At 73.8% G+C, this 44686-nt stretch carries 4 protein-coding genes; all 4 read right to left on the minus strand.

Annotated elements, in window-relative coordinates; genetic code table 11:
• The coding region (locus tag ABD366_RS27930; RefSeq protein WP_425576977.1) for a type I polyketide synthase at positions 1-3584 on the minus strand (3584 nt) is incomplete at its 3' end.
• Positions 3581-17437 (minus strand): type I polyketide synthase, encoded by a 13857-nt coding sequence (locus ABD366_RS27935; protein WP_344442676.1) that lies wholly within the window; start codon positions 17435-17437, stop codon positions 3581-3583. The genes ABD366_RS27930 and ABD366_RS27935, both read right to left, overlap by 4 nt.
• Before the next feature lies 1 nt (position 17438).
• Positions 17439-27419 (minus strand): type I polyketide synthase, encoded by a 9981-nt coding sequence (locus ABD366_RS27940; RefSeq protein ID WP_344442680.1) that lies wholly within the window; start codon positions 27417-27419, stop codon positions 17439-17441.
• Between the two features lie 69 nt (positions 27420-27488).
• On the minus strand, positions 27489-44663 hold the full coding sequence (locus tag ABD366_RS27945) for a type I polyketide synthase (protein WP_344442678.1): 17175 nt from the start codon (positions 44661-44663) through the stop codon (positions 27489-27491).
• Positions 44664-44686 lie beyond the last annotated feature (23 nt).

A 44686-nucleotide genomic window follows, 5' to 3' on the forward strand; every position in this document is an offset into this window, starting at 1 on the left:
GCCACCCGCGCACCCAACGCACCCAGACCACCCGTGATCAGCACCGTCCCCGACGGCGACCAGGCCCCGCCCCCGTCACGGCGACGCGCAGGCACCAGACGCCGCCCAAGTACGGTCCCGCCACGCACCGCCAGCTGATCCTCATCACCAGCACCACCCGCCAGCACCTCCACCAACCGCCCGACAGAATCCTTTGACGGCTGCTCCGGCACATCGACCAGACCACCCCAACGCCCCGGCTCCTCCAACGCCACGACCCGGCCCAGACCCCACACACCCGCACGCACCGGACGCGACACCTCATCACCCGGACCCGTCGACACCGCCCCCGACGTCACCGACCACACACGGCCATCCAGCCCGGCATCACCAAGCGCCTGCACCACCACAGCCGTCGCAGCAACACCGCGACACCCGGCCTCCTCCTGACCCAGGAAAGAGACCACACGAGCAACATCACCGAACTCGCCCAGCCGCACTGCCAGAGCCGCCCGGTCCAGACCGTCCGTCCCCAGCCGCAACCGCTCCACCCGGGCACCCCGCGCCACCAACTCCTCCGCCAGCACACCCGCCCACGCGTCCTCGCCTTCCGCCGGCTCGACGAGCAGCCAGCCACCGGCAACATCAACGGCCCCATCAGCGACAACCGGCTCCCAGACGGCCTCGTAGCGCAGCCTGTCGGACGCCTCCCGCTCATGACGCCGACGCTGCCACGCCGAGAACACCGGCAACGTCTCCCGCAACGGCGCCTCGAGATCCACACCGAACTCCGCCGCGAACACCTCGGCGTCACTGCGCTCCACCGCATCCCAGAACACGGCATCCCCAGCAGCCGAACCCACCACCGGCACCCGCCGCACCCCCGGCCAGAAACGCTCCCGCTGGAAGGCATACGTGGGCAGGTCGACGACAGCGGAGCCGGTCGGCGCGAAGAACGCCGCCCAGTCGACGTGCCCGCCCTCCGCCCACAGGCGGGTCAGTGCGGTGACCGCCGTGTGCGGCTCGGGCTTGTCCCGGCGCAGCAGCGAGACGGCGAACACCTCGTCGTCGCATGCCTCGCCGACGGCGCCGACCAGGCCGGCATCCGGGCCGAGTTCCACCAGGCGTGTGACGCCCAGCGCCTGCGCCCGGGACACGGCGTCGGCGAAACGGACGGTACCGCGCACCTGGTCCACCCAGTACGACGCGGTGAACTCCTCGGTCAGCTCACCGGTCACCGTGGAGATGATCGGGATACGAGGAGTGTGGTACGTCAACTCACCTGCTGCTGCCGCGAATTCGGCCAGCATCGGGTCCATGAGGGCCGAGTGGAAAGCGTGACTGACCTCAAGCCACCGCCCTTGACGGTCCGCGAACTGAGCGGCCACGGCCTCGACCGCCGCACGGGTTCCGGAGAGGACGATCTGCCCCGGGGCGTTGACCGCCGCCACCGACACACCCTCGACCAAGAGCGGAGTCACCTCGTCGAGGGTCGCCCGCACCGCCCACATCGCACCACCCGCGGGCAGCGCCTGCATCAACCCGGCACGCGCACGCACCAGCCGGCAGGCGTCGGCGAGCGACAGCACACCGGACACATGCGCGGCGGCCAGCTCACCGATCGAGTGGCCGACCACGTAATCCGGGCGGACGCCCCACGACTCCACCAGCCGGAACAACGCCACCTCGACCGCGAACAACGCAGGCTGCGCCCACCCCGTCCGCCCGAGAGCCTCCGCGTCCTCGAACATCACCTCACGCAACGGCCGGTCCAACAGTCCCTCGAAGTGCGCACACACCTCGTCCAGGGCGGTGGCGAACACCGGGAACGAAGCCGCCAGCTCCCGGCCCATACCGACCCGTTGACCACCCTGACCGGAGAAGACGAATCCGGTCGGGCCACCCCGGGCCATGACCGGCGACAGGTGCTGAGGGTCATCCAGCCCCGCCCGCAACTCATCGGCATCGGTGCCGAGAACGACCGCCCTGTGCTCCAGTGCGGCCCGCGTCGTCGCCAGCGACAGACCCACGTCCGTCACGTCCAGGCCGTCCACCCCGGCGGCCAGCCGTCGGGCCTGCGCCGCCACACCCTCGGCCGTCTTCGCCGACACCAGCCACGGCACCACCGGAAGTTGCAGCGCCTCCGGCGCCGCTGTGTCCGGACCGACGGCCGGTTCCGGCTCGGCGGCCGGCGGTGCTTCCTCGAGGATGACGTGGGCGTTGGTCCCGCTGACGCCGAACGCGGACACACCCGCCCGCCGTGGCCGCTCACCCGGCGCCCACTCCCGCGACTGCGCCAGCAACTCCACCGAGCCCACCGACCAGTCCACGTGTGAGGACGGCGTCCCGGCGTGCAGTGTCTTCGGCAGGAGTCCGTGGCGCATGGCCAGGACCATCTTCATGACACCCGCGACACCGGCCGCCGCCTGCGTGTGGCCGATGTTCGACTTGACCGAGCCCAGCCACAGCGGCCGGTCCTCGTCGCGTCCCTGGCCGTAGGTGGCGAGGAGTGCCTGCGCCTCGATCGGGTCGCCCAGCTTGGTGCCCGTGCCGTGCGCCTCCACCGCGTCCACGTCCGTCGCCGACAGGCGTGCGCTCGCCAACGCTTCGCGGATTACGCGCTGTTGCGACGGTCCGTTCGGTGCGGTCAGGCCGTTGGAGGCGCCGTCCTGGTTGACGGCCGATCCGCGGACCACCGCGAGGACCTGGTGGCCGTTGCGGCGGGCGTCGGACAGCCGCTCGAGGACCAGGACTCCGACGCCCTCGCCCCAGCCCGTACCGTCGGCGTCGTCCGAGAACGCCTTGCAGCGGCCGTCCCCGGACAGTCCGCCCTGCCGCTCGAACTCGACGAACGCGCCCGGCGTCGACATGATCGCGGCGCCGCCCGTCAGGGCGAGCTCGCACTCCCCGGCCCGCAGCGACTGCGCGGCCAGATGCAGAGCCACCAGCGAGGACGAGCACGCCGTGTCGACGGTCACCGCGGGGCCCTCGAGGCCCAGAGCGTAGGAGACACGGCCGGACAGGACACTGCCCGCGCTGCCGGTCATGATGTAGCCGTCGACGCCGTCGTCGGCGCCCAGCAGAACGTCGTAGCGGGACGGCGAACCGCCCATGAAGACGCCGACCTTCTCGCCCTTGGTGGACATCGGCGCGATGCCGGCCCGCTCGAGGGACTCCCACACGACCTCGAGGAGGAGACGCTGCTGCGGGTCCATGGCGAGGGCCTCGCGCGGCGAGATCCCGAAGAGGGAGGCGTCGAAGTCGGCGACGCCGGACAGGAAGCCGCCCTGGGTGGCGGGGCCGACGCCGGGCAGGTCGAGATCCCAGCCGCGGTCGCGCGGCACGGGGGACAGGGCGTCCACCCCGTCCACGACGAGCCGCCAGAGGTCGTCGGAGGAGCGGACCCCGCCGGGGAACCGGCAGTTCATCGCGATGATCGCGATGGGTTCCCGGGCGGCGTCCTCCACCTCACGGAGCCGCTTGCGGGTCTCGTGAAGATCGGCTGTCGTCCACTTGAGATAGTCGCGAAGCTTGTCCTCGTTCACCGTACGGACCGTCTCCTGTCGGCGTCGCCACAGGAGACGGTAGCTTCGGCTATCGCTCAGGAAGACTTACCGAACTCCCTGTGGATGAATTCGAACAGCTCGTCGTCTGTCGCTGTCTCCAACTTGCGGGTCACAGGCACTTCGTCTTCCGCGGACTGCCTGTCTCCCAGCGCCGACAGTAGGCTGCGCAACCGCGCCTGGACGGCGTCCAGATCGTGATCTGGGGAAAGAGCTGAAATTCCGGCTTCAATCTTGTCCAGCTCCTCAAGTACTGCCTGATCGGGGGAGAGTTGCGCGGTCTCCTCCCCGCCGAGCCCGGTCCGCAGCCTGCCGACGAGGTCGAGCGCCGTCGGATGGTCGAAGACCAGCGTCGCGGGCAGGCTGAGGCGCGTCGCGGCCGTCAGCCGGTCGCGCAGCTCCACCGAGGTCAGGGAGTCGAATCCGAGGTCCTTGAAGGGCCGGGTCACGTCGATGGCGGCTGCTTCGTCGTGGCCCAGGACGGCGGCGACGGCGGACCGCACCAGGTCGAGCATGGCCGCCTCCCGTTCCGCGGCGGGCATGGCGCGCAGCCGTTCGCCGGGGTCCGTGTCCGGCTGCTCCGCCGTGTCGGTGTCGTCGGCGGCGGTGCCGCGGCCGGTCGGCAGTTCGGTGAGCAGGGGGCGGGGGCGCGCCGCGGTGAAGCCGGTCGCGAAGCGCGGCCAGTCGATGTCCGCGACGGTGAGGAGCGTCTCGTCGTGTTCCAGGGCCTGGCGCAGCGCGGCGAGGGCCCGGTCGGGGGCGATGGCGAGGACGCCGCGGCGGCGCAGTTGTTCCTCGGCGGCCGGGTCCGCGGCCATACCGCTGCCGGACCAGGCACCCCAGGCGACCGAGGTGGCGGTGCGGCCGCGTGCCCTGCGGGACTGGGCGAGGGCGTCGAGGGCGGCGTTCGCGGCGGCGTAGGCGGCCTGGCCTCCGCTGCCCCAGACGCCGGCGTTGGAGGAGAAGAGGATGAACGCGTCCAGGTCGGCTTCGTCGAAGAACTCGCCGAGCAGTTGGTCGAGGTGGGTCGCGCCGAGGGTCTTGGCGGCGAGTACGGCGGCGCATTCGGCGAGGCTCATGTCGGAGAGCGGGGTGGCCTGGACGAGTCCGGCCGCGTGCACGACGGTGCGGATGTGGTGGCCGTCGTCGCGCAGTTCGCCCAGGAGTGCGGCGAGCGCGGTGCGGTCCGCGACGTCGCAGGCGGCGATGGTCACCCGGGCGCCAAGGGCGGTCAGTTCGGCGTGCAGGGCGTCGGCGCCGGGTGCGTCGGGGCCGCGGCGGCTGGTGAGGACGAGGTGCTCGGTGCCGGCTTCGGCGAGCCAGCGGGCGACGCGGGCGCCGAGTCCGCCGGTGCCGCCGGTGATGAGCGCGGTGCCCCGGGGCCGCCAGGTGCGGTGTGCCGGGGTGTCGCCGAGGGGTGCGGGCACGAGGCGTCGTACGAAGGCGCCCCGGGGGCGCAGGGCGAGCTGGTCCTCGTCGCCGCTGCCGGCCAGCAGTCTCTGGAGCCGGGTCGTGTCGGGTTCGGTGAGTTCGGCCGGCAGGTCGAGGAGGCCGCCCCATCGGTCGGCGTACTCGAGCGCGATGACCCGGCCCAGACCCCAGATCTGCCGTTGGGCGCTGTCGGTGAGCCGGTCGGTGTCCGTGACGAGTTCGGCGGCGCGGGTCAGCAGCCACAGCGGCGCGCCGCCGTCGGTGCCGGCCAGTGCCTGGGCGAGTTGCAGGGTGGCGGCGACCCCCGCGGGTATCTCCGGGTGTTCCGGGTGCGGGCTCAGGTCGGTACCGAGGAGGGAGAGGATGCCGCTCAGCCGGCCGTCGTGCGGCTGGTGTTCGCGCAGCAGGTCGGTGAGGGAGGCGCGGGTCGCCGTGGCCGGCTCGACGGTCACGGTCCGCAGTTCGGCTCCGGGGGCGGCGGCCAGGGCCCGGCCGACCGTCTCGCACCAGGCCGTGTGGTCGCCCCCCGCGGGGGTGAGCAGCAGCCAGGTGCCGGTCAGGCGTGCGGGCCGCTGCTCGGGGAGCGGGCGCCACACGGCGCGGTAGCGCAGGGCGTCCAGCGCGGCGGCGTCCCGTCGGTCGCGGCGCCAGGCGGACAGCCGGGGCAGCACTTCGTCGAGGGCGGTGGCGCCGACGCCGAGGGTGTCGGCGAGCGTGGTGGCGTCCCTCTGCTCGACGGCCGTCCAGAAGGCGTCGTCGACCGGGTCGGCCGCGGTCCGGTCCAGGGCGGGTGCCGCGGGGCGCGGCCAGTAGCGGCGGTGCTGGAACGCGTACGTCGGCAGTTCCACGCGGGCGGCCGCGGGGCCCGCGGTCACGGTGTTCCAGTCGACGTCCATGCCGGAGACGTACGCCTCGGCGAGCGAGGCGGCGAACCGGCGGGGGCCGCCGTCGTCGCGGCGCAGCGACCCGCCGACGAAGATCCGTCCGGCGCTCGGGGCGCCGTCGCCGAGGTGGTCGACGGTCTCCCGGACGGGGACGGTCAGCACCGGGTGGGGGCTCATCTCCAGGAAGCTACGGTGGCCCTGCCCGGCGAGGGTGCGGACGACGGGGTCGAGCAGCACGGGCCTGCGCAGGTTCTGGAACCAGTAGTCGGCGTCGAGTCCGGCGTCGTCGATCCACTCTCCGGTGACGGTGGACAGCATGGGGATCGTGGGGCGCCGCGGGCGGACCGGCCGCAGCGCGGCGCGGACCTCGTCGGCGATACGGTCGACGTGGGCGCTGTGCGAGGCGTAGTCGACGGGGATGCGCCGGGCCCGGATCGCGTGGTCCTCGCAGTGGGCCAGGAGCCCGTCGAGTGCGTCCACGTCGCCGGAGATCACCACCGAGGCGGGCCCGTTGACGGCGGCGACCGACAGGCGGCCGTCGTATCCGGCGACCAGTTCGGCGGCGGTCTCGGGGGCGAGCATCACGGACACCATGCCGCCGCTGCCGGCGAGTCCGGTCAGGGCGCGGCTGCGCAGGGCGACGACGCGTGCGGCGTCGCTCAGGGAGAGGGCGCCCGCCACGCAGGCGGCGGCGATCTCGCCCTGGGAGTGCCCGATGACGGCGTGCGGGCGGACCCCGCAGGACTGCCAGAGTTCGGCGAGCGAGACCATCACGGCGAACAGCACGGGCTGGACGACGTCGACCCGGTCGTAGCCGGGGGCGCCGGGCGTGCCGTGCAGGACGTCGGTGAGCTTCCAGTCGACGTGTTCGGCGAGCGCCTCCTCGCATGCCGCGAGTTTCGCGGCGAACACCGGGGAGGACGCGGCGAGTTCGGTGGCCATGGTGGCCCATTGGGCGCCCTGTCCGGGGAAGACGAAGACGGTCCTGCCGGGTGAACCGGCCGTCGCGGTGACGACGTGGGCGGCTTCCCGGCCGTCCGCGAGCGCGCTCAGACCGGCCACCAGGTCGTCGTGGACGGTGCCGACGACGGCGGCCCGCCGGTCGAGTGCGGCGCGCGAGGTGACCAGGGCGCGGGCCACATCGGCCGGAGCCGGTGCGTCCGGGGCGGTCACCGTGGCCAGCAGCCGGGTGGCCTGCGCCGCGAGGGCCTGCGGTGTCCTGCCGGACAGGGTCCACAGCACCGCGTCGGAGAACGGGACGGGGCCGGGCTCGGTGCCGGGCTCGGTGTCCGGGTCCGCGGGCTCGGGTTCGGGGGCCTGTTCCAGGATGGCGTGGGCGTTGGTGCCGCTGACGCCGAACGCGGAGACGCCCGCGCGGCGCGGCCGGCCGAGGTCGGGCCAGGCCCGCTGCTCGGTGAGCAGTTGTACGGCGCCCGACTCCCAGTCGACGTGCCGGGTGGGTTCCGCCACGTGCAGGGTCCTGGGCAGGGTGGCGTGCCGCAGTGCCAGGACGGTCTTGATGACTCCGGCGACACCGGCGGCGGCCTGGGTGTGCCCGATGTTGGACTTGACCGAGCCGAGCCACAGCGGCCGGTCGGCGGGCCGGTCCTGGCCGTACGTGGCGAGCAGCGCCTGCGCCTCGATCGGGTCGCCCAGCGTCGTGCCCGTGCCGTGTGCCTCCACGGCGTCGACGTCCTGCGGGGTCAGTCCGGCCACGGCAAGCGCCTGGCGGACGACCCGCTGCTGGGCGGGGCCGCTGGGCGCGCTGAGGCCGTTGGACGCGCCGTCCTGGTTGACGGCGGTGCCGCGGATCACGGCCAGCACGGGGTGGCCGTTGCGGCGGGCGTCGGAGAGGCGTTCCACCATGACGACGCCGGCGCCCTCGCCCCAGCCGGTGCCGTCGGCGTCGTCGGAGAACGCCTTGCAGCGGCCGTCCGGTGACAGTGCGCGCTGCCGGCTGAACTCGACGAAGGCGCCCGGGGTGCTCATCACGGACGCGCCGGCGACGAGTGCGGCGGTGCATTCTCCGGCGCGCAGCGCCTGGCAGGCCAGGTGCAGGGCGACCAGGGACGCGGAGCACGCGGTGTCCACGGTCATGGCGGGACCTTCGAGCCCGAACGTGTAGGAGATCCGGCCCGAGAACACGCTGGCGGAGCTGCCGGTGGCGATGTAACCGGCGACGTTCTCCCGGGAGTTGTGCAGGGCCACGGGGTAGTCCTGGCCGTTGGTCCCCGCGAACACGCCGATGCGGCTGCCGCGTACCGAGCGCGGATCGATGCCGGCACGTTCCAGCGCCTCCCAGGAGCACTCGAGGAGGAGTCGCTGCTGCGGGTCCATGGCGAGGGCCTCGCGCGGGTTGATGCCGAACAGGTCGGCGTCGAAGTCCGCGACACCGTGCAGGAAACCGCCCTCGCGTGCGTACGAGGTGCCTTCGTGGGCGGGGTCGGGGTGGTAAAGGGAAGCGGTGTCCCAGCCGCGGTCCTCGGGGAACGGGCCCATGGCGTCCGCCCCGTCGGTCAGCAGCCGCCACAGCTCCTCGGGCGTCCGGATGCCGCCGGAGAACCGGCAGCTCATGCCGACCACGGCGATCGGTTCGTCGTCGTCCCGCGCCGGGACCGGCACCACGGCGGCCGGGTCCCCGGGCCGGGTGCCGGACAGGGTGGCGAGCAGATGGCGGGTGAGCGCATCGGCGTTGGGGTGGTCGTAGACCAGGGTGGCCGGCAGGACGAGGCCGGTGAGCGCGGCGAGCCTGCGGCGCAGGTCGAGGGCGAGCAGCGAGTCGAAGCCGAGCGCGGCGAACGCGGCCTCCGGTTCGACGGCCGCGGCGCTCTCGTGGCCGAGGACCTCGGCGGCCTGGGCGCGCACGGCGTCCAGGAGCGCGGCGTGCCGCGCCTGTTCGGGCAGGGCGAGCACCTCGCGTCGCAGGGTGGGTTCCGGGCGCTGGGCGTCGGGGGCGCCCCCCGGTGCTGCCAGCTCCGCGAGCAGCCCGCCGGGCCACCCGGCGGCCGACAGGTCCCAGTCGACGTCGGCGATCACCTGGGTGGGCGCGTCACCGGTCAGGGTGCGCTCCAGCGCTGTCAGTGCCGTGGCGGCGTCCATCGGGATCAGCCCGGTGTGCCGCATCCGTTCCGCGAGGCCGTCCTCGGCGGCCATGCCGTCACCGGCCCAGGGCCCCCATGCGACGGACAGCGCAGGCCGTCCGGCGGCCCGCCGCCGCGCGGCGAGCGCGTCCAGGTAGGCGTTGGCGGCCGCGTATCCCGCCTGGCCGACGGCGCCCAGGGTGCCCGACAGCGAGGAGAACAGCACGAACGCGTTCAGGGGCCGGTCGCCGAGCAGTTCGTCCAGATGCGCGGCGGCCGTCGCCTTCGCCGCCCAGACGTCCCCGAGCTGCCGCCGGGTCATCGTGTGCAGCAGCCCGTCGTCAGTCACACCGGCGGCGTGCACGACCGCGTCGATGCGGACGCCGTCGGCGTCGAGTCCGCCGATCAGCGCGGCGAGCGCGGCCCGGTCGGCGACGTCGCAGGCGGCAAGGGTGACGCGGGTCCCGGCGGCGGTCAGCTCCTCGCGCAGTTCGGCGGCGCCGGGCGCGTCCGGTCCGCGGCGTCCGATCAGGACGAGGTGTCCGGCACCCTGCCCGGCGAGCCTGCGGGCGACGTGGGCGCCCAGCGCCCCGGTGCCGCCGGTGATCAGTACGGTGCCGCCGAACGGCGCTTCGCCGGCCGCGCCGGTGGGCGGGGCGGCACGCTCCAGGCGCCGGACGGACAGACCGGTGGAGCGGATCGCGAGCTCGTTGTCCATGGTGCCGCCGCCGTCCGCGGACAGCAGTCCGGTCAGCCGCTCGATGTCCCGCGCGGCCGGCCGCGGCGGCAGGTCGACCAGTCCGCCCCAGCGGTCCGGGTGTTCCAGCGCGGCGACCCGGCCGAGGCCCCAGACGGCCGCCAGCTCGGGATCCGGCGCCGCGTCCGTGACACCGGTGGTGACGGCGCCGCTGGTGACGCACCACAGCGGTGCCGTGACCGCGGCCTCGCCGAGCGCGCGCACGACGTCCGCGAGCCAGCCGGCCGCGCCCGGGCCGGGCCCGGCCGTCCGTGCCGGCAGGCAGATGACGCCCGCGATGCTGGTGTACCCGGCGAGCGGCTCCGCGTGGTCCGTGTCCGGGGCGAGGACGACGGATTCGGGGTGCGCGCCGTGGTCGCGCAGCTCCTCGGCGAGCGCTTCGGCGACGGGGTCGCCGGTCCCGGCCGTCAACAGCAGCCAGCGTCCGGTGGGCGAGCCGTGCCGGTCGGCGCTCCGCCGCCAGGTGACCTGGTAGTTCCAGCCGTCCCCCGTCACGGGGGATCCCGCGCCGAGCCAGTAACGCCGTCGCTGGAAGGCGTACGTGGGAAGGGCGGTGGTCCGCGCGCCCGCCGGGGCGAAGAACGCCGCCCAGTCCACCTCGGCACCGGCCGCCCACAGATGGGCCAGGGCGGCGACCGCGGTGACCGGTTCCGGCTGGTCCCGGCGCAGGAGCGATGCCGTCAGTGCCGCGTCCTCGTACGTCTCGTCGATCGCGCCGACGAGAGTGGAGTCCGGGCCCAGCTCCAGGAACCGGGTCACACCGAGGGACTTCAGCGCCGTGATCGCGTCGGCGAAACGGACCGTGCCACGCACCTGGTCCACCCAGTACGACGCGGTGAAGTCGGTGACCGGCTCCCCCGTGAGCGTGGAGACGATCGGGATGCGGGGTGTGCCGTACGTCAACTCGCCCGCCGCCGACGCGAACTCAGCCAGCATCGGGTCCATGAGCGCCGAGTGGAAAGCGTGACTGACCTCAAGCCAGCGGCCCTGACGGTCGGCGAACTGAGCGGCCACCGTCTCGACGGCTGCACGGGTACCGGACAGGACGACCTGTCCGGGGGCATTCACCGCCGCCACCGACACACCCTCCACCAGCAGCGGAGTCACCTCATCGAGGGTCGCCCGCACCGCCCACATCACACCACCCGCAGGCAACGCCTGCATCAACCCGGCACGCGCAGCGACCAGTTGGCATGCGTCTTCCAGGGACAGCACACCGGACACATGCGCGGCGGCCAGCTCACCCACCGAATGCCCGACCAGATAATCCGGCCTGACACCCCACGACTCCACCAGCCGGAACAACGCCACCTCGACCGCGAACAACGCAGGCTGCGCCCACCCCGTCCGCCCGAGAGCCTCCGCGTCCTCGCGGATCACCTCACGCAACGGCCGGTCCAGCAGTCCGTCGAAATGCGCGCACACCTCGTCCAGAGCCGTCGCGAACACCGGGAACGCGTCCGCCAACTCACGTCCCATGCGCAGGCGTTGACCGCCCTGACCGGAGAAGACGAAGCCGGTCAGGCCGCTGCGGACCAGCCCGGGAACCGGCTGCTCGCTCAGCCCCGCCCGCAGTTCATCGGTGTCGGCGCCGAGGACGACGGCGCGGTGTCCGAGGGCGGCACGGGTGGTGGCCAGCGACAGACCCACGTCCGCCGCGTCCAGGCCCTGCGTCCCGGCGGCCAGCCGTCCGGCCTGCGCCGCGACCGCCTCGCGCGAAGCGGCCGAGACCAGCCATGGCACCACCGGGAGACGGTGGGCGTCCGGGGTGGCGGGCTCCGTCCGGGCGGGGGCCTCTTCGATGATGACGTGCGCGTTCGTGCCGCTGATGCCGAAGGCGGAGACGCCCGCCCGGCGCGGGCGTTCGCCGCGCGGCCACTCCCGGGCCTGCGACAGCAGCTCCACCGCGCCCGAGGCCCAGTCCACGTGCGAGGACGGCGTGTCGGCGTACAGCGTCCTGGGGAGTTCGGCGTGGCGCAGGGCGAGCACCATCTTCATGACACCCGCGACACCGGCGGCGGCCTGCGTGTGCCCGATGTTGGACTTGACCGAGCCGAGCCACAGCGGCCGGTCGGCGGGCCGGTCCCGGCCGTACGTGGCGAGCAGCGCCTGCGCCTCGATCGGGTCGCCGAGTGTCGTGCCCGTGCCGTGGGCCTCGACGACGTCCACCTCGGCCGCCTCGACACCTGCGTTGGCCAGCGCCTGCCGGATGACGCGCTGCTGGGCGGGGCCGCTGGGTGCGCTGAGGCCGTTGGAGGCGCCGTCCTGATTGGTGGCCGTGCCGCGCACCACGGCCAGCACCTGGTGGCCGTTGCGGCGGGCGTCGGAGAGCCGTTCCAGTACGAGGACACCGGCGCCCTCGCCCCAGCCCGTGCCGTCCGCGTCGTCGGAGAACGCCTTGCAGCGGCCATCGGCGGCCAGGCCGCCCTGGCGGCTGAACTCCGTGAAGCTGTCGGGAGTGACCAGCACGGCCACACCGCCGGCGAGCGCCATCGTGGACTCGCCCGAGCGCAGCGACTGGGCCGCCCAGTGCAGCGCGACCAGCGAGGAGGAGCACGCCGTGTCGAGGGTCACCGCGGGGCCCTCCAGGCCGAGCGTGTACGCGACCCGGCCGGACACGACGCTGGTGGCGTTGCCGACGAGGAGGTGCCCCTTGACCTCTTCGGGGACGGTCCGGAGGCCGCTCCCGTAACCCATGCTGTTGCAGCCGATGAAGACGCCGGTACGGCTGCCGCGCACCGAGGCCGGGTCGATCCCGGCGTGCTCGAACGCTTCCCAGGCTGTTTCGAGCAGCAGACGTTGCTGCGGGTCGGTGGCGAGTGCCTCGCGCGGGCTCATCCCGAAGAAGCCCGCGTCGAAGTCGATCGCGTCGTACACGAAACCGCCTTCGCCGACCCCGTCGACGACGGCCGGCCAGCCGCGGTCGGAAGGCAGCGGCGACAGGGCGTCGGTGCCGTCGGCGAGCAGGGCCCAGAAGTCCTCGGGCGAGCGGACCTCCCCGGGGTAGCGGCAGCCCATGCCGACGATGGCGATCGGTTCGTCGTCGGCCGCGCCGCCGCGCGGCGCCACCGTGTCCTGCCCGGCGCTCACACCACCGAGTTCGGCGTGCAGGAAGTCGGCGAGCAGCCGGGGCCTGGCGTGGTCGAAGACCAGGGTGGCGGGCAGCCGCAGTCCGGTCGCGGCGTTCAGCCGGTTGCGCAGTTCGAGGGCGGTCAGCGAGTCGAAGCCGAGGTCGCGGAAAGCACGTTCCTCCTCGATGGCGGCGCTGTCGGCGTGGCCGAGGACCGCGGCGGCGTGCGCGCGGACCAGTCCGAGGAGTTCGTGCCGCTGTTCCGCCGGTGTCCGTCCGGCCAGCCGGTGGCGCAGCGCCTCTTCGGCCTGCCCGTCGTCCGGTTCACCGGCTCCCGACACGCCGATGGCCTCGGGCAGTTCGTCGAGGAGCGGGCGGGGCCTGGCCGCCGTGAACGAGGGGGCGAACCGCTCCCAGTCCATGTCGGCGACGACCGGGGCTGTCTCGTCGCGTTCCACGGCGGCGCGCAGCGCGGCGAGGGCGGCGGCGGGCGGCATCGGCCGGATGCCGCGGGCGCCGAGGTGGCGTGCCATGCCGGTATCGGCCGCCATGCCCGCGCCGCCCCAGGCGCCCCACGCCACCGAGGTGGCGGTCAGGCCACGGGAGCGGCGGTCGTGAGCCAGCGCGTCCAGGCAGGCGTTGGCCGCCGCGTAAGCGGACTGTCCGCCGCTGCCCCAGACACCGGCGCTGGAGGAGAACAGCACGAACGCGTCCAGTTGCCGGCCGCCGAGATGCCCTTCGAGGAGTTCGTCGAGGTGAGCGGCGCCGAGCGTCTTCGCGCTCAGCACGTCCGCGAGTCCGTCGAGGTCGTGCTCGTCGAGCGGCGCGAACTCGCCGACGCCCGCGGCGTGCACGACGGCCGTCAGCGGGTGCTCCGCGGGCACCAGAGCGAGTACCTCGGCGAGGGCGGCACGGTCGGCGACATCGCAGGCGGCGACGGTGACGCCCACGCCCTGCGCGGTCAGCTCGTCGCGCAGTTCCGCCGCTCCGGGTGCCTCGGCGCCGCGCCGGCCGGTCAGCAGGAGGTGCTCGATGCCCTCGGCCGCGAGCCACCGCGCGAGTTCCGCGCCGATCCCGCCGGTGCCGCCGGTGATCAGCGCGGTGCCGTGCGGCTGCCAGCGGCGGACCCGGGGGCCGCCCTGGCCGGCGTGCGCGAGCCTGCGCACGAACGTGCCGGACGCACGCAGCGCGATCTGGTCCTCGCCGCCGTCGGCCAGCGCGGCGGCGAGCCGCTGGGCGCCGCGCGCGTCGAGGAGTTCGGGCAGGTCGATCAGGCCGCCCCAGCGGTCCGGATGCTCGAGACCGACGACCCGGCCGAGCCCCCAGACCGCGGCCTGGGGCACGCTGCGCGCGGGATCCGACGGCCCGATGCCGACCGCGCCCCGGGTGGCGAGCCACACCGGCGCCTCGACGGCCGCGTCACCGAGCGCCTGCACCAGCGCGACGGTGGCCGCGAGCCCGGACGGCACGGCGGGCCGCTCGGGGTGCGGCCGCTCGTCGAGCGCGGCGAGCGACAGCACTCCGGACGGCTGCGGTACGAGGTTCCGCAGGCGTTCGGCGATCGTCCGCCGGTCGCTCGAGTCGTCCGTCAGGACCAGGGTGCGCACGTCCGCGCCATGGGCACGTACGGCATCGGCGACCGCGGCGGCACGCCCGCCGTCCGCCTCGCACGCGGGCAGGACGAGCAGCCAGGTCCCGGTCAGCTCGGGCCGCACGCCGTCGTGGCCCCGGGGGCGCCACTTCACCTCGTAGCGCCAGGCGTCGGCGGTGTCCTGCTCGCGCCGCTTGCGCCGCCAGTCGGCCAGTGCGGGCAGCAGCGGGTCGAGCACGGCGGTTTCCGTGCCCAGTGTCCCGGCGAGCGCGTCCACGTCGGCCCGCTCCACCGCGGCCCAGAATTCATCGTCGGAGGCGCGGGCGGTGTCCTGCGGCCCGGAGCTCAACTCCGGCCAATAGCCCTGGCGTTGGAAGGCGTAGGTGGGCAGGTCGACGGTGGCCGGGCGCGGGTCGGGGAAGGCCGCCGTCCAGTCGACGTCGACGCCGCGCACCCACAACTCGGCCGCCCCGGCATGGAAACGGTCCAGACCGCCGTCGTCGCGGCGGAGCGAACCGGTGACGATGCCCTCGTCGGCCAGGTCCTGCACGGCGGCCGTCAGCACGGGGTGGGAGGAGACCTCGACAAACACGCCGTGACCGTCGGCCGCCAACTTCTCGACCGCCTCGGCGAACCGGACCCGCGAACGCAGGTTCGTGAACCAATAGCCGCCATCCATCACCGTGCCGTCGACGAACTCACCCGTCACCGTCGACAGCAGCGGGATCTCGCCGCTACGGGGCGCGATCCTCGCCAGCGCCTGAGCCAGGTCGGACCGCAACACCTCCATCGACGCGGAGTGCGAGGCGTAGTCGACGGCGATCCGCCGCGCCCGCAACCCCAACTCCTGGCAGCCGACGACCACTTCCTCGACCGCGTCGACCTCACCGGAGATGACCACCTGGGACGGACCGTTCACCGCCGCGACCGACACACGCTCACCCCACGGAGCGAGGATCTCCTCCACCCGGGCCACACCGGCCCCGACCGAGGCCATCGTGCCCGCCCCACTCGCCAACTCCGCAATCGCCTTACTCCGCAGGCAGACCACCCGCAGCGCATCCTCCAGCGTGAGAATCCCCGCGACATACGCGGCGGCGATCTCACCCTGGGAGTGGCCCAGCACCGCGGCCGGTTCAATCCCGTACGAACGCCACAGCGCCGCCAGCGACACCATCACCACGAACGACGCGGGCTGCACCACATCAACCCGCTCCAACGACGGCGCCCCACCGGCACCCCGTAGAACATCCGTGACGGACCAGTCCACCAGGCCCGCCATCGCCGCCTCACACTCCGCGACCACACCCGCGAACACCGCTGACTCGTCCAGGAGTTGAGCACCCATCGCAGTCCACTGCGCCCCCTGACCGGGGAACACGAACACCGGCCGGCCCACCGGAGCCACCGTCCCGGACACCACGTGTGCCGACGGCTCACCGTTCGACAACGCACCCAGCGCCGCACCGTACGAACCCGTCACCACCGCCCGATGCTCCAGCCGCGCCCGCGTCGTCGCCAACGACCAGCCGACGCCCACCGGATCGCAGTCACCCAGCGCCGCCAGTGCCGCCGCCTGCCCCCGCAACCCCGCCGCACTCCGCGCCGACACCAACCACGGCACGGCAGAAGGCGCCTCCACCGCGACTGGCTCAGCTACAAAACCCGGCTCCGGCTCCGGCTCCGATTCCGGTTCCGGTGCCTCCTCCAAAATCACGTGGACGTTCGTCCCGCTCATCCCGAACGCCGACACACCCGCACGCCGCGGCCGCTCGCCGCGCGGCCACTCCCGCGCCTCGGCCAGCAACTCCACCGCACCGTCCGCCCAGTCCACATGCGACGTCGGCGTGCCCAGGTGCAGCGACTTCGGCATCACACCGTGCCGCATCGCCAGGACCATCTTCATCACGCCCGCCGCGCCCGCGGCGCCCTGCGCGTGCCCGATGTTCGACTTGATCGAACCGAGCCACAGGGGCCGGCCGGCCGGGCGGTCCTGGCCGTAGGTGGCGAGCAGGGCCTGCGCCTCGATCGGGTCGCCGAGCGTCGTGCCGGTGCCGTGCGCCTCCACCACGTCCACATCCGCGGGCGTCAGAGCGGCGTTGGCGAGGGCATGGCGGATGACGCGCTGCTGAGCCGGGCCGCTCGGTGCGGTCAGGCCGTTGGAGGCGCCGTCCTGGTTCACGGCGGAGCCGCGGACGACCGCGAGCACGCGGTGGCCGTTGCGTCGTGCGTCCGAGAGGCGTTCGACCAGGAGGAGCCCGACGCCCTCGCTCCACGCCGTACCGTCGGCGTCGTCGGCGAACGGCTTGCAGCGGCCGTCGGGGGCGAGGCCGCGCTGGCGGCTGAACTCGCGGAACGTGGAAGGGCTGGTCATCAGCTGGGCGCCGCCGGCCAGGGCCAGGGAGCACTCGCCGGACCGCAGCGCCTGCACGGCGAGATGCAGGGCGGTCAGCGAGGTGGAACAGGCGGTGTCGACGGTGACCGCCGGGCCTTCGAGGCCCAGGACGTAGGCGATGCGGCCGGAGGCGACGCTGGTGGCGGTGCCGGTGGCGAGATAGCCCTCGGTGTCGATGCCGCTCTGGTGGACGAACGGGCCGTAGTCCTGGCCGGTGGCCCCGGTGAAGACCCCGGTGGCGGTGGATCGCAGGGAGGCCGGGGAGATCCGGGCGTGCTCGAGGGTCTCCCAGGCGACCTCGAGCAGCAGCCGCTGCTGGGGATCCATCGCGAGGGCCTCACGCGGGCTGATGCCGAAGAAGCCCGCGTCGAAGCGGTCGGCGTCGTGCAGGAAGCCGCCCTCGCTGACATAGGTGGTGCCGCGCCGGTCTGGGTCGGGGTCGACGAGGGAGTCGAGTTCCCAGCCGGGCCGGTCGGGGAAGGGCGAGATGGCGTCCTCGCCGTCGGCCAGCAACTGCCACAGCCGGTCGGGGCCGTCGACGCCGCCGGGCAGCCGGCAGCCCATACCCACGATCGCGATGGGCTCGCGCGCGACCTGCTCCAGGCGCTGGTTGCGCTGCTTCAGCCGCTCGTTGTCGCGCAGCGCGGCGCGCAGTGCGTCGACGATCTTGTCGGAAGGTGCGCTCATGTCAGTTGTCCCGTACGTCGAGGTCGGTGCCGAGTGCCAGCTCGACGAGGTCGGCAACGTTCATGTCGTCGATGCGTTCCACGGCTGTGGCCTCGGTGTCCGGCTCCGGTGCCGCGGCCTGCTGCGGGGCGGCGGCCAGTTCGAGGAGGGCGTCGAGCAGGCCGGTCTCGCGCAGCCTGCTCAGGGGAATGGTGTGCAGGGTGGACCAGGTGGCCGCTTCTTCCGGGCTGTGGGCGGCCGCCTCGGAGCCGGTGCCGAACAGCCGGATCGTCAGATAGCGGGCGAGGGCCGGGAAGGTGGGATGGTCGAAGACCAGGGTGGTCGGCAGTTTCAGGCCGGTGATCGCGGACAGCCGGTTGCGCAGGGCCACCACGGTCAGCGAGTCGAAGCCGAGGTCCCGGAAGGAACGGTCGGATTGGAGCTCGGCGGCCGAGTCGTGGCCGAGGGTCACGGCCGCCTCGCGCCGGACCCGGTCCAGCAGCACGCGTTGGCGTTCGGCGTCGTCCAGTGCGGACAGTTCGCGTACGAGGGCGGTGGCGCTGTCGCTCTCGTCGGCCGCGACCGCCTCGGAGTCGGCGAGTGCCTGCCGGGCCTCGGGTACGCCGAGGATGAGCGGCCGGTGGCGGGTGGCGCTGTAGGCGGGGGCGAAGGCCCGCCAGTCGATGTCGGCGACGGCCAGGTTGTGCTCGCCCCGGCCGACGGCGTCGGCGAGCGCGGCGACGGCGAGTTCGGGGTCCATCTGCCGGTTGCCGAGCCTGCGCAGATGGGCGGCGGTGTCGACGTCGACCATGCCGCCGCCGTCCCAGGCGCCCCAGGCGATCGACACGAACGGCAGGCCGGCGGCGCGGCGTTCGGCGGCGAACGCGTCGAGGTGGGCGTTGGCCGCGGCGTAGCCGATGCGTCCGGAGTTGCCCCAGGTGCCGGCGCCGGAGGAGAAGAGGACGAAGGCGTCGAGGTCGAGATCGTGGGTGAGGTCGGCGAGGTTGCGGGTGCCGGTCACCTTCGGGGCGAGGACGGAGGCCAGTTCGGCGGGGGTCAGTTCGTGCGCGGGCAGTTCACGTCCGCTGGTTCCCGCGGCGTGCAGCACCGCGCGGACCGGCGGGCCGTCGGCGCCGATCTTGGCGAAGAGGTCGCCGAGGGCGGACCGGTCGGCCAGGTCGCAGGCCGCGACGAGGACGTCGGCGCCCAGATCGCTGAGGTCGTCGAGGAGTTCGGGCATGCCGTCGGCGGCCTCGCCGCGGCGGCTGACCAGGACGATCCGGTCGGCCCCCGCGCCGGCGGCCCAGCGTGCCACCCGGCTGCCGAGCGCCCCGGTGCCGCCGGTGATCACCACGGTGTCCCGTGGCCGCCAGGGTGTCGCCGGCCCGTCGGCAGGGGCCCGGACGAGGCGGCGTGCCAGTACGCCGTCCGCCGTGACCGCGAGGTGTTCCTCGCCGGTGGCGCCGCCGAGCACGGTGCACAGTCGGGCGGCGGTGTCGTCGTCGAGTTCGTCCGGCAGGTCGACCAGTCCGCCCCAGCGGCGGGGCAGATCGAGGCCGAGGACGACGCCCGCGCCCCACAGGAGTGCCTGCGCGGGGTGGCGCGGCGGCCGGCCGGGGCCGGTGTCCACGGCACCTGTGGTGGCGAGCCACAGCGGGGCTTCCAGGTCGAGTTCGGCCAGGGCTGTCACAGCGGTCAGGGCCGTGGAGAGTCCGGTGGTCACGGCGGGGTGCCCGGGGTGCGGGGTCTCGTCGAGGCCGGTGAGCCCGAGGACACCCGCGAGGCCGCGGTCACCGAGCGCGTCCCTGATCCGGCGGGCCAGCCCGGAGGCGTCGTCGCCCGCGTCCGCCCGTACGTCGACGACATCGGCGCCCGCCTGTTCCAGGGCCCGGGCGGCGGTGTCCGCGAAGCGGTCGTGCCCGTCGGCGGGGCGCAGCAGCAGCCAGCTCCCGGCCAGTGGATACGGCTGCGCGGCCGGTACCGGCTCCCACCGGGTGCGGTAGCGCCAGCCGTCCAGGGTGGAGCGGGCCTGGCGCCCGGTGTGCCAGCGGGACAGCGCGGGCAGCACGGGCTCCAGTTCGTCCCGGTCCAGGCCGGTGTGGTCGGCGAGCGCGGCGAGATCCTGGTGGCGTACGGCCTGCCAGAACTCGGCCTCGAAGGGTTCGGGGGCCGCGGTGTCGGCCTTCTCGAACTCCGGCCAGAACCGGCGGCGTTGGAAGGCGTACGGGGGCAGGGCGATCCGGCGGGCACCGGTGCCCTCGAAGACCTGGGTCCAGTCGACGCTCACGCCCGCGCTGTGGGCCTCGCCGACCGAGCGCAGGAAGCGGTCGAGGCCGCCGTCGAAGCGGCGCAGCGAGCCGAGGGCGGCCGTGGTGTCCTGACCGTCCTGGTCCTGTCCTGCGGCGAGGGTCTCCTCGACGGCGCCGGTCAGCACCGGGTGGGCGCTGACCTCGATCAGCGGCCCGTATCCCGCGTCGGCGAGCGCCCGCACGGATTCGGCGAACCGTACCGGCATGCGCAGGTTGCGGAACCAGTACGCGGCGTCGAACACCGGTCCTTCGGCCCAGTCCGCGGTGACGGTGGAGAAGAACGGCACCTCGGGCGCGGCCGGGGCGACCGGGGCGAGGACCTCCGCGAGGCGGGCCTCGACGGCGTCCGCGTGCGGGGAGTGGGAGGCGTAGTTGATCGGCACGGTCCTGGTGCGGACGGAGTGGCCGGCGCAGAGGGCGGCGAACTCCTCCAGCGCGTCCGCGTCACCGGAGACGACCACCGAGCTGGGGCTGTTGACCGCTCCGATGTGCAGGCGGCCCTTGTACGCGCCGAGCAGTTCCTCGACCCGGTCCTGCGGTGCGGCCACCGAGAGGAGGCCGCCGAGTCCGGCGAGCGCGGTGACCACCCTGCCGCGCAGGCACACCACCCGGGCGGCGTCGCGCAGGGTGAGCGCGCCGGCGAAGCAGGCGGCGGCGATCTCGCCCTGGGAGTGGCCGACGACGGCAGCAGGTTCGACGCCGTAGGAGCGCCAGAGTTCGGCCAGTGAGACGGTGACGGCGAAGGTCGCGGGCTGCACCACGTCGTCGCTCTCGAGGCCGGGTGCGCCGGGTGCCGCGCGCAGGACGTCGGTGAGCTTCCAGTCGACGAACTCGGCGAGCGCGGACTCGCAGCGGGCGATGCTGCGGGCGAACCGTGGTGAGGCGTCGATGAGGCCGGCCGCCATGCCGGCCCACTGGGAGCCTTGGCCGGGGAAGACGAACACCGGGCGGGAGGCCGGGCGGGCGACACCCTCGACGACGCTCGCCACGGGTTCTCCGGCGGCCAGCGCGTGCAGCCCCTCGAGGAGTTCGTTGCGGTCGGCGCCGACGAGCACCGCGCGGTGCTCGAAGGAGGACCGGACCGTGGCGAGGGTCAGTCCGACGTCGACGGGGTCCGCTTCGCGTACGGCGGGCAGCAGGTGGCCGGCCTGGGCGCGCAGGGCGGTCTCGTTCGGCGCGGACAGTGTCCAGGCGACGGCCGCGGGCGGTTCGCGGTCCGCGTCGGGCCGGGCGTCGGCGTCGGGTGCCTGCTCGAGGACCACATGGGCGTTGGTGCCGCTGATGCCGAAGGAGGACACGGCGGCGCGGCGGGGCCGTCCGGTGTCCGGCCAGTCCTGGTTCTGCCCGAGCAGCCGTACGGCGCCGGACTCCCAGTCGACCCGGGACGAGGGTTCGTCCAGGTGCACGATCCTCGGCAGGACGCCGTGGTGCATGGCCAGGACGGTCTTGATGACTCCGGCGACACCGGCCGCGGCCTGGGTGTGCCCGAGGTTCGACTTGAGGGCGCCCACCAGCAGCGGGGACCCGGGCCGGTCCTGGCCGTAGGTGGCGAGCAGGGCCTGGGCCTCGATGGGGTCGCCGAGCGGGGTGCCGGTGCCGTGCGCCTCGACGGCGTCGATGTCGGCGGCGTCCAGCCGGGCGTTGGCGAGGGCCTGGCGGATGACGCGTTGCTGGGAGGGGCCGTTGGGAGCGGTGAGGCCGTTGGAGGCGCCGTCCTGGTTGACGGCCGAGCCGCGGACGACACCGAGGACGGTGTGCCCGTTGCGGCGGGCGTCGGAGAGCCGCTCCAGCAGGATCAGGCCGACGCCCTCGCCCCAGCCGGTGCCGTCGGCGTGCTGCGCGAACGGCTTGCAGCGGCCGTCGGACGCGAGTCCGCGCTGGCGGCTGAACTCGACGAACACGGTGGGTGTCGACATCACGGTGGTACCGCCGGCCAGGGCGAGGGAGCACTCGCCGGAGCGCAGCGAGGCGACCGCCATGTGCAGCGACACCAGGGACGAGGAGCAGGCCGTGTCGACGGTGACGGCCGGTCCTTCGAGGCCGTACGTGTAGGCGAGGCGGCCGGAGGCGACACTGCCCGCGGTGCCGGTGCCGAGGTGTCCCTCCAGGTCGTGGGCGCGGCCGTGCAGCAGCGACGGGTAGTCGGTGTACATCAGCCCGATGAAGACGCCGGTGCCGGTGCCGCGCAGGGAGCGGGCGGGGATACCGGCGCGTTCGAACAGCTCCCAGGAGGATTCGAGCAGCAGCCGCTGCTGGGGGTCCATGGCGAGGGCCTCGCGCGGCGAGATCCCGAACGGGGCGGGGTCGAACCGGTCGGCGTCGTCGAGGAAGCCTCCCTCACTGGCGTAGCTGGTGCCGGGCCGGTTCGCGTCCGGGTCGAAGAGCGCGGCGAGGTCCCAGCCCCGGTTGTCCGGCATCGGGCCGACGGCGTCGTCGCCGCGCAGCACCAGCTCCCAGAGCTGTTCGGGGCTTTCGACGCCGCCGGGCAGCCGGCACGCCATGGAGACGATCGCGATCGGCTCGGTGTCGGCGCCGGTGGTGGCCAACGCCGCGGGGGCGGTGCGGTGCGCGCGGCCGGCCGTGGGGCCGCCGGCGGCGGACTCCAGGTGTGCGGCGAGGGCCGCCGGGGTGGGCTGGTCGAAGATGACCGAGGCGGGCAGTCTGAGGCCGGTCTGCTCGCTGAGCGCGTTGCGCAGTTCGACGGCCATCAGCGAGTCGAAGCCGAGCTCGGAGAAGGCCTTGTCGGGGTCGACCGCGCCCGCCGAGGAGTGCCGCAGGATGGTCGCCACCGTGGCCCGTACGAGATCGATCATGCGGGCCGGGCGGGCGGCCCGGCCGGTCGTGCCGGTCGTGCCGGTCGTGCCGGTCGTGCCGGTCGTGCCGGGCTTCTCGTGGCGGACCAGGCCGCGCAGCAGGGCGTGCATCGCCTGCTTGCCGTCCTGTCGGCGCAGGACGGGGAAGTCGAACGCGGCGGGCACCAGGGTGGCGTCGGGGCTGCCGAGGGCCGTGTCGAACAGGGCGAGTCCCTCGGGTCCGCTCAGGCTGAGCACGCCGAGGCCTGCGGCGCGCTGCAGGTCGACGTCGCTGAGCCCGCCGACCATGCCGTCCTGGCCCTCCCACAGGCCCCAGGCCAGCGACAGGCCGGGCAGCCCCTGGCGGCGGCGGTGTTCGGCGAGTGCGTCGAGGTGGGCATTGGCGGCGGAGTAGTTGCCCTGGCCCGGCCCGCCGAACGTGCCGGCGGCCGAGGAGAACAGGATGAACGCCGAGAGGTCCAGGTCCCGGGTCAGTTCGTGCAGGTTGAGCGCGCCGTAGACCTTCGGGGCCAGTACGGCGTCGATCCGCTCAGGGGTCAGGGACTGGACGATGCCGTCGTCGAGGATGCCGGCCAGGTGGACGACCGCGGTCAGCGGACGGTCCTCGGGCACCGTGGCGAGCAATTGCGCCAGCGCGTCCCGGTCCGCCACGTCGCAGGCCACGAGTCGTACGTCGGCGTCGAGCCCGGTCAGTTCGGCGGCTTCCGCGGAGCCGGGCCCCGATCTGCTGGTCAGCAGCAGGTGCCGGACGCCGTGCGTCCCGACGAGGTGGCGGCACAGGGCGCGGCCGAGGCGTCCGGTGGCTCCCGTGACCAGGACCGTGCCGTCGGGGTCGAAGGCGGGCGGCCGCTCCTCGGCGCGGGGCGCGGTCCGGGCGAGCCGGGGCACGTACCAGCGGCCGTCACGCCACAGCAACGACGGTTCGTCGTAGGGGAGCCGGCCGACGGGAAGGTCGGGGTCGCCGGTGGTGTCCACGACGACGAAGCGGTCCGGGTTCTCCGACTGTGCCGAGCGCACCAGGGCCTGGACGGCGGCGGCGACCGGGTCGACGTCGCCGCTCTCCCCGGGCAGCAGGGCGGCGCCGCGGGTGCGCAGAACGAGCGGGGTGAAGTCCTCGCTGTCCGGCCGGGCGAGCCGCTCCTGCAACAGGGCGAGGGTGCGGTGCAGGGCCTCGCGCACCGCCTCGTGCGGGTCGGCCGGGAGCGCGGGGCCGCCCGGCAGGTCCACGACCTCGGGCGGGGCGCCGGCGGGGGCGGGCCCGGCGGGCGCTTCCACCCACTCGACGCGGAACAGTGTGTCGCGGTGGCGTGGCGCGGAGCGCAGCCGTTCGCCCGGCAGGGGGCGGACGAGGAGTTCGTCGACGGAGACGACCGGGGCTCCGGCGGCGTCCGTCGCACGCAGGGTCAGGGAGCGCTGCCCGGAGCGGCCGAGCGTGACACGCAGGCCGGTGGCGCCGGGAGTGTGCACGCTGACGCCCGACCAGGTGAAGGGGATGGCGCCGGCGGAGGCGTCGCCGCCGAGGGCGGAGGCGTGCAGGGCGGCGTCGAGGAGCGCCGGGTGCAGTTCGAAGCGTTCGGCCTCGAACTGCTGGGACTCGGGCAGTTCGACCTCGGCGTGGATCTCGTCACCGAGCTGCCAGGCCGCCCGCAGTCCGCGCAGCAGTGGGCCGTACTCCAGTCCTGCCGCGGCGAGTTCGTCGTAGAGGGGGCCGATGTCCAGGGGGGTCGCGCCGGCCGGCGGCCAGTCGGCGGCGGCCGGTTCGGCCGGGTCGGCGGCCGCGGTCAGGGTGCCGGAGAAGTGCCGGGTCCACGGCTGGTCCGTGCGGCCGGACCGGGGCCGGGCGTATCCGGTGACGGGGCGGTGCCCTGCCGGGTCCGCTTCGCCGATCACCACTTGGAGGGTGATCCGGTCGTCGGGGTCGAGCACCAGCGGTTCGGCCAGTACGAGTTCGTCGACGCGGGGGCAGCCGATCTGGGTGCCGGCGCGCAGCGCGAGTTCCAGGAAGGCGGTGCCGGGGACCAGGATCCGGTCGGCGACCCGGTGGTCGGCCAGCCAGGGGTGCGTGGCGACGGAGAGTTCCCCGCCGAGGACGAAGCCGTCCGCGTCGGCGCGTTCGATCCGGGTGTCGAGGACGGCGTGGCCCGCGGTGGTGTCGTGGCCGGACAGCGGTACGTCCAGCCAGTAGCGGCGGTGCTGGAACGCGAAGGTGGGCAGCTCGGCCGGGCGGGCGCCCGTGCCCGCGTAGAAGGCGGTCCAGTCGACGGGGACGCCGCGGGTCCAGAGGTGGGCGAGCGTCTCGGTGAGGGTCTCGGGCTCGGGGCGGTCCCGGCGCAGCAGCGGCCGGGCCACCGCCGCGTCCGGCAGGCCGGGGGCGACGGCCGCGCACAGCGGCCCGGCGGGGCCGAGTTCGACGAACCGGGCCGTGCCGAGTGCGCGCAGGGTGTCGATGCCGTCGGCGAAGCGGACTGCTTCGCGCACGTGCCGCACCCAGTGCTCGGCGGTGAACTCCTCGACGGGCCGCCCGGTCAGGTTGGACAGGACCGGGACGGCCGGCCTGCGGTACTCCACGCTGCGGGCCACGGCGCGGAACTCCTCCAGCATCCCGTCCATGTGGGCGGAGTGGAAGGCATGGCTGACAGCGAGGCGCCGGCTGTCGCGGCCGCCGAACTCGGCGGCGACGCGCAGTACTTCGTCCTCGTCGCCGGAGAGCACCACCGAGTCCGCCGTGTTGACCGCGGCGATCGAGACGCGCTCGCCGAGCAGTCCCGTGACCTCGGCCTCGGTGGCGCGCAGGGCGAGCATGGCGCCGCCGCCCGGCAGCGCCTGCATCAGCCGGGCGCGGGCGGCGACCAGCCGGCAGGCGTCCGGCAGGGACAGGGCGTCCGCGGCGTGGGCGGCGGCGAGTTCGCCGATGGAGTGGCCGATGAGGTGGTCGGGCCGTACGCCCCAGGACTCCAGGAGGCGGAAGAGGGCCACTTCGAGGGCGAACAGGGCGGGCTGGGTGTACTCGGTACGGTCCAGCAGGCCGGTGTCCTCGAACATGACGGTCTTCAGCGGGACGTCGCAGCCGGGGTCGAAGTGCGCGCATATCTCGTCGAGGGCCCGCGCGAACACGGGGTAGCCGGAGTACAACTCCCGCCCTGCTCCGACGCGTTGCGATCCCTGACCGCTGAACATGAAGGCGACGGGGCCGCCGAGGGGCTGTCCGGACACGACTCCGGGTCCGGAGGCGCCGTCGGCGATGGCGGTCAGCGCGGCCAGCAGTTCCCGGCGGTCCGTGCCCACCGCCGCCGCACGGCGTTCCAGGGGTGCGCGCGTGGTGGCCAGCGCGAGGCCGATGTCCTGGGGGTCGGGGCCGGCCGCCGCGGAGAGCAGGCGGCGTGCCTGGGCGGCGAGTCCTTCGGAGGTCTTCGCGGACACCACCCAGGGGACGAGGGGCAGCGTGCGGGGGGCATCCCCGCTGCCGGCCGGGTCACCGGACTCCGGCTCGCCGGGCCGGCCGGGGGCCTGCTCCAGGATCAGGTGGGCGTTGGTGCCGCTGGCGCCGAACGCCGAGACCGCGGCGCGGCGGGGGCGGTCGGCGCCGGTCCACGGCCGGGTCTCGGTGAGCAGCCGGACCTCGCCCGCGGACCAGTCGACGTGCCGGGTGGGTTCGCCCACGTGCAGGGTCTTGGGCAGGCGGGCGTGGCGGATCGCCTGCACCATCTTGATCACGCCGGCCACTCCGGCGGCGGCCTGGGTGTGGCCGAGGTTCGACTTGAGCGAGCCGAGCCACAGCGGCCGGCCGTCGGGCCGGTCCTGGCCGTAGGTGGCCAGCAGTGCCTGTGCCTCGATGGGGTCGCCGAGGCGGGTTCCGGTGCCGTGCGCCTCGACGGCGTCCACGTCGGCCGGGGTCAGGTCCGCGCCGGCCAGCGCCTGGCGGATGACCCGCTGCTGGGCGGGTCCGTTGGGCACGGTCAGGCCGCTGCTGGCGCCGTCCTGGTTGATGGCGCTGCCCCGGATCACGGCCAGTACGGGGTGGCCGTTGCCCCGGGCGTCGGAGAGCCGCTCCAGAGCGAGCAGGCCGACGCCCTCGGACCAGCCGGTGCCGTCGGCGTCGTCGGAGAAGGACTTGCAGCGCCCGTCGGGTGCCAGGCCGCGGTGCCGGCTGAACTGGATGAAGGTGACGGGGGTGGACATGACGGTGACGCCGCCGGCCAGCGCCAGCGTGCACTCCCCCGCCCGCAGCGCCTGGCAGGCCAGGTGCAGGGCGACCAGCGAGGAGGAGCACGCCGTGTCCAGGGTGACGGCGGGCCCTTCGAGGCCGAGGGTGTAGGCGACGCGGCCGGAGGCGATGCTCGGCGAACTGCCGTTGCCTATATAGCCTTCCAGGCCGCGCGGCGGCTGCCGGACGCGGCCGCCGTAGTCGTTGTACATCACACCGACGTAGACGCCCGTGCGGCTGCCGCGCAGCGAGGACGGGCTGATCCCGCCGCGCTCCAGCGCTTCCCAGGAGGCTTCGAGGAGCAGCCGCTGCTGCGGGTCGGTCGCCAGGGCCTCGCGGGGGCTGAGACCGAACAGTTCGGCGTCGAACTGTGCCGCGTCGTAGAGGAATCCGCCCTGTGTGGAGTAGCAGGTGCCGGGCCGGTCGGGGTCGGGGTCGTACAGCGACTCCAGGTCCCAGCCGCGGTCGGACGGGAACTCCGCGACCGCGTCGGTGCCGTCGGCCACCAGCTGCCACAGGTCCTCGGGCGAGGTGACCCCGCCGGGCAGGCGGCAGCTCATCCCGACGATCGCGATCGGCTCCGAGCTCTTCTGCTCGTACTCCGTGAGCTTGTGACGGGTCCTCTGCAGATCGGCGGTCGCCTTCTTGAGGTAGTCGCGCAGCCGCTCCTCATTCATGGGACTCATCGGTTTTCCCCTCGTCCGGACCACCTGGCGTGATGCACGTCCTGCTTCTCCGTCCGCCGCTCACGTGTCCAGTCCGTCGAGGAACCGGAAGATGTCGTCGTCGGAGGCTGTCTCGAGGTCGTCGAGCACCGGGTCCGGCGCCGCGGGCGGGGCGTCGGCCGGCCCGGTCACCTTCGCCAGGAGTTCCCGCAGCCGGTTTCCGACCCGGTCGCGCAGGACGTCGTCGGCGCTGGTGGCGGGCAGGTCGGCGGCCAGCTTCTCCAGTTCCTGGAGGATCGGGTCGAGGAGCCGTTCGCTGTCCGAGGGGAAGACCTCGTCGAGGTGCGCGGCGAGCCCGGCCGGTGTCGGGTAGTCGAAGAGGAGAGTCGCGGGCAGGGCGAGCCCGGTCGCCTGGGAGAGCCGGTTGCGCAGTTCGACGGCGCTGAGGGAGTCGAAGCCCATCTCCAGGAACCCCCGCTCCACGTCGACGTCTTCGGCGGCCGAGTACGCGAGCACCAGGGCCGCCTCGTCGCGGACCAGGTCCAGCAGGGCCCGCCCGCGCGCGGCCCCGGCGAGGCCCGCGAAGCGGTCCGCTCCGGTGGCGGCGTCGGCCCGTACGGTCCGCGCGGCCTGCGCGGCGGCCGGCCGGGCCTTGGGCCGGACGAGCCCGCGCAGCAGCGGCAGCACCTGGTCGCTGTCGCCGAGCGGGGCGAGCGACAGGCGTACCGGCACGAGGACCGCCTCGTCGAGGCCGCGGGCGGCGTCGAGCAGGCTCAGTCCCTCGGCCGAGGACAGCGAGGCGATGCCGGCCCGGGCGAACCGCGCGTGGTCCGCGGCGCCGAGCTTGCCCGTCATCGCGCTGCGTTCGGCCCACGGTCCCCAGCACAGGGAGAGTCCGGGCAGTCCCCGGGCCCGGCGGTGACCGGCGAGGGCGTCGAGGAAGGCGTTCCCGGCGGCGTACGCCCCCTGTCCGGCTCCGCCGAACGTCGAGGCCACCGAGGAGAACAGCACGAAGGCGTTGAGCGGGTGGGACGCGGTCAGTTCGTGCAGGTTGAGGGCGGCGTCGACCTTGGCCGCGAGGACGCCGTCGATCCGTTCCGGGGTCAGGCCGGTGACCACCCCGTCGTCGACCACACCCGCGGCGTGCACGACGGCGGTCAGCGGATGCCGCTCGGGGACGGTGTCGAGGAGCCGGCCGAGCGCCGCGCGGTCCGCCGTGTCGCAGGCGGCCACGGTCACCTCGGCGCCCAGCGCGGTGAGTTCGTCGCGCAGGTCCACGGCGCCGTCCGCGGCGAGCCCGCTGCGGCTGACCAGCAGCAGCCGCCGCACGTTGTGCGCGGTGACGAGGTGCCGGGCGACCAGCCGGCCGAGCGTGCCGGTCGCGCCGGTGATCAGCGTGGTTCCGGCGGGGTCCCAGACGGGGTCCTTCGCGGGCTGTGCCGGCGGGCCGACCCGGGTCAGCCGGGCGGCTCGCGCGACGCCGTCGCGCAGTACCGTCTGCGGTTCGTCTCCGGCGAGCGCCGCCGACAGCGCGGCGGCGGGGAGCTCGTCGTCCACCGCGGTGCGGTCCTCGACGTCGAGCAGCGCGAAGCGTCCCGGGTGTTCGGTGGTGGCCGCCCGGACCAGGCCGTGGACCGTGGCACCGGACAGGTCGGTCAGCTCCGTGTCGGCGTCGACGGCGAGTGCGCCGCGGGTCACGAACACCAGCCGGGACGTGGTGAGCCGCCCGTCGGCGACCCAGGACTGCACCAGGCCGAGCGCCCAGTGGGCCGCCGCGCGGGCGGCGCTCGCCGGGTCGCCCCCGAAGGACGGCGCGGCGACGAGGACCCGGTCCGGCGCGGGCCCGCCCGCGGCGACCGTCGCGGCCAGGTCCGCCAGGCTCGGGTAGGTGTCGAGCGGGACGGCCGCGGTGAGGGCCGCCGCCAGGGCGGGCGAGGCGTCGGATCCGACGAGCGCCCAGCTGTGGTCCGGGGAACGCTCGACGGCCAGGAGCGGCGTCCATTGTGTACGCAGCAGCAGGTCGGTGCGCGGGTCGCGCGGTCCGGCGCCGTCGACGGGCCGGAACGCGAGGGACTCCGCGGACAGCACCGGGGCACCGGCCGGGTCCCAGGCCTGTACGGACACGGCGCTCGCGGCGACGTCCTCGAGGCGGATCCGCAGCGTCGTCGCGCCCGTGCCGTGCAGGGCGACGTGCCGCCAGGCGAAGGGCATCAGGCTGCGGCCCTCGTCGCCGAGCGTGCCTACGGACACCGCTTGCAACGCGGCGTCGAGCAGCGCCGGGTGGAGACCGTAGCCGGTGGTGTCCGTGCCGTCGGGCAGGGACACCTCCGCGAAGATCTCCGGTCCTCGCCGCCAGGCGGCGCGCAGCCCCTGGAACACCGGTCCGTAGTCGCTGCCGGATTCGGCGAGCCGCTGGTAGAGGTCGTCGAGGACGACCGGTTCGGCGTCGGCGGGGGGCCATGCGGAGGGGGCCTCGGAGAGGGCTTCGGCGTCGGACGCCCGCGGCAGCAGGGTGCCGGTGGCGTGCGTCCGCCAGGGAGTGTCGTCGGGTTCTCCGGCGGGCCGCGAGTACACGTCCAGCGAACGGACCGCGTCCTCGTCGGCGGCGCCCACCCGCACCTGTACCTGTACCGCTCCGCTGTCGGGGAGCTCCAGGGGTTCGCGCAGGGTCAGTTCCCCGACCGCGCCGCAGCCGGCCTGGTCAGCGGCCCGGACGGCGAGTTCGAGGAACGCCGTGCCGGGCAGCACCGTCCGGCCCGCGATGACATGGTCGGCGAGCCACGGGTGGCGGCGGCGCGAGAGCAGCCCGGTGAACAGGGCGCCGGCACCGTCGGCGAGCTGCACGGCGGCACCGAGCAGCGGATGTCCCGCCGAGTCGAGTCCGGCTTCCCGCACATCGCCGTCGGCCGGTGCGTCCAGCCAGTAGCGCTGCCGCTGGAAGGGGTAGGTGGGCAGTTCGGCACGCCCGGTGTCCGGCCGGAAGGCCGGCCAGGCCGTCCAGTCGACGGTGCCGCCGTGGACGTACATCTGGGCGAGCGCCCCGAGCAGCGCTCCGGTCTCGTCCCGGCCGCGCCGCAGTGCGGGCACGACCACGCCGGGGGCGTCCTGGGTGCGGCAGTCCGCGGCCATCGCGGCCAGTACGGCGTCGGGGCCGAGCTCCAGGAACCGGGTCACTCCGGCATCGGTGAGGAAGCGGACGCCGTCGGCGAACCGGACGGTGCCGCGCAGCTGGGCCACCCAGTACGCGGGCGTGCACAGTTCCTCGGCCGTGGCGGTCTCGCCGGTGACGTCCGACACCAGGGGGATCGTCGGCGGCGACATCGGTATGTCCCGGACGATCTCGGCGAAGCGGTCCAGCATCGCGTCCATATGCGGTGAGTGAAACGCATGGCTGACCCGCAAACGCCTAGTCTTTTCACCGAGTTGGGCGAAGTGGGCGGCGATCCGGTCGACGTCGCCGCTGTCACCGGAGACCACGGTGGCGTGCGGACCGTTGACCGCGGCCACGCCGACCCGGTCCTCCAGGCCGGCCAGCAGGGGCAGGACGTCCTCCTCGGCGACCGCGAGGGCCGCCATCGCGCCGCCGGCGGGCAGCTCGCCCATCAGCCGGCCGCGGGCCACCACCAGACGGCACGCGTCGGGCAGCGTGAAGACTCCGGCCAGGTGGGCGGCGGCCAGTTCTCCGATGGAGTGCCCGATCAGGTAGTCGGGCGTGACGCCCCATGAGGTGACGAGGCGGAACAGCGCGACCTCGACCGCGAACAGCGCGGGCTGGGTGTACTCCGTACGGTCGAGCAGGCCGGCGTCCGTGCTGCCCTCCGGGGCGAACACGACGTCGCGCAGCGGCCGCGCCAGCTCCAGGTCCACATGGGCGCAGACCTCGTCGAAGGCGTCGGCGTACACCGGGAACGTCCGGTGGAGCTCACGGCCCATGCCGAGCCGCTGGGCGCCCTGCCCGGAGAACAGGAAGGCGGTGCGGCCACCGCTCGCGGTGCCGGCCGCCGACGGTGCCGCGACGCGGCCCTCCAGCCAGGCGGTCAGCTGCTCGCGCAGGGCGTCGCGGTCGCTGCCCCAGGACACCAGGCGGTGCTCGAAGCGGGACCGTGCCGCGAGCGTACGGCCGATCGCCGCCGCGTCGGGGCCGGGGCTCTCGTCGAGCGCGCGGAGCAGGTTCTCCGCCTGCGCGGTCAGCGCGGCGGCGCTGCGGGCCGACAGCGTCCACGGCAGCGGCAAGGAGCCGGGCACCGTCTCCGCGCCCGTGTCCGCGTCCGTGTCGTGCGTGTCGTGCGTGTCATGCGTGTCGTGCGTGTCGTCGGCGGCGTCCGTCGCCGCGGCCGCCGGCGCCTGCTCGATGATCATGTGGACGTTCGTGCCGCTCACGCCGAACGACGACACCGCGGCCCGGCGGGGCTCTTCGGTCTCCGGCCAGGCCCGCGGCTCGGTCAGCAGCCGCACCGCGCCCGACGACCAGTCGACGTGCGGGGTGGGCTCGGGGCTGTGCAGGAGTGTGCTCGGCATGGTGCGGTGCCGCATGGCCAGGACGGTCTTGATGACCCCGGCCACGCCGGAGGCCGCCTGGGTGTGACCGATGTTGGACTTCACCGAGCCCAGCCAGAGCGGCCGGTCCGCCGGCCGGTCCTGTCCGTACGTCGCGAGCAGGGCGTCCGCCTCGATGGGGTCGCCCAGGGCGGTGCCGGTGCCGTGCGCCTCCATCAGTTCCACGTCGGCGGTGCGCAGGCCCGAGTTGGCCAGCGCCTGCCGGATCACCCGTTGCTGGGCCAGCCCGTTGGGGGCGGTGAGTCCGTTGGAGGCGCCGTCCTGGTTGACCGCGCTGCCCCGCAGCACCGCGAGCACCGGGTGCCCGTGGCGCCGCGCGTGCGACAGCCGCTCCACCAGGAGCATGCCGACGCCCTCGGACCAGCCGGCTCCGTCGGCCGCGGCGGAGAACGCCTTGCAGCGCCCGTCGGGCGAGAGGGCTCCCTGCCTGCTGAACTCGATGTAGGTGTCCAGGGTGGACATGACGGTGACACCGCCCGCGAGCGCCATCACGCTCTCACCGGAGTACACGGACTGCGCGGCCAGATGCAGGGCGACCAGTGAGGACGAGCAGGCGGTGTCGACGGTGACGGCGGGCCCTTCGAGGCCGAAGGTGTACGCAACCCGGCCCGAGGTGACACTGGCCGCGCTGCCGGTGGCGAGCTGTCCCTCGTACTCGCTCGGCGAGCCGAGGAGCCGGTGCCCGTAGTCGTTGTAGTTGGAGCCGACGAACACGCCGACCGGGGTGCCCTTCAGGGTCGCCGGGTCGATCCCGGCCCGTTCGAAGGCTTCCCAGGAGGTTTCCAGGAGCAGCCGGTGCTGCGGGTCGATGGCGGGCGCCACACGCGGGGAGATCCCGAAGAACACCGGGTCGAAGTCGCCCACGTCGTGCAGGAATCCGCCGGCCCGCGTGTAGTAGGTGCCCGGCCGGTCCGGGTCCGGGTCGTAGTGGCCCTCCAGGTCCCAGCCGCGGTCGGCGGGGAACTCCGCGACCGCGTCGCCGCCCGCCGACAGCAGCTCCCAGAACTGCTCGGGGGTGTCGATCCCGCCCGGGAGGCGGCAGCTCATGGCGACGATCACGACGGGGTCGCTCCGGGAGCCGTTGTCCGCCGTGGCCACCGGGGTGGCTTCGGCGACGACGGCGGCGGCGGGTCCGTCCTCACCGAAGAGCTGGGCGGCCAGATGCCGGGCCAGCGGGGCGGCCGCCGCGTGGTCGAAGACCACGGTGACCGGCAGCCGCAGACCGGTGACGGTGTTGAGCCGGTTGCGCAGTTCGACCGCCGTGATCGAGTCGAAGCCGAGGTCGCGCAGGGCCCGGTCGGGGTCGATGTCCTCGGGCCCGGCCAGTCCGAGCACCGCTGCCGCCTGGGTACGGATCATGGCCGACAGTGCCTGCTCGCGTTCGGCGGGCGTACGTCCCGTGAGAGTTCCGGCGAACGCGTCACCGGCCTGCTCCACCGCCGGCCGGGACACCTCGGTGGGGCGCGCCTCGGGCAGCCGGTCGAGGACCCGCCCGGAGCGGCCCGCTGTGCAGGCCGGACCGAACACCGCCCAGTCGACGTCGGCGACCATGAGATACGTCAGGTCGTGGTCGAGGGCGTAGCGCACCGCGCGGAGCGCCGTCTCCGGTGCCATCGGCGCCACTCCGCTGCGGCGCATCCGCCCGGCCATCTCGCCGGTGGCGAGCCCGACACGGTCCCAGGCGCCCCAGGCCAGCGAGGTGGCCGGCAGTCCTTCGGCGCGCCGCAGCCGGGCGAGGGCGTCGAGGTGGGCGTTGGCCGCCGCGTAACTGCCCTGGCCGAGTCCGCCGAGGGTGCCGGCCATCGACGACAGCAGCACGAAGACGTCGAGTCCGGCGTCGCGGGTGAGGTCGTGCAGGTGGTGCGCCGCGGTCACCTTGGGGCGCAGCACCGTCTCGGCCCGCTCCGGGGTCAGCTCGTCGAGCAGGCAGTCGTCGAGGACGGCCGCCGCGTGCACGACGCCGGTCAGCGGCAGCCCGGCCGGTACGGCGGCGAGCACGGCCGCCAGCGCCTCACGGTCGGCCACATCGCATGCGGCGATGGTCACGCGTGCACCGAGCGCGGTCAGCCGCTGCGTCAACTCATCGGCGCCCGGAGCCTGTTCGCCCCGGCGGCTGGTCAGCAGCAGGTGTTCGGCGCCGTTCTGCGCCAGCCACGCGGCGATCTCCGCACCGACGCCGCCGGTGCCCCCGGTGACGAGCACGGTGCCGGTGGGCCGCCACTCCCGTACGGGGGAGGACGAGCCGGCCGGCTGCTTGCGGACCAGGCGGCGTACGTAGGTGCCGCCGGCCCGCACGGCGAGCTGGTCCTCGCCGTCGGGCGCGGTCAGTGCCCGTACGAGCCCTTCGGCCGCGCGCCCGTCCGGGTGGCCCGGCAGGTCCACGAGGCCGCCGAACCGCTGCGGGTACTCCAGGGCCGCGATCCGGCCGACGCCCCACAGTTCGGCCTGGTCCGGTGCGACGGTCCGGTCGAAGGGGCCTACGGTGACCGCGCCCTGGGTGGCGATCCACAGCGGCGCCGTGACACCGGCGTCGCCGAGTGCCTGCACCACCGGCACCGCCGTGTCGAGGCCCGCCTGCCTGCCCGGCGCGAGCAGGGACAGCACGCCGGTGCTGCCCTCCGCCGCTTCGCGCAGTCGCGCGGCGAGTTCCGCGCGGCCGGTCTCCTCGACCTCCGCCACCCGTACCTCGGCGCCGGTCGCGGTGAGTGCCTGCCGCACGGGTGCCGCCCACTCGCTGCCGCCGGCCGGAACGAGCATCAGCCACCGGGAGCCGTCGGCACGGGGTGCGGTGAAGGACGGCAGGGGCTGCCACGCGACGTCGTAGAGCCAGGAGTGGAGCTCGGAGTCCTGGCCGCGGCGGCGGCGCCAGTCGGAGAGCGCGGGCAGCAGTGACGCGAGGGGGGCGGGGTCCTCGACCCCGAGGGTGAGGGCGAGCGCGTCCGCGTCGTCCCGCTCGACGGCCGCCCAGAACTCGGCGTCGACCGGGCTGCTCGTCTCGTCCGTGTCCGCCGCGGTCTCGTCGGCCAGCCAGTAGTGCTGACGCTGGAAGGGGTAGGTGGGCAGGTCGACGGTGGCCGGACGCGGGTCGGGGAAGGCGACCGTCCAGTCGACGTCCACGCCGCGCACCCACAACTCGGCCGCACCGGCATGGAAACGGTCCAGGCCACCGTCGTCGCGGCGCAGAGTACCGGTGACGACGCTGTTGTCGGCGCTCTCCTCTACTGCGGCGGAGAGGACCGGGTGGGAAGAGACCTCGACGAACACGCCGTGGCCCTCGGCGGCCAACTTCTCGACCGCCTCGGCGAACCGGACGCGGGAACGCAGGTTCGTGAACCAATAGCCGCCGTCCATCACCGTGCCGTCGACGAACTCACCCGTCACCGTCGACACCAGTGGGATCTCGCCGCTACGGGGCGCGATCCCCGCCAGCGCCTGAGCCAGATCGGACCGCAACACCTCCATCGACGCCGAGTGCGAGGCGTAATCGACGGCGATCCGGCGCGCCCGCAACCCCAACTCCTGGCAGCCGACGACCACTTCCTCGACCGCGTCGACCTCACCGGAGACGACCACCTGGGACGGGCCGTTCACCGCCGCGACCGACACACGCTCACCCCACGGGGCGAGGATCTCCTCCACCCGGGCGACACCGGCACCGACGGAAGCCATCGTGCCCGCACCACTCGCCAGCTCCGCAATCGCCTTGCTCCGCAGGCAGACCACCCGCAGCGCATCCTCCAGCGTGAGAATCCCCGCGACATACGCGGCGGCGATCTCGCCCTGGGAGTGGCCCAGCACCGCGGCCGGCTCGATCCCGTACGAACGCCAGAGCGCCGCCAGCGACACCATCACCACGAACGACGCGGGCTGCACCACATCGACCCGCTCCAACGACGGCGCCCCATCGACACCCCGTACAACATCCGTGACGGACCAGTCCACCAGGCCCGCCATCGCCGCCTCACACTCGGCGACCACACCCGCGAACACCGCTGACTCATCCAGGAGTTGAGCACCCATCGCCGTCCACTGCGCCCCCTGACCGGGGAACACGAACACCGGCCGACCCACCGGACCAGCCACCCCGGATACGACATGAGCCGACGGCTCACCGTTCGACAACGCACCCAGCGCCGTACCGTACGAACCCGTCACCACGGCCCGATGCTCCAGCCGCGCCCGCGTCGTCGCCAACGACCAGCCGACGCCCACCGGATCGCAGTCGCCCAGCGCAGCCAGTGCCGCCGCTTGCCCCCGCAAACCCGCCGCACTCCGCGCCGACACCAACCACGGCACAGCAGAAGGCGCCTCCACCGCGACCGGCTCAGCCACAAAACCCGGCTCCGGCTCCGGCTCCGGCTCCGATTCCGGTTCCGGTGCCTCCTCCAAAATCACGTGGACGTTCGTCCCACTCATCCCGAACGCCGACACACCCGCACGCCGCGGCCGCTCCGCGTCAGCCCGCGGCCACTCCCGCGCCTCCGCGAGCAACTCCACCGCACCGTCCGCCCAGTCCACGTGCGACGACGGCGTGCCCAGGTGCAGCGACTTCGGCATCACACCGTGCCGCATCGCCAGGACCATCTTCATCAGGCCGGCGACACCGGCCGCGAGCTGGGTGTGCCCGAGGTTGGACTTCACGGAGCCCAGCCACAGGGGCTGGTCGGCGGGGCGGTCCTGGCCGTAGGTGGCGAGGAGTGCCTGCGCCTCGATGGGGTCGCCGAGCGCGGTGCCGGTGCCGTGGGCCTCCACCACGTCCACGTCGGCCGCGGTGACACCGGCGTTGGTGAGGGCCTGGCGGATGACGCGCTGCTGGGAGGGGCCGTTGGGGGCGGTGAGGCCGTTGGAGGCGCCGTCCTGGTTGCTGGCGATGCCGCGGACGACGGCCAGTACCTGGTGGCCGTTGCGCCGTGCGTCCGACAGCCGCTCCAGGACGAAGACGCCCGCTCCCTCGGACAGGCCCATCCCGTCGGCCTCGTCGGAGAAGGCCTTGCACCGGCTGTCCATGGCGAGGCCGCGCTGGCGGCTGAACCCGATGAAGCCCTCCGGCACCGAGGCGACCGAGGCGGCGCCCGCGAGAGCCATCGAGCACTTGCCGGACCGCAGGGCCTCGGACGCGAGGTCGAGGGCGACCAGCGCCGAGGAGCAGCCGGTGTCCAGGGTGACCGCCGGGCCTTCGAGACCGAGGGTGTACGAGATGCGGCCCGAGGCGATGCTGGTCCCGGTGCCGGTCAGCAGATGGCCTTCCATGCCCTCCGGGGGCTGGCGCAGGGCGCTGCCGTAGCCACCGTTGCCGACACCGATGAAGACGCCGACCGCGCTGCCGCGCAGGCTGTGCGGGTCGATCCGGCCGTGCTCGATCGCCTCCCACGACGTCTCGAGCAGCAGCCGCTGCTGCGGGTCCATCGCGAGGGCCTCACGCGGGCTGATCCCGAAGAAGGCGGGGTCGAAGTAGCCCGCGTCGTGGAGGAATCCGCCGGTGCGGACGTAGGAGGTACCGGAGTTGTCCGGGTCCGGGTCGTACAGCGCGTCCAGGTTCCAGCCCCGGTCCTCGGGGAAGCCGCTGAGCACTTCGTCCCCGGCCGTGACGAGCCGCCACAGGTCGTCCGCCCCGGTGATCCCGCCGGGGAACCGGCAGCCCATGCCGACGATCGCGATGGGGTCGTCGTCCCCGGTGCGGCGGACGACGACGGGCGCGGGCTGCGGCTCGGCGGCGGACCCCTCGCCGAAGAGTGCTCCCTGGAGGTGGTGAACGAGCCGGGTCACGTTCGGGTGGTCGAAGACGAGCGTGGCGGCGAGTTTCAAGCCGGTGGCGGTACGCAGGGCGTTGCGCAGTTCCACCGCGAGCAGCGAGTCGAAGCCCAGGTCACGCAGGGGCCGTTCGTCCTCGATGGCGTCGGGGGTGGCGTGGCCGAGGACGGTGGCCGCGTGGGTGCGTACGAGGTCGCGCAGTGCCCGTTCGCGGTCATCTGCGGCGAGCGGCCTCAGCCGTTCCCGCAGGGAGTTCTCCTCTGCGGCCGTCGCGTCGTCGTCGGTACCGGCGTTGCGCTCCAGGTAGGCGCGGACCTCCGGTACGTCCTCCAGCAGGGGGCGTGCGCGCATGGCGGTGAACGCCGGGGTGAAGGTGTTCCAGTCGACGTCGCCGATGGCGAGGAACTCCTCGTCGTCGGCCATCGCCTGCCGCAGTCCGGCCATCGCGGTGCTCGGCGTCATGAACGACAGGCCACGCCAGTTGAGCGAACCCTGGTCGACCTTGTCGGCCATGCCGCCGTCGTCGGCGGACCACAGGCCCCAGGCGATCGTGGTCCCGGTCAGACCGCGGGCCCGCCGGCTGCGGGTGACCGAGTCCAGGTAGGCGTTGCCGGCCGAATAGGAGCCGTGCTCCCCCGCACCCCAGACCGCGGCGACGGAGGAGTAGAGGATGAACGCGTCCAGACCGTCATGGTCGAAGACCCGGTCGAGGTTGGCCGTCCCGGCGAACTTCACCTCGGAACCGGCTTCGAACTCCGCCAGGTTCGTCCCGGCCAGCGAGGCGAGATGGCCCACGCCCGCGCAGTGGACGACGCTCCGGATGGGCGGGCCCTGCGCCTCCACCTCCGCTACGAGCCGGGACAGTGCCTCGTAGTCCGACACGTCGCAGGCCGCGACGGTCACCTGGACACCCGACATACGCAGTTCTTCGGCCAGTTCAGTCGCGCCCGGCGCGTCCGGGCCCCGGCGCGACGTCAGCACCAGCCGCTCCGCGCCCGCCTCCACCAGCCAACGCGCCGCCTGCGCACCCAACCCACCGGTGCCGCCCGTCACCAACGCCGTACCACTCGTCCGCCACGGCACCTCGCTCCGGGCGGCAGCCAGCGGATCACGTCTCAACCGGCGCCGCAGCACACCACCGGCACGGATCGCCAGCTGATCCTCCGGGCCCTCCGCCGCGAAGACCCCCGCCAGACAGTCCGCGTCACCCGCCGCCAACACCTCCGGCAGATCGACCAGACCACCCCACCACTGCGGATACTCAAGGCCGAACACCAGGCCAAGACCCCAGCTGCCGCCCTGCACCGGATGCCCGACACGGTCCCCGGCCGCCGCCGCCAACGCGCCCTGCGTGCACAGCCACACCGACACCCGCTCGTCCCAGTCCGCCAGCGCCTGCGTGAGCAGCACGTTCAACGCCAGACCCGAACTCAACGCCGCATGCTCGGGGTGCGCACTCTCGTCCAGCGCAAGCAGCGACACCACACCGGACACACCGGACGCACCGGACGCACCGGACGCAGCACCGGCCTGCTCGGCCAGCAGCGCGACCAGCCCCTGCCGGTCCACATCGACACCCACCACCAGCTCGGCCACTTCGGCGCCACGCGCCCGAAGCGCCTCAGCGACCGACGCGACCACCTCGCTCCGGTCCCCCTGACCGGCCGGAAGCACCAGCAGCCAACGCCCCGACAACCGGGCCCGGGCATCCACCCCGCCCGGCAACCACTCGACCCGGTAACGCCACGAGTCCAGCGTGGATGCCTCGACCCGGCGCGCCCGCCATTCATGGAGCGCCGGAAGCACCGCCCCGAGCGGCGCCTCCTCGTCGACACCCAGCTCGTCGGCGAACGCCCGCGGGTCGCCTCCGTCCACGGCCGCCCAGAACTCGGCGTCGACCGGGCTGCTCGTCTCGTCCGTGTCCGCCGCGGTCTCGTCGGCCAGCCAGTAGTGCTGACGCTGGAAGGGGTAGGTGGGCAGGTCGACGGTGGGCGGACGCGTGGCCGGGAAGGCGGCCGTCCAGTCGACGTCGACACCGCGCACCCACAACTCGGCCACGCCGGCGTGGAAACGGTCCAGACCGCCGTCGTCGCGGCGCAGAGTACCGGTGACGACACGGTCCCCGGCCACTTCTCCGGTCTCCTCCGCGATCTCCTGGACCGCGGCTGTCAGCACGGGGTGCGAAGAGACCTCGACGAAGACGCCGTGCCCGTCGGCCGCCAGCTTCCCGACCGCCTCGGCGAACCGGACGCGGGAACGCAGGTTCGTGAACCAGTAACCACCGTCCATCACCGTGCCATCGACGAACTCACCCGTCACCGTCGACAACAGCGGGATCTCGCCGCTACGGGGCGCGATCCCCTCCAGCGCCTGAGCCAGATCGGACCGCAACACCTCCATCGACGCCGAGTGCGAGGCGTAATCGACGGCGATCCGCCGCGCCCGCAACCCCAACTCCTGGCAGCCGGCGACCACTTCCTCGACCGCGTCGACCTCACCGGAGATGACCACCTGGGACGGACCGTTCACCGCCGCGACCGAGACCCGCTCACCCCACGGAGCGAGGATCTCCTCCACCCGGGCCACACCGGCCCCGACGGAAGCCATCGTGCCCGCACCACTCGCCAACTCCGCGATCGCCTTGCTCCGCAGGCAGACGACCCGCAGCGCATCCTCCAGCGTGAGAATCCCCGCGACATACGCGGCGGCGATCTCACCCTGGGAGTGGCCCAGCACCGCGGCAGGCTCGATTCCGTACGAACGCCACAGCGCCGCCAGCGACACCATCACCACGAACGACGCGGGCTGCACCACATCGACCCGCTCCAACGACGGCGCCCCATCGACACCCCGTAGAACATCCGTGACGGACCAGTCCACCAGGCCCGCCATCGCCGCCTCACACTCCGCGACCACACCCGCGAACACCGCTGACTCGTCCAGGAGTTGAGCACCCATCGCAGTCCACTGCGCCCCCTGACCGGGGAACACGAACACCGGCCGGCTCACCGGAGCCACCGTCCCGGACACCACGTGTGCCGACGGCTCACCGTTCGAGAGAGCACCCAAGGCCGCACCGTACGAACCCGTCACCACGGCCCGATGCTCCAGCCGCGCCCGCGTCGTCGCCAACGACCACGCCACCGATGCCGGATCCGTCCCGGCGTCCGCCTCCGAACCGAGTACGGCCGCCTGGCCGCGCAGGGCTTCCGCGTTGCGGCCCGACAGGAGCCACGGAGCCGCCGAAGCCGGAGCAGCAGCCTCCGGCTCGTCGGCCGCCTCGTCGAACGCTTCCTGCGGAGCCTCCTCCAGGATCAGGTGCACATTCGTACCGCTGATGCCGAACGCCGACACACCCGCACGCCGCGGCCGCTCCCCACGCGGCCACTCCCGCGCCTCCGCCAGCAACTCCACCGCACCGTCCGCCCAGTCCACATGCGACGTCGGCGTGCCCAGGTGCAGCGACTTCGGCATCACACCGTGCCGCATCGCCAGCGCCATCTTCATCACGCCGGCGACACCGGCGGCCGCCTGGGTGTGCCCCAGGTTGGACTTCACGGAACCCAGCCACAGGGGCCGGCCGGCCGGGCGGCCCTGACCGTAGGTGGCGAGCAGGGCCTGCGCCTCGATCGGGTCGCCGAGCGCGGTGCCCGTGCCGTGCGCCTCCACCACGTCCACATCCGCGGGCGTCAGAGCAGCGTTGGCGAGAGCCTGGCGGATGACGCGCTGCTGGGAAGGGCCGTTGGGGGCGGTGAGGCCGTTGGAGGCGCCGTCCTGGTTGACGGCGGAGCCGCGGACGACCGCGAGCACGCGGTGGCCGTTGCGCCGTGCGTCCGACAGCCGCTCCAGGACGAAGACACCGACGCCTTCCGAGATCCCCATGCCGTCCGCGTCGTCGGAGAAGGCCTTGGAGCGGCCGTCCTCGGCGAGGCCGCGCTGGCGGCTGAACCCGATGAAGCCGAGCGGCGCGGAGCCGATGGACGCGGCGCCCGCGAGAGCCAGCGAGCATTCACCGGAACGCAGCACCCGGGACGCGAGGTCGAGGGCGACCAGTGCCGAGGAGCAGCCGGTGTCCAGGGTGAGCGCCGGGCCTTCGAGACCGAGGGTGTACGAGATGCGGCCCGAGGCGATGCTGGTCCCGGTGCCGGTCAGCAGATGGCCTTCCATGCCCTCCGGGGGCTGGCGCAGGGCGCTGCCGTAACCGCCGTTGCCGACCCCGATGAACACGCCGACCGCGCTGCCGCGCAGGCTGTGCGGGTCGATCCGGCCATGCTCGATCGCCTCCCACGACGTCTCGAGCAGCAGCCGCTGCTGCGGGTCCATCGCGAGGGCCTCACGCGGGCTGATCCCGAAGAAGTCCGCGTCGAAGTCGCCCGCGTCGTGGAGGAATCCGCCGGTGCGGACGTACGAACGCCCCTCCTCCTCGGGGTCGGAGCTGAAGAGCCCGTCGAGGTCCCAGCCGCGGTTGTCGGGGAAGCCGCTGAGCACCTCGCCCTCGGCCGTGACGAGCCGCCACAGGTCTTCGGGGCGGGTGATCCCGCCGGGGAACCGGCAGCTCATGCCGACGATCGCGATGGCCTCGTCGTCCGTGCCGCGCCCGGGGACGAGGTGGGCGCCCGCATCTCCCGTGTCGGACTGTTCGCCGAAGAGGGCCGTGCACAGGTGCCGCGCGAGACGGGTCACGTTCGGGTGGTCGAAGACGAGGGTGGTCGCGAGCTTCAGGCCGGTGGCGGTGGTCAGGGAGTCGCGCAGCGCCACCGCGAGCAGCGAGTCGAAGCCGAGGTCGCGCAGGGGGCGTCCGTCGTCGACGGCGTCGGGGGTGGCGTGGCCGAGGACGGTGGCCGCGTGGGTGCGTACGAGGTCGCGCAGTGCGGTCTCGCGGTCCTCGGCGGAGAGCGGGGCGAGCCGCTTGCGCAGCGGGTTCTCCTCCTCCGTACGCGGGCCGCCCGGTGTCTCCTCCCGGCCGCCCTCGATGACGGTGCGCGCCTCCGGTATGCCCTCGATCAGGGGGCGCGGGCGGGCAGCCGTGTACGCGGGGGTGAAGGTGTTCCAGTCGACGTCGCCGATGGCGAGGAACTCCTCGTCGTCGGCCATCGCCTGCCGCAGTCCGGCCATCGCGGTGCTCGGCGTCATGAACGGCAGGCCACGCCAGTTGGAGGAGTCCCGGTCGATGTCACCGCCCAGGCCGGCCCCGCTGTCGTCGGCGGACCACAGGCCCCAGGCGATCGTGGTCCCGGTCAGACCGCGGGCCCGCCGGCTGCGGGTGACCGAGTCGAGGTAGGCGTTGCCGGCGGCGTAGGCACCGTGGCCGCCCGCGCCCCAGACCGCGGCGACGGAGGAGTAGAGGATGAACGCGTCCAGACCGTCGTGGTCGAAGATCCGGTCGAGGTTGGCCGTCCCGGCCAGCTTCACCTCGGCGCCCGCCTCGAACTCGGCGAGATCCGTTGTCGCCAGCGGCGCGAGGCCTCCGATCCCGGCGCTGTGGACGACGCTCCGGATGGGCGGGCCCTGCGCCTCCACCTCCGCGACGAGCCGGGCCAGTGCCTCGTGGTCCGACACGTCGCAGGCCGCGATGGTCACCTGGACACCCGACGCACGCAAGTCCTCGGCCAGTTCAGTCGCGCCCGGCGCGTCCGGGCCCCGGCGCGACGTCAGGACCAGCCGCTCCGCGCCCGCCTCCACCAGCCAACGCGCCGCCTGCGCACCCAGCCCGCCCGTGCCGCCCGTCACCAACGCCGTACCACTCGTCCGCCACGGCACCTCGCTCCGGGCGGCGGCCAACGGTTCACGCTTCAGCCGGCGCAGCAGCACCGCGCCGTCCCGGATCGCCAGCTGGTCCTCCGAACTCTGCGCCGCGAAGATCCCGGCCAGGCACTCCGCGTCGCCCGCCGCCAACACCTCCGGCAGATCGACCAGGCCACCCCACCACTGCGGGTGCTCCAAGCCGACCACCAGGCCAAGACCCCAGCTGCCGCCCTGCACCGGATGTCCGACACGGTCCCCGTCGACCGCCGCCACCGCTCCCTGCGTGCACAGCCACACCGGCACTCGCTCGTCCCGGTCGGCCAGCGCCTGCGTGAGCAGCACGTTCAACGCCAGACCCGAACTCAACGCCGCATGCTCGGGGTGCGGACGCTCGTCGAGAGCCAGTAGCGACACCACACCGAACGCGGCACCGGCGTGCTCGGCCAGCAGCGCGACCAGCCCCCGCCGGTCCACATCGACACCCACCACCAGCTCAACCACTTCGGCGCCACGCGCCCGAAGCGCCCCGCCGATCAGCTCAACCGCGTCGCCCCGGCCCTCCTGACCTGCTGAGGACACCACCAGCCAACGCCCGGACAACCGCGCCCGGCCATCCACCCCGCCCGGCAACCACTCGATGCCATAGCGCCAGGAGTCCAGGGTGGATGCCTCGCGTTCGGTTCCGTGCTGGTCGTCCGCCAGCCAGTAGTGCCGGCGCTGGAATGCGTAGGTGGGCAGTTCGGTGGTCCGGGCGCCGGTCGGCGCGTAGAACGCCGCCCAGTCGATGTCCGCACCCGACGCCCACAGGTGGGCCAGCGCCGTGACGGCGGTGGTGGGTTCGGGCTGCTTGCGACGCAGAGCGGGAACGGTGAGGGCGTCGCTGTCGTACGTCTCGTCGATCGCGCCGGTCAGGCTCGCGTCCGGGCCGAGTTCGAGGAAACGGGTGACACCCTGCGCCTTGCAATGGCCGACCGCGTCGGCGAAACGCACCGTGCCACGCACCTGGTCCACCCAGTACGACGCGGTGAAGTCGGTGACCGGCTCCCCCGTGAGCGTAGAGACGATCGGGATGCGGGGTGTGCCGTACGTCAACTCGCTTGCGGCCGTGGCGAATTCGGCCAGCATCGGGTCCATGAGCGCCGAGTGGAAAGCGTGACTGACCTCCAGCCAGCGGCCCTGACGGTCGGCGAACTGAGCGGCCACCGTCTCGACGGCTGCACGGGTAC

The organism is Streptomyces kunmingensis (genome assembly GCF_039533535.1).
GTDB lineage: Bacteria > Actinomycetota > Actinomycetes > Streptomycetales > Streptomycetaceae > Streptomyces > Streptomyces kunmingensis.

What these genes read in the sequence shown, in the direction of transcription:
- ABD366_RS27935 (WP_344442676.1), bottom strand. Translation starts at nt 17,437, where the DNA reads ATGAGCGCACCTTCCGACAAGATCGTCGACGCACTGCGCGCCGCGCTG.
- ABD366_RS27940 (WP_344442680.1), bottom strand. Translation starts at nt 27,419, where the DNA reads ATGAATGAGGAGCGGCTGCGCGACTACCTCAAGAAGGCGACCGCCGAT.